The sequence below is a fragment of the Corynebacterium sp. HMSC056E09 genome (assembly GCF_001813425.1).
Taxonomy (GTDB): Bacteria; Actinomycetota; Actinomycetes; order Mycobacteriales; family Mycobacteriaceae; genus Corynebacterium; species Corynebacterium hesseae.
This window is the reverse complement of the sequence record NZ_KV812495.1, coordinates 114,449-169,783: the sequence shown is the minus strand read 5'-3', so window position 1 is coordinate 169,783 and position 55,335 is coordinate 114,449. Positions and strand designations below refer to the sequence as shown.

The following is a 55,335-nucleotide window of genomic DNA, read 5'->3' as shown; positions in this document are numbered from 1 at the left end:
ACCACACCACCACGGCGTGGTTGTCCTTCTGGACGGCAAAGACCGAGTGATCCTCAAAGACGCCGCGCCCACCGGACCAACCATCGAATTCGGCGAGCTCCGTATCTTCAACCGGTGCGGCCCAATCCACGACCGCGCGCGCCTCGTCGACGCTGGGCATCTGCCGGACTAGGACTGTAGCCTGTGGTTCCTCGGGGTAGGACCAGAACACGCAGGCGGGGGTGCTAAAACGCTTGTCGACGCCCCACCGGGTCATCCTCTGCCCATTCGTATCGGCCACCCATTGCGTGTCCAGGTAGGGGCAGTCTTCCCAGTCACTGACCTCGGCGGTAGCGTCCGTGGGCAGGCCATCGCCTGAGTTTGTGTCGGGCGCGGGGCTGGCGGCCTCGGTGCTGGGGGCGGGGTCGGCTGCATCCGAACACCCCACCGCGGCAAAGCCTATGCCGATCAGGCAGGCGGCGAGTGGGGGAAGTAGGCTGTGGCGCATGACGTCCACACTAGACCAGCGCTCGGTTGAATCGGATGCACTGCGCAACGGTATCCACGTCCTGACGGCGACGCTGCTGGTGGTGGCGATATTTATGACGGTGCGCCTGCCGCTGTGGCAGGGCGTGCTCAATCTGCTGCTGTTGGTCTCCTTCGCGGTGGTGTACTTCGGGGGCTCGGCCTATATGGAGGCCCTGCCGCGCATCGCGCGCTATGGCTGGATGGTTATCCTCACGGTCTTGTGGTTAGCGGATATAGCGGTGGCGCCCGCGGCCATCTACCTCGTGTTCTCTCTGTATTTTGTCTACCTCTACGTGCTGGAGATGATCCCCGGCATCATCTGCGTGCTCGCGGCCACGGCGGTGACCATCCTGGTGCAAGTACCGGGCGGGCTCTCCTTCGGCGGCATCATGGGCCCGGCGGTATCGGCCTTGGTGACGATTGCTATTACCTATGCCTTCCGGGCGTTGAGCCGCATGAACCAGGAGTTGATGAAGACCCGGTCCCAGCTCGTGGAGTCCGAGCGCACGGCCGGCATGACCGCTGAGCGCCAGCGCATCGCCCACGAAATCCACGACACGCTTGCACAAGGTTTGTCCTCCATTCAGATGCTCCTGCATGCCGCTGACCGCGATCTCGAACAGGAGGATATCCCCAAGGCGCAGGAACGCATCGAACTGGCTCGGCGAACAGCAGCGGATAACCTCCACGAAGCGCGCGCCATGATTGCGGCGTTGCAGCCGGCGGCGTTGTCCGAAACCTCCTTGGGGGCGGCCATGACAAGGATGGCTGAGAATTTTGCGGCGACCGGTGGGCTCGACGTCTCAGTGGACGTAGAAGGCGATGCGCAACAGCTGCCCATGAAGGTGGAGGCCGCGTTGCTGCGGATTGCGCAGGGAGCGGTGGGGAACGTCGTCAAGCATGCCCACGCCACGAAGGCTCGGGTGACCGTGACGTATGCGCCGGACGAGGTGCGCGTGGACGTGGTGGATAACGGCCAGGGCTTTGATGTGGAGGCGGTGGAAAATAAGCCGGCGGGGCTGGGCCACATTGGTCTATCCGCCATGCGCCGGCGCGCGGCGGAACTCGGCGGCGAGGTCGTGGTTGAATCCACGCCGGGAAGTGGCACGGCGGTCTCAGTTAGTGTGCCCTTAAACAACGATGTAGATTAGGAAATTGTCCACACCGTACCAATGAGGAGGAAGCCCGTGATTAGGGTCTTGCTTGCCGACGACCATGAGATCGTGCGCCTAGGTTTACGCTCGGTGCTCGAGGGGGCTGAGGACATCGAGGTTGTGGGCGAAGTCGCTACGGCCGAAGCCGCTGTGTCCGCAGCCCAAGCGGGTGGCATCGATGTTCTCCTCATGGACCTGCGTTTTGGTGCGGGGATCGAGGGCACACGCGTCATGGGTGGTGCGGAAGCGACCGCCGCTATCCGCTACTCCATGGAGAATCCCCCCAAGGTGCTCGTGGTGACCAATTACGACACCGACGCGGATATCCTCGGCGCAATTGAGGCAGGCGCAGTGGGCTACCTGCTCAAGGACGCGCCGCCGGTAGAGCTGCTCGCGGCGGTGCGCTCGGCGGCGGAAGGTGATTCGGCGCTCTCGCCCGTGGTTGCTGACAAACTGATGACCCGCGTGCGTACGCCGCGCACCTCGCTCACCCCGCGCGAGCTCGAGGTGCTGAAGCTGGTCGCGGCGGGTTCCTCAAACCGTGAGATCGGGGTGGAGCTGATGCTGTCGGAGGCGACGGTGAAGTCTCACCTGGTCCACATCTATGACAAATTGGGCGTGCGCTCCCGCACCTCCGCCGTGGCGGCAGCGCGCGAGCAGGGCGTTCTTTAGAGGTTGTTGGCGTCGCGGTACGCCAGGATGACGTCGTTGGGGATCTTGCCGCGCTCGGCCACCTCGTAGCCGTGCTTGGCGGCCCATGCGCGGACATCGGCCGGCTTGTAGCGGCGAGTGTCCTTCTTGACCGGGTGGCGGGCAGCCTTCACGAAAGGCTCCATGGCGGCGTGGAACTTGTCGGCATTCTCCTGCGAGACGTCGAGGAGGTAATCCTTACCGTCAACGCTGAAGCGGATAACGATCACTTCGTCTTCGTTGAGGGGCGAATTATCAATATCGTCAAAAAACTGGGTGATTTCGCGGCGTGCCATGTTTCTCCATTCGAGTTCTAAACTGATTCTCCCGCTATTAACTATAGAACGAAAACAAATTCCGTGACAGCGTTAATATGCATTGCCAAAAAGGGGTTTTGAGCGCGAAAGAATAAGCCTTCGGGTCGCTTATCCTCCACCGTCTAAAAGCGGGGAAGGCAGCGGCCCGAAGGCGTAGAGAATCCGTGCGAGCGGCTATGCGCGCAGCTTGGACTGGATCTCGTCGTTGAGCGAGTCGATCTCACCGGAGATGGAGCGGTGCGCGCGCTGGCGCTGCTGATCGGTCATGTACTCGGCATTGTCGATCGCAGAATCAAGCTCGTTGAGGCGCTCCTTGACGTCGCGCTTGAAACCGGCGGGAAGCTGCGCATCCTTCAGCGAATTGCGGATACCGGCGGTGCGGGCCTTGAGCGGTGCGCCGTGGCCGGAGAAGGAGGCCAGCTGCTCGGCGCTGACGCCGGCCTTCTGCGCGCGCTTCTTCTCAACCTCGCGCTGGGCAACGGTGATGCCGCGGTAAAGGAGAGGCAAAAGAAGGGGTGCTGCGGTGCGCAGGGCGCCGGCATAACGCTTGACATTGTTCTTATTAAAGCGGCCTTCCTTAATGCGCTCGAGTTCCTTCTTGGCCATCTTGTATTCGTGCTTGCGGCGCTTCTTTAGGCCCTTTTCCTCGGACTTGATAAGCGCCTTTTCCTGACGGGCCAATAGCTTTTGCTGGCGGTGCTTGGCCTTATCCGCGGCCTTTACCTCTGCCTTTGCGCGGGTTTTGGCAGCCTTGATCTCGGCGCGGGCCTCACGGCGGGCCTTGCGGATCTTCTTCATAATGCCCATTGAAACGTCCTTAAATAATCTATCTTTAGGGTCTCGCTACAACTCTAGCAAGGTGGTCTACTAAGCTCACCTGCTGTGAAGGATGTGCTCGTCGCCACGGACCTCGTGGGCTGCCGTTATCGCTTGGTGCAGCGCCGCGCGCATCCCGAGATCCCACGCACCGCGGTGAGCCAAGCCCGGGCGGAGCGCCACGCCGCGGCTATCGATGCCGCGCTCGCTCGCCTTCCCAAGAAGGGGCCTGGCCGTTTCCGCCGGATTGATCTGGAGGGGGATGATTTCGAGCGGGCGCTTGCCACGCTGGAGGCGCTGGCTCACGGTTACACACACATCACCAACGCCGTCTTTTCCACGTCGGAGTGGATGGTGCGCGTGGAGCTTCTGGTTCGGGATGGTGATAAGTACAGCCCTGTTATCGTCTCCGATCACCGCGTGGCCCGCCCGCACGAGGGTGCGCGAACGCTGGTTGTCCCCACGCATCGCTTGGGGCTGAGTGAGCCGCTGCCGGCGAAATACAAGATTAAGCATCATGCCGTCGATGGTTACCGCTTAGCCCTGGCCGCGCGGGGTTTGGAGGACGTCGGCCTGAATTCTGGCAGAGGTGCGGCGATTGGGCAGGACCGCGGTCAGGCTTTCGTCACGGATACCTCGCGCTTCGGCATCGATGAGGCGCTCGTACAGCCGCTTCCCGCTGGGCCGCGCCGCGTCAAGGAGTGCGCCTCCTGCCGCTTTTGGCCCTTGTGTAAGCAAGAGCTGGAGGCCCGGGATGATATCTCCCTCTTCCTGCCGGGCGACCGCGCTAACCCCTACCGCGAGCGCGGCATCACGACGGTGCAGGGGCTTATCGACGCCTCCCTCGGCGCCCCCTCCGCCCTTGCTGCTGCGTGGCGTGAGGGCGTCCCTTTGCTGCGGCGCGGCCGCATCAGCGTTCCCCGCGCAGATGTGGAAGTCGACGTCGATATGGAGGCCTACCTGGATCAAGGTGCTTACCTGTGGGGCGCGCTCCTGGACGGCGAGTACCACCCCTTTGTGACCTGGGATCCGCTGGGAGGGCGGTCCGAGGCGGAGAATTTCGCCGAGTTTTGGGAGTGGCTCATGGGGGTGCGCGCTGACGCGCATGCGGCGGGCAAGACCTTCGCGGCCTATTGCTACTCCGCCCACGGCGAAAACCATTGGATGCGCAGGTCCGCCCAGCGCTTTTCCTCTCCGAACCTGGAGGAGGTCGAGGAATTCATCTCCTCAGAGGAATGGGTGGACATGTTCGTCCACGTCAAGCGCAGTTTCGCCGGCACTGCGGGCCTGGGGCTGAAAACCGTGGCGCCCGTCGCTGGCTTTGAATGGCCGGAAGAGTTCGATGGCGAGGAATCCGTCAATGCCCGCCGAGCCGCCCTCGCCGGTGACACGGACGCGCGTGCGCAGATTCTGCGCTATAACGCCGGCGATGTGCGCGCGACCCATGCCGTCCGCGAGTGGATGTCTCACGGCGCGCCGGGAGTGCCATCCCTCGAGCCCTAGCTTCTCCCTGCCCTCCCGTGTGCAAGCCCCCAGACCTGAAACCCGCAACCTGCAGGTGGGCGTCGCCAAGCGCTTGCCGACGCCCCACCACCCACCCTGGAGGTTGCGGGATCGAGGTCTGGGGATCTACAGGATGAGGCTGAGTCCGCCGAGGATGATGAGCACCGCAAGGGCCACCCACACCTGGTTCCAGTCCGTGGTGGTCGTGGGTGCTGGGCCTTCGGCCTTCTTGAGGAGCACGGCTTTCTGAGCCTTGACCGCGCGAGCGGTGAGTACGGGGATGATGGCCATGGAACCGAGGCAGAGCAGGGAGGCGGCAACCATGGTGAGGGAACTGGAGGTGGCCAGCCACAGGGCAAGCCCGCCGTTGATGAAGACCGAGCGCCCCAGCCCCCAGCGGTTGTATTCGCGCAGGCCCGCCCGCACCGCTGAAGGGCCGCCGCCCATCGTGGTGGGCAGCATATAGCCCATGACGCCGATGAGCAGTTGGGCGCCAAACCCTACGACGAGCGCGAGCATGGGAATCTGTGGCTCGCTGGAGAAGAAATGCTGGGTGGTGTAATACACCAGGCTGCCGAGCAACCAGAAGCAGGAAAAGAGCACAGATAGCGCCGGGAAGGTGATGCGCCCGCGTGGTTCTCGGAACACGGTGAGGGCATTGAGCAGCCAGCTCTGCAGGCTGAGCACCCAGCCGACGCAGTAGACGATCAGACCCGCTTGCGGTACATTCCACGCGCTGCCGATCACGGTGGTCACCACGCCCAGCGCCAGCAGTGTGAAGCTTAGGCTCATGTGTGGGTTGATTCCCTTGGTGCGCCAGATAGATGGGAACAAGATGGTGAGTGAACCGGCGGCTGCGAGGCCGACGAAACCGCCGATGTTGGCGGCAACGTGTGCAATGAGCAGGCGCGGATGGGAAGGGTGTGTGGCGAGGAATGCGCCAAGAGTAGCGCCCACGGCAAGGAAGAAGGCCGAGGCCACATAAGCTGCGACGACGGGGCGGAATCGTTTGGATTCCGCGCGGCGCCACAAAGCAAAGAGGGCCAAACCATGCCAAGACACCGCAAGAGCGACAAGCGTGGCACCTATCTGTGTGAGCACCCAGTGGTGGCCCCAATATTCACTGAGGATTTGGCCCACGAGGGTGAGGATAACGCCGGCATTCTGCAGATAAATCCGCGCGAGCTGGCGAGGGCGGGCCGACATCGGAACTTTGAGCTGCACGAACTTTTCGGTGAGGTGCTGGGACCACACCACGATGCTGTTGCTGAGGATGCCCAGGGTGAAGAGATGGATGAGGACCCAGCGGTAGTTTGGGATAAGGGTGTGGGTTGCGCCGGCGAGAAGAAAAACCATCATCCACAGGCTGACCGGGCGGGATGCTTTCCTGTGCCATGTGCGCGGCGACCACTTATCCATAAAACACGAGTTTATCCGGTTTTTCTCACAACCCAACTCAATACCGCGATGCCCGCGGCGAGGGCGGTGTAGACGGCGATGAAGCCGGTCCACGACAAGGAATCAAAGAGCACACCGGCCAGCGCGCCCAGGATGGAGCTGCCCAGGTAATAGAAGAAGACGTAGAGGCTGGAGGCCTCCGCGCGGTCGTGAGTAGCGATATGCCCCACCCACCCCGAGGCCGTGGAGTGCGCGGCAAAAAAGCCGATGGTGAATAACACGATGCCGAGCAGGGTGGGGATTAAAGAGCCCATGCATAGCGCGATGCCCACGGCAAAAAGCAGGCACGATAGGAGCAGCGTGTTGGCGTGGCCTACTTGTGAGACCAGCCGGCCGGCGCGCGCCGAGGACCACGTGCCGGTGAGGTAGAAGAGGAAGACCAAGCCGGCCAAACCGGGCGCGAGGTGGAAGTGGTTGATGAGCCTAAATGCCAGGAAATTATAGAGGGACACGAAGGTGCCCATGGCCACGAAGGCCACGATGAACAAGGGGATGAGGCGGGTATCCCGGGCATGGCGGAAGATGGCTCGCAGCTCCGAGCGGAAGTGGATTTCCTTGCGCGTGAAATTCTGCTGGTAGGGCAGCAAAATAGCGGCGATGATGGCGAGGATGAGCGTGACCAAGCTGGAGCCGGCCAGGGCCCAGCGCCAGGAGGTGAGCTCGAGAAGCCCGGTGGGGATGAGGCGGCCGGTTAGCCCACCGATGGTGGTGCCGGCGATGTACAGCCCCATGGCCCGGGCGACGTAGGAGCTTTCGAGCTCCTCCGAAATCCAGGCCATGGCGGTAGCGGGTGCGCCGGCGATGACCGCTCCCTGGAGCGCGCGGGTGGCGATGAGAATCTCTGGATTGGGGGCAAGCGGCACGAGCATGCCGATGAGCGTGGCCGCGATGGTGGAAACAAGCAGCAGTTTTCCGCGGCCGATGCGCTCGGAGATGATGGACACGGGGATGACACAAATGGCCAGCGCACCGGTGGCCGCGGAGATGGTCATGGCGGCTTCGGTGGGGGACATGCCCATGTCCTCCACCAAGGTGGGCAGCATGGCTTGGGTGGGATAGAGGCAAGAAAAAATTGCCAGGCCCACGAAGAGCATGGCAATGGTGGCGCGCCGCGTTCTGGTCATGCATCAAGCATGGCCTAGCACGGATTATGTGTAAAATGTCCGAAAGTTACTTAAAGCATGCGAGGTGTGCATGAATCTGGAAGATGTGCGCGGCGTGGTCGCCGTGGCGGACCATGGACTCGTCGGCGCGGCTGCCGACGCCCTCGGGCTCTCCCAATCCGCGCTGACCCGCCGCGTGCAGCGCATCGAGGCGGAGGTGGGGGCCAGCCTCTTCGAGCGCAGCGGCCGGCGCCTGCGGCTGAATGCCCGCGGCCAGGCATTCGTGGAACACGCTCGGCGGATGTTGATGTCCGAAGCTGCCGCGCGCGATGCCGTTTCCCGCCTCATGGATCCGGAGCGCGGCACCGTGCGCCTTGATTTCATGCATTCCTTGGGCACGTGGATGGTCCCGGAGCTGCTCAAGGCCTATCGAGCTCAGCATCCCCACGTGGATATCCGTCTGCACCAGGGTGCGGCGCGCGAGCTCGTGGAGAGGGTAGCCGCCGGTGAGTCCGACTTGGCGTTGGTCGGCCCCCGTCCTACCGACCCCGGCCCGCTAGGGTGGCACCAGCTCAAACTGCAACGCCTAGGTCTAGCGGTTCCGGAAGGCCATTGGGCCGCAGGGCGAGACGGGGTGCGCATGGAAGACTTCCGCGATGAACCCTTCATTGGCATGCTGCCGGGCTATGGAACGCGCATGCTGCTCGACACCCTAGCGAGCGAGGCCGGCTTCACCCCGCGCCTCGTCTTCGAATCCATGGAGCTCACCACCGTGGCGGGCCTCGTGGCCGCCGGGCTGGGATCGGCTCTGTTGCCGCTCGATGACCCCTACCTCAAAGCCCGCAACCCCGTGCCCCTGCAGCCCGCGGCTTACCGCGAGCTAGGGTTGGTGTGGCGCGAAGGCGATGATGCCCCGCCGGTCGAGCATTTTAAGGACTTCGTCGTGGCACGCAGCGCCGACTAGATATCGAAGGGAAGCTCGGCGGCCAGAGCTGCGAGCGCCTCCGGGGTGGAGACCTCGTGGGGCAGCCAGGGGATGGTGTGCACCGGTTGGCCCGGCAGCTTCTCCGCGAGCAACTCGAGGGCCGCGTCCTCCGAAGCGCGGCGCTGCTGAAGGAACTGCTCTGCGCTGTCCGGGGTGCGGCGGTTGACCAGCAGCCCACCGCAGTGCACGCCATGGGAACTCAGGTCCGCGAAGAACTCGGCGGTTTCCAGCACCGGGGTGCGATCAGCGGTGAGGACGAGGAAGAAGGACGTGGTGGTTTCGTCGGAAAGCACGGCGCGCAAACGCTCGAAGCGGCGGCGGCGCTTGAGCAGCGTGGAGCGGATCTCCTGGTTGCGGCGGTCCACCGGATCCTGCGAGCTGGCGGATACCGCCTTCTCCGCCGAGGTCATGCCGCGCACCACCGCGCCAAACCTATCCGACGTTTCGCGCCGGGCCAGAAGCCCATCGGTATAGGCCGCCATGATTTCCGGCAGCGCCATGAGCCGCGAGGTGTGGCCGGAAGGAGCGGTGTCGACAATGATGTGCTCACACTCCCCGACGTCCTGCTGCTCTTCGATGAGTTCCGCTATGCGCTCCAGCATCGCCGCCTCGTGCGTGCCGGGCGAGTGCCGCGCGAGGTCCAGGTGCCGGTCGACCTCGCGGTGGAGGCGCTCCGGCATGAAGCTGCGCATCTGCTTGCCGACGCCCCTCAGGTGCTCCTCCGTTGCCCGCGCCGGGTCGATCTCGATGACGTTTAAATGGGGGCGGACGTTCGTGGGGACGTCGCCAAGCTCGGCGCCAAAGATGTGCCCCAGGTTGTGCGCCGGGTCCGTGGATACCAGCAGCACGCGTTTACCTTGTTGGGAGAGGCGCAGCGCGGTGGCGGTGGCCAGCGTGGTCTTGCCCACCCCGCCCTTGCCGCCGAAGAACATGATGGGGGCTAACAACATGAGATTCCATTCAAGGGTGAGCGCTCCATGCCCATGCGCGTGTGCCAGGCGTGGAAGTCTTCATACATCAGCGGCAGTAACTCCAAGGTGTAATAGCTAGCGGGATTCGGCAGGCCGAGAGCCTCCGAGAGGATAAGCAGCATGAAGAGATCATCTTCCTCCTGCTGTGCCTTGGCAAAGGAACGCCGATAGGGCGCGGAATAGAACTCGTCGAGACCGCGCCCGAAGGCTTTGAGTTTATCGAGCATTGACCGGCAGGGGAGGTTCGATGTCTTCGTCCTTCCACACCACCTGCGGGGCCTTGCGCGCGCGGGAGATGGCGGCGATGGACTCGGCGATAACCCAGATAGCGGCGACGATGATGACGGCATCGATGACGAGGAGGAGCCAGTTTCCGGCCTGGAACAGCGTCTTGAGCTGCAGCACCGCAGCCCACAGGGACATGATGGTGACGAAGACCAGCGGGATCAGCACCGGCCAGGTCGGGCGGCGCAGCTGGGTGAGGATGACCACGATGATGGACAGCGTGAGGCCGGCCATGAGCTGGTTGGTCGTGCCGAAGAGCGGCCAGATGAGCATGCCGCCGGAGCCGTCAACGCCGGTGGAGAAGGTCAGGCCCAATGCGCAGCCGACGGCGATAATGGTGGCAGCCAGACCGCTGAGCTTGATGCCCATGAGTTCGGCGGCCTCCGAGACCACCATGCGCTGCAGACGCACGCCGGAATCCATCGTCGTTGCCGCAAAGAGAACAGCCATGGTGGCCAGGATGGTGGCGGAGAGTGAGGTGGGGATGCCCAAACCTTCGTTCATGAGGGCACCGCCGCCCTGTACGAAGGCATCGACGCCTCCGGCATTCCATTCGTTGTAGACGGCCTCCCAATCGGCGGCTGTCTTGAAGCCGGCCGTGGTGGCCACGATGGTGCCGAGTGCGAGGAGGCCCTCACCCACGGCGCCGAAGTAGCCGACGAAACGGGCGTCGGTTTCCTTGTCCAGCTGCTTGGAGGAGGTGCCGGAGCTCACCACGCCGTGGAAGCCGGAGACAGCGCCGCAGGCAATGGTGACGAAGAGCAGTGGGAAGATTCCAGGCGTGTTGTCCGGGACGTGATCCGAGACGGTGGGCGCAACGATTTCTGGGCGGGTGACGAGGAAGGAACCGTAGAGGATAATGAGGCCCACGAAGAGCTGCAGGCCATTGATGTAGTCACGCGGCTGCAACAGGACCCACACCGGAAGCAGGGAGGCGATAAAGGCGTAGACGAAGAGCAGGATGATCCACACGCCGCGGTCCGGGATGCCCAGGACGGTTTCCGGCAGGGCCAGCGGGACGCGGTCACCGATGATCATCAGCGCGTACAAAGCGGCGACGCCCACGATGGAGACGATGGTCAGGTTCCAGCGAAAACGGTAGATAGCCTGGCCGATGAGCAAAGCGACGAGGATGGCGCCCCACGTGGGGATGACGGCGGTTGGTGTGGAAATCAGCAGGTTGGAGATGACCACGGCGAAGGCCGCGTTGACCATGAGCAGCAGCAGGAAGATGACGACGAGGAAGAGCGCGCGCCCGCGGGCGCCGATATAGCGCCCAGAGAGCGTGCCGATGGACTGTCCGCGGTGGCGCTGGGAAGCCCACAGCGCGCCCAAGTCATGCATGCCGGCGAAGAAGACCGTGCCCAGCGTGACCCAGAGGAAGGCTGGCAGCCAGCCCCAGATCACGGCGACGGCGGGGCCGATGATGGGTGCTGCGCCCGCAACCGAGGTGAAGTGGTGGCCCCACAGCACGTACTTGTTGGTGGGGACGTAGTCGACGCCATCCTCCATGGTGTGGGCCGGCGTGGAAAAGCTATCGGAGAGCTGATACACCTTCGAGGCAAGAAAGCGCGAGTACAGCAGGTAGCCCGCCAGCATCATGGCGAGTCCGATAAAGACGAGAAGAAGTGAGTTCACAAAACCACCTGAAGAGAGTCAGTTGAGATGTCACATTCATATGTGCGGTGGTGTGAATTATGCCATAGCAGTTTTGTGAAAGGGGGTTTAATTTCTAAATCCCTATAGGGAAGGGTGGGGCAGAAGGGGTGTAGTCCATCGCCGCTTATGGTCTGTAGGTGGATGAAAACGCGAAACCGCGCCGGGCCTCAACGAAGAGGTCCCAGCGCGGGTTGAAGCTACGTGGCCTTAAAGGAGGCCGTCGTGCTTACTTGGTAGCAGCAGCGTAACGCTCGGCAACGTCGTCCCAGTTGAAGACGTTCCATACGGCCTTAACGTAGTCAGCCTTCACGTTCTTGTACTGGAGGTAGAAGGCGTGCTCCCACATATCCAGCATCAGCAGCGGGGTGAAGTTCACGGAGATGTTGCCCTGCTGATCGGTGAGCTGCTCAATAACCAGGCGACCAGCAACGTGGTCATAGCCCAGCACTGCCCAACCGGAGCCCTGCAGGCCGGTGGCAACGGCGGAGAAGTGAGCCTTGAACTTCTCGAAGGAACCGAAGTCACGGTTAATAGCCTCAGCCAGCTCGCCGGTGGGCTCGCCGCCGCCGTTCGGGGAGAGGTTCTTCCAGAAGATGGAGTGGTTGGTGTGGCCACCCAGGTTGAAGGCCAGGTTCTTGGACAGAGCGCGGATGGCGTCAGCATTAGCCTCGCCGTTGCGCTGCTCCTCCAGAGCCTCGAGCGCAGCGTTAGCGCCAGCAACGTAGCCAGCGTGGTGCTTGGAGTGGTGCAGCTCCATGATCTCAGCGGAGATGTGCGGCTCCAGGGCATCGTATGCGTAGTCGAGTTCCGGAAGTTCGTAAACAGCCATTTGTTTCATCCTTTCTTTGGGGTACGAGGCCCCATGGTAGGGCCCGGATGAGAATTTGGCCACAATAATTTTTCTATGGGAGTCGCCGTGAACAAAAACCTGGATTGCGGGCAGTGCGGCGGAGTATAAGAGGGAGGACAACGCTAAGTGTAAGGAGAACCCAGCATGTTTCTTTTCAAGCCAGAACCCACGCTGGTGGCAGCTAAGGACGCTCTTCCCGGGCGCGCGGAGCCTGTTCTTGAGAACCCGCAGCCCCACGCGGTCCTGGGCACTCCGATTACCGGCCCATGGAAAGAGGAGCAGAAATCCCTCATCATTGCCATCGGTTGTTTCTGGGGAGCCGAGAAGATGTTCTGGGAGACCGAAGGCGTGGAGGCAACCTCCGTGGGCTATGCGGGCGGCACCACGCCAAACCCCACCTACTACGAGGTCTGCCGCGGGCTGACCAACCATGCGGAGTCTGTGCAGATTACCTATGATCCACAGCGCGTGAGCCTGCGCGACCTTGTGGTTAAGGCCTTGGAAGCTCACGACCCCACCCAGGGCTTCCGCCAGGGCAACGACGTGGGCACGCAATACCGCTCGGCCTTCTACCCAGAGACTGAGGAGGAACGCGCCGAGATTCAACAGCTCATGGATTCCTACGCGGGCAAGCTTGCCGACGCCGGCTTCGGCGCCACCACCACCGAAGTCACCCTCCTCAGTGAGACGGACTCAGGCCAGTACTACCTGGCTGAGGACGAGCACCAGCAGTACCTGCACAAGGTACCCAATGGCTACTGCCCGCACCACAGCACCGGTGTGAAGTGCGGCTAGAGCTGCTTACGGACGTGAGTCCGGCTAGAGCTGTTTGCGCACGTGCGTGCGGAAATCGGAAGGTTTATTGAGCTGGTCGCGCTCCACGAAGACCCGCATGCGCTCGGCTAATTCCGGGGTGAGTTGAGTGCGCGTTTGGGATCCAAGGACGGAATCCCAGTACCAGAAGGTCTCCTCGAAGTAGTTGTGCCCGTGGCCGCCGGGCACGTTGAGGGAGTTGATCTGGTCCAGGGCCACCTGCCAGAAGGTAATGAACGGGTGCCAACGCAGATTCTTAAAGGTATCCGCGTACAGGGTCTGCGGGGTGGGCTCGTGGATCCAGTTGGGGCGGGCGTAGATGAGCTTGCTGTCCCACCACACGATGGCATCGGAAGCATGTTGCCCCACCGCCACGCGCGGGCGTTCCCAGCGGCCATAAGGTTCGCCGAATGCGTCGTGCTCCATGTGGGCGGGAACGGCGGCGAAGCGGAGGTGCCGGCCGCCGTCGATAAGCGGCAGGCGTTCCAGGGAACCGCGTTCGCGGTGCAGGCGCCGCATGAAGCTGGTCATCCGCGGGGGTCCGGTGAATACCGCACCATCGCAGGCGGCGAGGAGTTCCTCGAGCGTCTCAAAGTTCTCCACGATGGCATAGCAGCCTAGGGACTCGCCGCTGAAATACAGCTTGGGGCGGTTGTCCTCGGGGAGGAGCTCGAGGCGGGCATGGACGGCCGCGATGAGCTCGCGCGCAAAGGTGCGGGAGAGGTTCTTGTCCACCAGGTAGGAAAACATGGAAGGCAAGTAGTCGAATTGCAGGGCCACGGTGGCGCAATTGCCCCGCGTGAGGAATTCGTAGCCGCTGACCGCATAGTTATTGATCCACCCTGAGCCGGAGGGCATTTGCAACACGATCGTGTCGCGGTGAAACGCGCCCGTGCGGTCCATCTCCGCCACCGCGTGGCGTGCGGCGGCGTGCGGGCCGCGGCCGCGAATGAGTCCGATATAGATGCGAATTGGCTCGTGGGCGCGCTCGAAGTGCATGACCTCCTTGATGTCCTGGGCGCGCGGGCCGCGGTCAAGAAACGCTCTGCCCTGTGAGCCGACGGCCGTCCAAGGCTCATGGGACCACGGGCTGCCAGAACGCTCCGGCTCCCACGGCATGGCGGAGCCCGGATATACCAGCTTGTTGAGCGCCAGGCCTTGGACGGAGGCCTTGCGGAGCAGGCGACGCCACACCATCCGGTCGCTGACCAGGGCGGTGGCGAAGCCGACCGCGCCGCCGGCTAGCGGCCAGGCAATCCACCTGGGCAGCCAGCGCTGGACCTGGAGGGACAGCTGAGTGACGGTGAGCTGGGCTGCCTCCCCCACAACGAGCAAGGCGCCGTAGCCTGCCGTGCCCACGGCCATGCCCAGTGCTGCGGACTGCGGGCCGCGGTCATTGAGCTTTCCCACGAGCCGGGCTTGCTCCGTCTGATTGCGCAGGGAGCGTATGCCTGCGATGAGCGTGCCAACCCCCAGTGCGTAGTAGGAATAGCGCCGAGTGGTGGGGCCGACGCGGTCCTGGGGGCGGCGGCCAGCGTGGTGCAGCGCGCGCTTGGCAGCGAAGGCCGCGGTGGTCGCGGCGAGGTGTCCAGCGCCTTGGCCGATGGCCACGTTGGCGGCGGTGACCCACCACGGGCGGGGCAAAAGGGAAGGGGAGACGGCTGCCCACGTTGCGACTTCGGCGCCGAAGAGCCCGGGCCACATGTTTTGTGGCAGGCGCCGCCGGCCAGTCATGCGCATGCCGGGCGTGAGATCGCTGATGATCTCCAAGGAAAAGATTGCAGCCTGAAGGCCCGTGCGGGCGGTTCTGAGTGCGATGCGGCGCGCAAGTTGACGCATGCTGGCCATTGAACCAGCTTTAGGTGCGACGTGCAGCGCAGCCTCCATAGATGTCCGATCGGACATGAAAATGTGAGATCGGACTACTGGGTCTGTGAATTCGGGCGCATAACGAGCAAAATTCGGACATTGGGGGCACAATAGGAGGCATGGGAAATCATGTTGGAAACAAAGTAGTACTCATCGGAGCTGGCGACGTTGGAGTTGCTTACGCCTACGCTCTGGTCAACCAGGGAACTGTTGACCACCTGGCCATCATCGACATCGACGAAAAGAAGCTCGAGGGCAACGTCATGGACCTCAACCATGGTGTTGTCTGGGCCCCGTCCCGCACCCGCGTGACCAAGGGCACCTACGAAGACTGCAAGGACGCCTCCATGGTCGTCATCTGCGCCGGCGCCGCTCAGAAGCCCGGCGAGACCCGCCTGCAGCTCGTGGACAAGAACGTCAAGATCATGAACTCCATCGTGGGTGACGTCATGAAGAACGGCTTCGACGGCATCTTCCTGGTCGCCTCCAACCCGGTGGACCTGCTGACCTACGCGGTGTGGAAGGCCTCCGGCTTCCCGCACGAGCGCGTCATCGGCTCCGGCACCGTCCTGGACTCGGCCCGCTACCGCTACATGCTCTCTGAGATGGATGACGTGGCACCGACCTCCGTCCACGCCTACATCATCGGCGAGCACGGTGACTCCGAGCTGCCGGTCGTCTCCTCCGCCAACATCGCTGGTGTCTCCCTGTCCCATCGTTCTGAGAAGGACCCGGGCTACAACGAGCGCATCGAGAAGATCTTCGAGGACACCCGCGACGCCGCCTACCACATCATCGACGCCAAGGGCTCCACCTCCTACGGCATCGGCATGGCCCTGGCCCGTATCACCCGCGCGGTCATCCAGAACCAGGCCGTCGCACTTCCTGTCTCCGCTTACCTGCAGGGTGAGTACGGCCACGAGGATGTCTTCATCGGCACCCCGGCCATCGTTGACCGCTCCGGCGTCAACCGTGTTATCGAGCTGGCCCTCGATGACCACGAGAAGGAGCGCTTCGAGAACTCCTTCAACACGCTCAACACCATCAAGGAAGAAATCTTCGGCTAGTGAAGATTGTCGCCCACAGGGGATACTCCGGGAAATATCCGGAGCTATCCCCTCTTGCCTTTGAAAAAGCGCTCGAGCTTCCCATTCACGGCATCGAGTGCGATATCCGCCTGAGCAGCGACGGCAAGGTGGTGGTTCACCACGATCCCACGCTGGACCGCACCACGAATGGCTCAGGCCGAGTGTCTCGCATGACATGGGAGGAGCTGCGCCGCCTCAAGATCGGTGGTGGCCAGCGCATGCTGCTTCTCGACGAGCTCCTCGAGATGCTCGGCGATAAGAAGCATCACCTCTACATCGAGACCAAGCATCCCTCGGGGCAGGGCGACATCCTAGAAGAACAGATGGTGCTGCGGTTGCGCTACGCAGGGCTTGTCGACGACCCCCGGATCCACATGATTTCCTTTTCCCACCGGGCCATCCGTCGAATGGCGGCGCTCGCCCCGCATATCGACCGCATCTACTTGCGCCGCGATTGGGAGCGCCATTTCAACCGCCCAGATATCTTGTTATCGCAGCCCACGGGCCTGGGCATGTCGCTGTTGCGCAGCAAGCTCCAACCAGGTGCCATTGGTGCGCATGGTCTGCCCACGTACATGTGGACCATCGATAAACCTGAGGATATGAAGTGGGCGTGGGCCAATGGGGTGGATATTCTCGCCACGAACCAGCCGGAAGTGGCCCTGCATGCCATTGAGCTGTAATGAACAGGTAAGTTGTTCAGTATGGCCAAGAAGAAAAAGAAGAACGAACAGCTGCCGGAGGGCATGTCCCGCCGCCAAGCTAAGCTCGCTGCCCGCGCCGCCGAGCGCGCTGCCCTGGAAAAGGACCCCCGCCCCTTCGGTGGGCTCGCCGCTGAGGCTAGCCTCGTCGCCCTGCAGGAATTCGTTCCTTCCGCAACGGCGAAGCTGTCTGTGAAAGGCTTTGACAAGGACGTTTACGTCTCCACCGTGCTGCCCGGTGCTACCGCGGCACTCATCCGTGATGAGGAGTCCGGCGGCGAGGCCTTCGTGGGCCTGCAGGTGCAGTCCCACACGCATAACCCGGGCCGTGACCTGGCTTTCGCCCTGAATTGGGTGAAGAACAACGCGCCGGGTTCCACTCTCGAGTCCACCGCTGCTGATGGCTCCCAGCCGGAGCTCAAGGAGCTGCTTGAGGAGGACGCCGAGCTCGAGATCAACGTCTACCAGGACTTCGCGTGGTGGATGCCGGAAGGCGCGCAGGTTCCTCCGCAGATGGCGCAGGCCCTGCAGCGTGCTAACGATTCCGTCATCGAGTCCTACCAGGTGGGCCAGGAGGCCGAAGGCTTCGTGGGTACCGCCTTCTGGGCTAATGCCGGCGGCGGCAAGGCGCACATCCGCTGGGTCCGCCCCTGCGATGACGAGAATGCTTTCCTTAACGCCCTCGCGCGCATCGCCGCTCGCGGTGAGCTCAACCTGGGAGAGAACACCAAGTTTGCCGGTGTCTTCCGTACCCACGGCCTCATCGCTCCGGTCTTCGACCTCGATCCGGAGGTTGCGCACGATTCCTACGAGGCAGAGTTGTCTCGCGTGAACAAAGCTCTGGAGGAGGAGATCTCCAACGACGCTAACCTCGACGCCGATGAGCGCAAGCAGCTGCAGAACATTAAGTCCCGCCAGGTAACGCTGCGCTAGTATCTCGGTGCCTTCGCCCCCCGAGGCGCGGGTACGAAACGATCAAATAAGGCTCCGAAACCATGTGGTTTTGGAGCCTTATTTGATCGAAACGACCGGCCGAAGCCTTATCGCATGGAGTCCCAGAGCGCTTGGGCCTCGGCGTCATCCCAGAGGACGACGTTGCCCACGACCGTGTCCTCGAAGCCGCCGATGGGAACCGTCTTCGTCTCCACGCCCGAGGCCATGGATAGCGCCACGCGGGCGAGGTGCCAGACGTGGTCCTTCTCGTTGACAATGAAGGAGTCTGCGGTGTGGTTGACCAAGGAGACGGCCTTGAAGGGGTTGCCGATGGTGGAGAAAGACGTTGCCTTATCCAGCAGTGCGGCGAAGAATTCGCGCTGGCGCTCCACGCGGTCCAAGTCACCCATCGCGGTGGCGCGGGTGCGCACGTAGCCGAGCGCATCCGGCCCGCGGAGCTTCTGGCAGCCCGCTTGGAGGTCGATGCCGGCAAGCGGATCGTTGATGGGCTCCTTAACGCAGATATCCACGCCGCCCACGGAATCCACGACGTTGGCCAAGCCGCCCATGCCGATCTCCGCATAGTGGTCGATGTGGAGGCCGGTGGCTTGCTCTACGGTTTGGGTCAGCAGCTGCGGGCCGCCGTAGGTAAAGGCTGCGTTGACCTTGTCCATGCCGAAGCCGGGAACGTCGACGTAGCTATCGCGCGGAATGGAGACCAACTGGGCCTTTCCGGATGCGGGAATGTGCAGCAGCATGATGGTATCGGTGCGGCCGACGCCCACATCGCCACCGGTGCCTAGCTCCGCCTGCTGCTCTTCAGTGAGCCCCTGGCGCGAGTCCGAACCTACGAGCAGCCAGTTTGTACCAGAGGTCTGAGCTACCTGCTCGGTGGGTAGGGCATCGATGCGCGTTAAACGCGAATCCGTCCACAGGGTAAAAGCCACCATGAAGACGAGGGCGATGACGACGAGCCAGCCCAGGCAACCGAAAGCCTGCTTGGCTGGGTTTACTTTCTTGCGGCGGCTGTGCGGGCGACCTTCGGCACGCCGGCGGGTGGGGGCTTGCGGAGCGTAGCTACGCGGTGGGGCATCCGGGGTGTACCGATTGGTGCGGGCAGCAGACTGTTGCGAAGGCGCGCTCCGGCGGGGCGCTGGGCGCGCAGGGGAGCGCTGGGCCATGTAGGCGTCGACGTCGAAGCGGGTCTCCTCCGGCCGGGAGCGCCGCGCGCTGGGGCGCTGAGCGCGGGAGGATGAATGCGCAGGATTAGCTTGCTGCGCGGATGGACGGCGGCGCACCGGGCGGCCATAGCGATCGCGCAAGGGCTGCCCGTCGGCACCAAGGACGAACTCGCCTGCGTCATCACCGGCTGCGTGTGAGCCGCGCGGGCTGGCCATGTTCCGGGGGCGGGAAGGGCCTGCAGAGCTAGCGGAGCCCGCGCGGCGAGGCGTGCCGTGGGGCTCGCCGGCACGGCGGGCTTCGCGCTCTGGATCGCGTCCTTGGTAGGTCATGGGGAACACTGTACCGCGAAACAACTTCTGCCCCACCTATCACACAGGGGCCGGTAGCTGTCTTTTCGCTGTGGCTTGTCGATAGCTCTTGCTTAAGCGCCGAAGAGGAGGGCGTAGCCAACGAAGGCGATGGCGTCGATAAGAAAATGCGCGATGACCAACGGCCACACCTTGCCCGTGCGGTGGAAGTACCAGCCATAGACCACGCCCATGATGATATTGCCGAAGCCCGCGGAAACACCCTGGTAAAGGTGATAAGAGCCCCGCAGGATGGAGGAAGCCGCCAGCGTTGCGGGCAGGGCCCACCCAGACTGCTTAAGCCTGGTCATGAGCCAATACACCACCACCAGCTCCTCCGCCCAGGCATTAGCAAAGGACTTGATGAGCAGCACGGGGATCTCAATCCACGTATCGAAGGCCCCAGGGACGACCTCCTTGGTCCAACCGAAGTGCAACGCTACGTAATACAGCACCAACCCCGGAAGGCCAATGACTGCCGCTAGCGCTGCGCCGTGCAGGCCGTCCCGCCACTGCGGGCGGGGTGGAGAAGAAATCAAGTACAGAGCAAGCGCTCCCCACCCGAAGAGCACCGCGGCACTGCAGAGCTGGAAGGCGAGGTCGAGCAGCGTCGTCGCAGATTGCGAGGCATTGATGGTTACCGATTGCTCGTTGAGCGGCGCCGGGTTGAGCAGGGAATCGGTCAGGCGCAGCGCGGCGCGCACACCCGAAATACCAAAGGTGATGGTGAGGACGATGAGTATTTCCGCCCGCAGGCGTGAGCGCGCGCTCATGGGTGAAGCACCTGGGCGAGGCCGAGAAGGGAGGCATCATCAAGCGTGAGCGAGCCCAAGTGCACGCCCACCGGCGGATGATCGCGCACCGGCCAAGGCACGCAGATGGCAGGCAGCTGCGCCACGTTGAACAGCGAGCCCCACGGTGACCACCGCGTTTGCTCATCAAAGTTGGCCTGGTGATCCAGCGCCAGGAAATGCCCGCGCCGCGGCGGATCGAAAGCCAGCATGGGACTCAAAATGGCATCCACGTCCCATTCCTGGGCCAGCATCTCCGGCAGCTGAGCGGCATGGGCGCGGGCCGCGGCGAATTCGGAATCCGTGACGCGGCGGCCCTTCGCGCGAATCCACTCCGCGTAGCCCTCCGCAAAGTCGAGGCCCGCCAATCTCCGGGTGAAGATGTGCTGGAAGGCCTCAAAGGTGCGGGCAGCTTGAGGGTAGGCAGAGATGGCGACGGTTTCGAAGCCGGCGCCTTCAAAGGAGGCGGTGGCCTCCGCGACCGCACGCAGCATGTGCGGGGCCACCTCGGCTTGAGCGAAAAGGGGATCCGTCAGCACGCCAATGCGGGCGCGCCGGGCACGCGGACGAAGGCCATGCAGCGCGGCGGTATCGGCGATGCTGCGCGTGATGAACCCCTGCACCGAGAGGTCCTCGCCGCCGGGCTTAAACCCGACGACGCCGCAGGCAGCGGCCGGAACGCGGATGGAACCGCCGCCATCGGAAGCATGCGCGGCGCGCAGCAATCCTCGCGCCACCTGGACCGCTGCCCCGCCGGAGGAACCGCCCGGCGTATGGCCGGGATAGAGAGGATTATCCGGGTGGGGCAGGCCGACAGGTTCGGTGTCCACACGCAGGCCCAGCTCGGGTGCGGCGGACTTGCCGACGACTCGCGCGCCGGCGTCGATAAGCTCCTGCACAAAAGGATCAGTCTCCTCCGCCACGTAGGCACGCTCGGCATGGCCGAGCGTGGTGGGCATGCCGGCGACGTCGTTGAGATCCTTGACCGAGAGAATCCACCCGCTCAAGCGCCCGTGTGCCTGTGGCCGGCGCTCGAGATCGAGATACGTGAAGCCGTGCTCGGCAGGGCTCAGGCCCGCTAGATCCTCGCGCAGCTTGTCCAGTGTGAACTCGGTTCTCTCCATGGCGGCTCAGTCTAGTAGTTGAGTGGGATAAAGTTGCTGTCATGAGCACCACCATCGCATTCCTTGGGCCCGCCGGAACCTTTACGGAAGCGGCGATGCAGCATTTCGCCGCTGACTTTGATTCCCCCGAGGGCCTTCCGGTGAGCTCGCCGGCCGAGGCGCTGGCGGCGGTGCGCTCGGGCGCGGCGGACTATGCCTGCGTGGCCATTGAGAACTCCGTGGACGGACCCGTCACGGCTACTTTTGACGCGCTTGCCGACGGCTCCCGGGTCCAGATCTACCGCGAGGTGGACCTGCCGGTGTCCTTCTCCATTCTGGTGCGCCCCGGCAGTTCCAGCCGCACAACTTTCTCCACGCATCCTGTGGCCTACCAGCAGGTACGCGGTTGGTTGGAGCAGAACCTGCCGGACGTGGAGTATGTCCCGGCGGCGTCGAATGGCGCGGCGGCGCAGGCCGTGGCGCGCGGGGAGGTGGATGTCGCGGCCGCCCCTGCCCGGGCAGCGGAGGTCTTCGGGCTGGACTCGATTGCGGAGAATGTCGCGGACGTTGCCGGGGCCACGACCCGCTTCGTCCTGGTGGGGCCGGCCGGAAAACCGACCGAGCGGACCGGCAACGACAGGACGTCGGTCATCTTCACCCTGCCCAACGAGCCTGGCTCCCTCGTCGGCGCCCTCCAAGAATTCGCGCACCGCGGGGTGGATCTTTCCCGCATCGAATCCCGACCGCTGCGCACCGTCTTCGGTAACTATCGCTTCCACGCCGACCTCATCGGGCACATCGAGGACCAACCGGTGGCGGAGGCTTTGCGGGCGCTGTGGTTGCGCGCGGAGAACGTCGTTTTTGTCGGCTCCTGGCCTTCCGCGGTAAAACTCGGGGAGGGCCCACGGGATTTGGCGCGGCTGAAAGAGGCCGATGACTGGGTAGCGCAGGCGCGCACCGGTCAATAGTGTGGTGAAGCATGACTGGAAGAATCATCCTCCTGCGCCACGGCCAGACCTATTCCAATATTGACCGCATCATGGATACCCGCCCGCCGGGCGCCGAGCTCACCGAGCGCGGCCGCGGCCAGGCGGAAGATGTCGGCCGCGAATTGGCTGAGCTGTGCGCAGGCCGCCGCGTGCGATTTGTGTGTTCTATTGCCCTGCGCGCCCAGCAGACGGCGATGCTGGCCGCCCGCACATACGGCGAGGCAGCCGATGAGCGCAGCGTTCCGGTGGAGGTTCGCGTGGGCCTTCACGAGGTCTTTGCCGGCGAACACGAGATGAGCGGCAGCGAGGATACCCACCGCGAGTACATGGTGGCGTTGCGCGGCTGGGTCGACGGCGACCCGGAAGCCCGAATGCCGGGCGGTGAAAGCTACGTGGACGTGTTAGGGCGCTACCAGCCTGTGCTGGAGGATCTCGCTGCTGAGCTGGAGGATGATGAAGACATCATCGTCGTCAGCCACGGCGCCGCCATTCGTGTGGTGACGACGCACGCCTGCGGCGTGGACCCCGATTTTGCCTACACCGGGTACATGCCCAACTGCCGCTTCACCCTCATGGAGCCGCAGGGCCAGCCCTTTGGCCAGTGGGTGCTGAGGCGCTGGGCGGATACCGAAGTTTAGTTCATTGCGGCCACGGTAGGTACCTACCCCCAGCCGAGCTCGTGGAGACGGTCCTCCTCGAAACCAAAGTAGTGCCCGACCTCGTGGAAGACAGTCACCATGACTTCGTGGGCGAGCTCTTCTTCCGAGTTGCTTATCGCCTGCAAAGGCTGCCGGTAGATCGAGATGGTGTCTGGCAGGTGGCCGGTGTGTGAGGCCGTGCGGTGGGTGAGCATCACGCCCTCGTAAAGCCCAAGCAGGTTGGGGCTATCCGGGTGCTCTTCTTCGACGAGGATGACCAGGTTGCGCATCTGATCGACGAAGCGATCCGGGATCTTGTCCAGGGCCTCGCCGACTAATTCCTCGAAGCGTTCCTCGCTGACCTCGTACATGTGCTTACTCCCTGTTGAGCGGACGGGGGTTTATTGGGCCGGTGCCACGGCTTCAGGCGCGGCGGGATCGGCGTTCTGCCCGGCCGGCTGGGCATTCTCGCTGCCCTGCTGGGAGTTCTGCTCGGCTGGCTGGGCATTCGGGTCGCGCAATGGGTTGCGCTTCGGCTGCTCCGTGGGCGGGGCGCCATTGATGCTCAGGGCATCACGGCCGCCCGTGGCAGAGCCGGTGATCTCGGAGAAGTGGCCGTCCTTGATGTGGATCAGCGAGCAATTCACCGAACGGGAGCCTCCCTCCCACGATTCGCGGCTCATCGCGCCCCAGAAAGGCTGCAGCGTGGATTGGTAGAGATTCTCCTCGCCGCCCAGGTAATCCATGGCGTTCTGGGTACACGTTTCGGAGAGGAATTTATCCATCTCTTCATCGCTGGGGTAAGCATCGGGGAACTTCTCTGCCAGGCTGATGACGGACACGGTCTCCATCTGGTGCGGTTCCTGGCACGGCACGGTGCTGACTACCTGTTTGTCATCCACCTTGCGGCATTCGCCGGGCTTGGCGACGATCGCCTGGTCCACCTCGCTGACCTTGCCCGTGGACTCCTGCGGTACGCCGTTGGCGTCGGTAGTCTGCAGGCCGCACAGGAGGGTGCGGTCACCCTGATCCCAGGAACCGGCCGGCGGAAGGATGGAAGCAATGTCGTAGCGTCCGTTGGGATCCCATTTGCCGTTGAGGTAGCTCACCGTGGGGGCCTCGCATAGCTCGTCGCGCAGGGCGTTTTGCCGCGTGACGTCTGGGCGCTTGGCGTTGGGGCCGAACTCGCTGGTGGGGTAGGCGCTGAGATCCTCTCGGGCGGAGACCTCGAAGCGGTGCGGTTTATCGCAGCTGGTCTGCTCAAAACCTGTGGCAGTGCCGTCCGGGGCGATATCCCACGTCACACACGAGCCCGCGGAGGCGGTGGTGAAGGATGCGGCTTCGCCTTCGGAGGAATCAGCGGCCTGGCTACCGTCGGCGCTGGGGGAAGCGGAGTCATGTGCGGCCGAATCGGTGCCAGTTGGCCCGCCACTGAAGAGACCGTAGAACGCCAAGAAGACGGCCGCGGCTACGGCAGCAACGAGGACGACGCGGATGGCGGAGGCGGAGCGCCACGCAGATGAAGTGCTCATAGAACTCTTCATACTACCCCCTCAACGGCCCAGGCTTCTAGCCCGCCCAAGGCTAAGGCGGCGGGAGAATCACTAGATGCGCGAGCGGGAGACGTGTGTTGTGAGCCGGTAGCGGTCAGTGCGGTAGACCGAGGAACACCATTCAACCGGGCGGTCCCCGGAGCGGGCGAGGCGGGTGATGTGCAGGAGCGGGGTGCCCGGTGAGACGTCGAGAAGCTCGGCGATGTCCTCCTCAGCTGCCACGGCGGTGACGGTTTGTTCGGCCTCGGTGATGGGGACCTTGAAGGTGTTATCCAAAATCGAGTAGACGGAGTTGTAGATGTCATTTTCCAGCAGCGTGGGCGCGAAGGCAGAGTTATACCAGCCATCATCGATGGAATAAGGCTCGCCATCGCCCAAGCGCAGGCGCCGCAGGTGGGTATGGGAAACCGAGGCTTCCGTACCGAAAAAGGCGCAGACTTCACCGGGGGCGGCGCTGCGTTCACCCAGCAGGATGCGCGAGGAGGCCTGTACTTTCTGATAGCCCATCTCATCAGAAAAGGAGGCCAAATGAAGCCGGGAGACCAGCGGGTTGGGGGCCACGAAGGTGCCTTTTCCTCGCACGCGGCGCAGGCGGCCTTCAGCTACTAGGTCACCGATGGCGCGGCGCACGGTGATGCGGGAAACGCCGTATGTTTCCTCGAGGATGCGCTCGCCCGGAAGGATGTCACCGGGTTTGAGGGTGGTTCGGCAGAGCTCGGAAAGAATATCCCGCAGCTGAGCGTGCTTGGGCACGGGGCCGTCGGTAATGATGTGAGGTGCCATGTTATCCATGATAATCCGCTGGTTATTACCAGCGCAAAGGTATGGCCGTGCGCTAAACTATCCGGCGTGATTGATCTCAAGTTTCTTCGCGAAAATCCCGATGTCGTCCGCGCCTCCCAGGTAACCCGTGGGGAGGACCCCGCTTTGGTGGACCAGCTGCTCTCCGCCGATGAACAGCGCCGCGCGGCCATTGTGAAGGCAGACCAGCTGCGCTCGGAGCAGAAGGCCTTTGGCAAGAAGATTGGCCAGGCCTCCCCGGAGGAGCGCCCCGCGCTGCTGGAGGGCTCCAACGAGCTGAAGGAGAAGGTCAAGGCGGCCGGCGAGGAAGCGGCCGCAGCCGAGGCCAAGGTGACGGAGCTGCAGTACCAGCTCTCCAACGTGGTGGAGGGTGCCCCGGCGGGCGGTGAGGATGACTTCATCGTGCTCGAGGAGGTCGGCGAGAAGCCGCAGTTCGACTTCGAACCGAAGGATCACCTGGAATTGGGTGAAACGCTGGGGCTTATCGACGTCAAGCGGGGCGCCAAAGTCGGTGGCGCACGTTTCTACTACCTCACCGGCGATGGAGCCTTCCTGCAGCTGGGCATGCTGATGTTGGCTGCGCAGAAGGCCCGCGAGGCCGGTTTCCAGCTCATGATCCCGCCGGTGCTCGTGCGCCCGGACGTCATGCAAGGCACCGGCTTCCTGGGCCAGCACTCGGATGAGATCTACTACCTGCCGGCGGATGATCTCTACCTGGTTGGTACCTCCGAGGTGGCTCTGGCCGGCTACCACAAGGAAGAAATCATCGACCTGTCGAAGGGGCCGCTGCAGTATGCGGGCTGGTCCTCCTGCTTCCGCCGCGAGGCGGGTTCTCACGGCAAGGACACCCGCGGAATCCTGCGCGTGCACCAGTTCGACAAGCTGGAGATGTTTGTCTACTGCAAGCCGGAAGACGCCGAGGAGATGCACCAAAAACTCCTGAAGATGGAAAAGGACATGCTTGCGGCGATGGAGCTTCCCTACCGCACCATCGATATTGCGGGTGGGGACCTGGGCTCCTCCGCGGCGCGCAAGTTTGATAACGAGGCGTGGGTGCCGACTCAGGAGACCTACCGCGAGCTCACCTCGACCTCGAACTGCACCACCTTCCAGGCCCGCCGCCTGTCCACGCGCTACCGCGATGAGAACGGCAAGACCCAGTACGCCGCTACGCTCAACGGCACCCTGGCTACCACCCGCTGGCTCGTGGCCATTCTGGAGAACCACCAGCAGGCGGACGGCTCCGTCGTGGTTCCGGAGGCACTGCGCCCATTCGTGGGCAAGGACGTTCTGTACCCCGTAAACTCCTAGAAGAACGCGGCGCGCGGCGGCTCGCGCGCCGCTTACTTTTGTCCCCTCCTTGCTGCCTTCCGCCGGCGGCGAGGTCTTAAGCATTTGGAGCACTATGAGCGCTGTGGCTAACTTCCTCTACCGGCAGATCACGCACATCGGGCGCGGGGTGACTATTGCTCAGGGGCTCAAGATGCGCTTGTCCGGGGAGGAGAATATCCCGGATAAGGGCGGGGCCGTCATCGTGTGCAATCACACCGGCTACATGGATTTTCTCTTTGGGGCTTTCCTGGCGTATCGCAAGCGCCGCTTGGTGCGCTACCTGGCTAAGGCTTCTATCTTTAAGACACCGGTGGCAGGACAACTTTTTCGGCTGATGGGCCATGTGCCGGTGGACCGCATCGATGGTGGGGCGTCGATTGTGAAGGGCATTGAGCTGGCCAAGAGCGGGGAGCTCGTTGGGGTGTTCGCGGAAGGAACGATCTCCCGCAGCTTTGAGATTCGCAGCATGCGCAATGGCGCGGCGCGGATTGCTCATGGCGCGGGTGTGCCGATTATTCCGCAGGTTATCTTTGGCTCCCAGCGCCTGTGGACGAAGGGGCAGAAGAAGCACCTGGGCCGCACGAAGACGCCTGTGCTGATTAAGGCCTTGGAGCCTTATTACACGACGGGTGACTTTGACGCGGACATCGCTGAGGTGCGCCGCCGGATGCAGGAGGCCCTGGAGGGCCTGTGGGCCGACTATGAAGCGGAGTTTGGCCCGATGCCGGCCGGCGAGTTCTGGGTGCCGGCACGCAAGGGCGGCGGCGCCCCGACATTGGAGGAGGCAGAGGCCCAGGACTCCGAGGTGGAGAGTGAGCGCTACCGCGTGCGCCGGCTGCGCGATGATCTGACAAGCCTTAAGGACCGCGTCTCCGAGGCCACGGTGGAGCTCATGCGGGATCGGATGGCACTGATGAAGCCGGGCAGTAACGAGGAAACCGCTACTGCAGAAGCTGGAGCCGACGCCGCAGAGAAGAATCGCCCGCGTACTGCGCCGGAAACCCTCGAGTGGATCAAGGAGAACCTCAACTCGGTGGTTGAGGAAGCCATGCGCGGCGTCGGGGAAGGCCGCGACAAGGTCACGGAGGTCATGGCGCAACTGAAATCCGACGTGATGGAAGCCCAGGCCTCGATGACGGCGAGCAGCAAGGAGATTTTCGCCGGATCCGTGGTGGAGCAGGGCTTGCTGTCTGCAGCGGCGCAATCGCGCATCATTGTTTCCCGCCTGCCTCACCGGGTGAAGGCTGAATACTCTGAAGCGCCGCGGGTTATTGCGGCGGATCAGAGTGCGTTGAGCATGGAGAACGGCGAGATTTCGAAGCGGCTCCAGGAGGCGCTTGTACAACTGCACCCGCAGGTTGAGGAAGTGATCGTGATTTCGCCGCATGGCGAGGTGCTGGACGCTGCGGCTTTTGGGGATCTCCCCCAAACCTGCTGGCGCATTGCCTGCGCGGACGGGGCCGAAGGGGTGCAGTTCAACGATGCTCCTGGCGGCGCAGTGGTGACCGCGTCTTCGCCTGCGGAGGGGTTGGCAGCCGTGGTGAAGAAGATTGGCGCCGAGCCCAAGGATCTCTTGTTCTTTGCCAACGAGCCAGGGGATGAGACCTTTGCGGAGGGTGGGGAAGGCGTCGCTGTGCATATGGTGGCGCTGGAGACCGCCCCCATTGAGGTGATTAAGGCTGCCCGTGCGGTGACGTATTCCTCGGAGCGTTATGGCATGGCTGAGGTGTTGGAGGCGATGGCGCGCCTGCAACGAGAGAAGGAATAGGTCCTTATATCCCTGGACTTGTGGAGAGTTCGTGACGCCCGTTAACACCCCCGGAAGGGGGTGTTATTTTATTTTGTTATCCTATGAAGCTTCTTGAAAATGCCAGCTTACGGCAACGAAACCTACGTGTGAGTAGTGTCTCCGGAGAGAAATCCAGGTGATATATAGCATTGGCTTTGGGAGAAAACTTCTTCCTCATCCGCCTCTCGGGCAGGTAGCCGAGGCATCGGTGAGCAGGGCGCTCGTGGTGGATGAGCACACTATGCTGCGCATTCCGTCAACTGGACAGGACTTTCTGACGCCGTGCAGCGAGAGAGGAGACTCAGTCAACAATGAGCACGACGAGTATTACAAGCTTCAACCCTGAGTATTTTGAAAAGACCTGGAACGACTACTCCACCGAGGATTATGACGTCGTCATCATCGGCGGAGGTTCCGTAGGCGCCGGCGCCGCCGTGGATGCGGCCACTCGTGGCCTGAAGACGGCTGTGCTCGAGGCCCGCGACTTCGCCGCTGGCACCTCGTCGCGCTCCTCCAAGATGTTCCACGGTGGCCTGCGCTACCTGGCCATGTTTGATTTCCGCCTGGTGGCGGAGTCCCTCAAGGAGCGCGAGCTCAACATGTCCACTCTTGCACCGCACCTGGTGAAGCCGCTGAAGTTCATCTTCCCGCTGACCCACCGCGGCTGGGAGCGCGTCATGATGTTTGGCGGCTTTACCCTCTATGACCTCATGGGTGGCGCCAAGAGCGTTCCGATGCAGAAGCACCTCACCCGTAAGGGCGTGCTGAAAGTGACCCCGGGCCTCAAGGAGGACGCCGTCGTCGGTGGCGTGCGCTACTACGACACGCTTGTCGACGACGCCCGCCACACCATGACCGTCCTGCGCACCGCCGCCGAATACGGGGCCAACGTGCGTACCGGCACTGAGGTGATTGGCTTTGAGAAGGACGCCCGCGGACGCGTCACCGCTGCGAAGGTCCGCGACCTGGAAACCAGCCGCGAGGCCACCGTCAAAGGCAAGGTTTTCATCAACGCGACCGGCGTGTGGAACGACAAGATTCAGCAGATGGCCGGCGTCGAAGGAAAGTTCACGGTTCATGCCTCCAAGGGCGTGCACATCGTGGTTCCGAAGGATGCCCTCGACGCGGAAGCCGCGCTGTGCTTCGTCACCGAAAAGTCCGTGCTCTTCGTCATCCCGTGGGGCGAATACTGGATCATCGGTACCACCGACACCGATTGGGAAAAGGGCCTATCCCTGCCGGATCCGGCCCCGACCAAGGCGGATATTGACTACATCCTGGACCAGGTCAACCAGCGCGTGCGCAACAAGATCACCCGCGATGACATCGTCGGCGTGTACTCCGGCCTGCGCCCGCTGCTGTCCGGCAAGTCCGATTCCACCACCAACCTTTCCCGCAACCACGCCGTGGCCCGCGTGGCACCGGGCATGGTCTCCGTCGCCGGCGGCAAGTACACCACCTACCGCGTCATTGGTAAGGACGCCGTGGACCTGGCCGTGAAGGAGCTGGGTTCCAAGGTGTCCGAGTCCGTTACCGAGCGCACCCCGATTCTGGGCGCGGATGGTTACCACGCGCTGGCCAACCAGGTACCGGCGCTGGCTCGCCGCTATAACCTCAGCGAAGACCGCATCGAGCACCTGCTCGGCCGCTATGGCTCGCTGATCGGCGAGGTGCTCGCCCCGGCTGCTGAGGACGCTACGCTTCTCGAGCCGGTTCCAGGCGCCGAGAGCTACATCTGGGCAGAGGTGCGCTACGCCGTGACCCACGAGGGCGCCCTGCACATCGACGACATCGTGACCCGTCGTCTGCGCGTGGCCATCGAGTTCGCCGACCGCGGCGTTGCCGCTGCGCAGCCGATCGCTGAATTCGTTGCCCCGCTGCTGGGCTGGGATCAGGCCGATATTGAGCGCGAAGTCTCCCACTTCACCAAGCACACCGAGGCAGAGCTCGCCGCCGAGGCAGCGCTGACCGACCGTGAGGCAAATGACATCCTCGAGCGCGCAGGAAGCGCACGAGCCACCAAGGAAGAAGCCTAAAAGTCACGGGGCCCAGCGAGCGGTGGATATCCCTCGCTGGGCCCTTGGCCTAGGCAGATAAGAAAGGACATCTAATGACCGGAATGGATGCATTCCTGTGGGAGTTCATCGGCACTGCGCTGCTGCTCCTGCTCGGTAACGGCGTATGCGCTGTTGTTAACCTTCGAACCTCGGGCGCACGCGGTTCGGATTGGATCGTCATCGCTATGGGCTGGGGCCTCGCGGTGTTCATCGGCGCTAGTGTTGCCGACCCCACCGGTGGCCACCTCAACCCGGCGGTCACCATCATGCTGGCCGTGAATGGTTCCCTCGAATGGAGCCTCGTTCCCTACTACCTGCTGGGGCAGATTCTCGGCGCCATGCTTGGTGCATTCCTTGCCTGGGCTACCTTTAAGCAGCTTTTCGACGCCAACAACCTCGACGAAGCCGGCAACGTCACCGGCGCGAACAAGAACACCGGGGGCATCTTCTTTACCAAGCCCGCGCACCCGAATAACGGGTGGAACGCGGTTACCGAGTTCATTGCTACCTGCGTGCTGCTCATGTTCATCGCATTCGGCCCAACCGGAGGAGAGCTGGGCCCGCTGAGCTACTTCGGTGTTGCCTTCGTCATCGTCTCTATTGGTCTGTCCCTCGGCACCGCCACTGGCTACGCGATTAACCCGGTCCGTGACCTTGGCCCCCGCATCATGTACGCCTTCGTCCTTCCCATTAAGGACAAGGGAGACGCCAACTGGGGCTATGCATGGGTCCCGGTAGTTGCACCGATGCTGGCGGCCGTCGCCGTTGGCCTGTTGTCCATGGTTCTTTAAACCAACCCCGACAAGGAGAAAACAATGTCTACCAAGAGCTACGTAGCAGCAATTGATCAGGGAACCACGTCTACCCGCTGCATTATTTTCAACCACGACGGCGAACAGGTGTCCGTCGGCCAGCTCGAGCACGAGCAGATCTTCCCGGAGAAGGGCTGGGTCGAGCATGACCCGGAGGAAATCTGGAGCAACACCCGCCGCGCGGTGGGTGAGGCTTTGGCCAACGGCGACATCAACGTCGAAGACATCGCCGCCCTCGGTATTACTAATCAGCGCGAGACCACCGTTGTGTGGGACAAGAACACGGGCAAGCCGGTGTACAACGCCATTGTCTGGCAGGACACCCGCACCACCGAGATTTGTAAGGAGCTCGCCGGCGACGAGGGCGCGGACAAGTGGCGCCGCCGCACCGGCCTCATCATCAACTCTTACCCGGCCGGTCCGAAGGTGAAGTGGATCCTCGATAACGTCGAGGGCGCGCGCGAGCGCGCTGAGGCCGGCGAACTTCTCTTCGGCACCATCGATACCTGGCTGCTGTGGAACCTCACCGGCGGTGCCGACGGCGACAACGGCCAAGAGGCCCTCCACGCCACCGACGTCACCAATGCCTCCCGGACCCTTCTCATGGATATTGAGAAGCTCGAGTGGGATGAGGAACTGTGCAAGGAGATGGGGATCCCGACCTCCATGCTCCCGGAGATCCGCCCGTCCCTGGGTGACTTCCGTACTGTCCGCGAGCGCGGCTCGCTGTCCGGTGTACCGATTCGCGCTATCTTGGGTGACCAGCAGGCCGCCATGTTCGGCCAGGGCTGTTTCCGCCCGGGTTCTGCGAAGAACACTTACGGCACCGGCCTGTTCCTCCTGCTCAACACCGGTACCACCCCGAAGTTCTCTGAGAACGGCCTGCTCACCACCGTGTGCTTCCAGCGCGAGGGCGAGCGTCCTGTCTACGCGCTCGAGGGTTCCGTCTCCATGGGTGGTTCCTTGGTGCAGTGGCTGCGTGACAACCTGCAGATCATCCCGAACTCCGCCTCCATCGAGAACATGGCGCGTGAGGTTAAGGACAACGGCGGCGTCTACATCGTGCCGGCCTTCTCTGGACTCTTCGCTCCGTACTGGCGCCCGGATGCCCGCGGTGTCATCGTGGGCTTGACCCGCTACGCCAATCGCAAGCACCTGGCCCGCGCGGTCCTGGAGTCCACCGCGTACCAGACCCGTGACGTCGCTGACGCCATGGTTGCTGATTCCGGTGTGGAGATCACCGAGCTGCGAGTCGACGGCGGCATGACCATGAACGAGCTACTCATGCAATTCCAGGCAGACATGCTCGGCGTGGAGGTTCACCGCCCGAAGAACGTGGAGACCACCGCCACCGGTGCGGCCTTTGCCGCCGGCTTGGACTCCGGCTTCTGGGATGACCTCAGCGTGCTGGGCTCCCAGCAGGGAGACTTCAAGGTCTGGAAGCCACAGCGCGAGAAGGAAGAAGTCGAGGCTCTCTACCGCGACTGGAAGCGCGCCATCAAGCGTTCCTTGAACTGGGAAGACGTTGATGATGATGACGTTATCGCCTAAGAGCTAACCAGGCGTCTTTGCACGAAGACGCGGCCGTCACGAGCATTATCGTGGCGGCCGCTTTCGTCGTTTTAGGTGTGACGGATTGCGGCGGGGTGCAACGCGGTGGCGGGGGTTTAGCGCTGTGGTGGTTACTCGCGTTGCGGGCACGCCATTGAGCGTGTCGCCCTGACGTAGACTCGGGGCTATGGCCAGTGACGTATTTTCGGACCGCGCTCCGCGCCTCATCATTAGTGATATCGACGGCACCTTATTGGACCGGAACCACCGAGTTCCCCGTCGAAACCGCGAAGCAGTGGCCCGCGCGGTAGCTGCGGGCAGCGCGTTCGCCTTGGCAACTGGCCGGCCCTTCCGCTGGATCATGCCCGTGCTGGAGCAGCTGACCGTGCGCCCAGTGTGCGTGACATCAAATGGCGCGGTGATTTATGACTCGGCGGAAGACCGCGTGCTTTCCGCCCACGAGCTCTCGCCGCAGGCCCTCGCGGAAATCGTGGAGGTGGCGACCAAGGTACTCGAGCCCCATGGCGGCGTTGGCTTCGGTGCGGAACGCACGGGAGGCTCGGTTATGGATCCGGTTGAGGAACTCTTCGTCGTTGAGTCGCACTATTCGGAGAACGCACTCTTCGAAGGCTTTGGACTGGTCAGCGTGGGGGAGTTGGTGTCTCGTCCGGCGGTCAAACTGTTGATCCGCAATACGGCGTTCTCCGCGCCGGAGCTCTACGAGCTTATTGCTCCGCACATCGATCCCGAGCTTGCCCACGTGACTTACTCAATGTCCGAGGGCATCCTCGAGGTCGCGGCCCCCAACGTGACGAAGCGCCGTGGAATTAAGTGGTTGGCCGAGCACCATGGTATTGCTCGCGAGGAGATCATCGCATTCGGTGATATGCCCAATGACATCGAGATGCTCGAGTGGGCCGGGTGCGGTGTTGCCATGGAAAACGCTCACCCGGATGTCGCGGCGGCCGCAGATACGGTGACGCTAGCGCACCACCAAGCAGGCGTGGCAAAGGTCCTCGAGCGCTGGTTCTAGCACTGCTGTACCCCGCTTTGCTGTGGCCGTGAAACCCCGCGCTACCGGCCCTATTTGTGGCGGAACCTGAGGGTTTTCTGCCTCCGGTTGCGGGGTGGGTGGTGGTGTTTTAATCTTTGTCGCATGGGGGATTTGGAGACTTATTTCTCCTATCGCAGGTCGGGGTTGGAGCTTGTGGGGCTTGCGGTAGGCAGTGTGGATGATTTATGCGCGCGTGGTGCATCAAGGGCTGATGCTGCGGAGTTGGCTGGGTTGTATGGGGTGTATTTTGGGCCGACGCGTTTTACAGGTAAACAGCGCCAAGCGCGTGCGGCTGCTGCTTCTCACAGGCATGATGTGGCGACGTTGAGTTTGATTGAGTCCTATACCGCTAAGGTGAAAAAAGAGTTGGATGCGTGGAATCTGCGTGTCCGCTTGGCGGGGACTCCAGCAGACCGTATCCCGAAGGTGGCGAGGGAGAGGTTGAAGCAGTTGCGGCCGCGGCGGGTGCCTGAACCTGGGGTGAGGTTGACGTATCGGGCGTCGGGTCCGCATTCGTTGACGATTACTGATTCAGCGTTGCGCATTAGTGAGATGCGCGGGACATTGGAGTCGATTAATCCGGCTGATTTGTTGGATGCGGCAGGTCAGGTGTTCTTTAATAAGGCGCATGGCGGTTCTAAGCCTGCGGTGGCTACCAATGTGGTGGTGACCTTGGATGAGTTGGAACGGATTGTGCGGGGTGAGGGCGATGATATTGAGCTAGTACTCACCAATGGTGGGCGGATGACTGGCCGGGAGTTTGTCACTTATAAGTTTGCTGAGGTTGGGTATGTGACGTTGGTGCATCCAACGATTGGGCCGGTGTGGTTGCACAGGGTGCGGCGTTTGGCTGGGTTTGAGCAGCGGATTATGGCCAGTGCGGAGCATCCGACGTGTGCGCGTGAGGGGTGTAATAAGCCGGCTGATTATTGTCAGGTGCATCATTTAGTGCCGTGGAAGGCGGGTGGGGCGACGGATCCACCGAATTTGACGATGTTGTGTGCTTATCACAACGGCATCAATGATGATGATCCGGATAAGCCGACGGGTGCTGGTTATGTCTTCAGGCTGCGGGGTGGGGTGGATTATGTGCCACCGTGGGCGGAGCCGATTACTTCCCAGCCGGCGTATCAGGCAGCGCAAGCGGCGTTGAAGCAGCAGGTCACTGGGGGCGTCTTGGGCGGAGCGCCACCGGATATTTAAACCCTCAACAATGCCGAAGCGGAAGCCACCGGGTGGCTCCCGCCACATCGGCGATCCCACACGCTCACGCTAGGCGACGGCCCACCTCGTCGAAGCGTGACTGAAAGCAATGAGTGACACAACGGCGGCACCCCTAGCTAAACGCGGCTAGGGGTGTTTGGGGATTAGTCCGTGAAGACCTGAATCTGCTCAGTCTCCGGGTTGTAGACAATGGATCCGCCCTGGAACTGCACGCGGACTTCCTTGCCGAGGCCGGTGGGGACTTCGTCGGACGTCGGCAAGCCGAGCGTTGCCGAGTTGTTGCCAGACGCCCATTCCTTGGCGATGCGTCCCACGAGCGCGTGCGTACCGGTGTCTTCGGAACTGAGCACGACGCCGTTTTGGAAGAGCTGGTAGATGATGCCTGCCGACTCATCCGGACCGCCAACTGCCAGGCCAAGTGCTGGGCCGAAGGCATTGAGAACTGCCGTCCACGTTTGCTTCAGGCCTTTGTTCTTGCTCAGGGCCAACACCTTGGTCACGATGCCCGGGATCTGCTCCACCGGCAGGCCATTGACCGTCTTATCCGTGTCAATCTGCTGGTCCGAGCGGGCGTACATGATGGCGAAGAGCGTGCCAGCCAGGCCGACTAGTGCGGTGATGGTGCCCATCGGGATTTCGGTATCACCCAGCGAGGACGTTGCCTCCTGTGCCGGGGCAGCCGGTGCGGGAGCAGACGGCGCATTGTTTTTCGGCGCAGAGCCAGAGGAGTCTGGGGTAGAGGTATTGCCGCTGCCCCAGTCCGTTGACGTCGAGCCCGACGCGCCCGACTTGATGGCGAGGTACTTCTTGTGCGCCGCCTGGCGGATCTTCGGCCACTGGGCGATGGTGTAGCGCCCCGGGCAGGCAGTGAAGTGAACGTCGCTGTGCCCGAAAAGGCCGTAGACCGGGGCAGGGGCACCAGCCGGGTAGCGCGAACCACCGAAGCCTTCCGAGCGAAGGGAGACGCGGGAGGTCGGATCGACACCGGAAATGGCGCCCTTCCAGCCGGCGAGGTCGGTGACAGATTCCAAGAGGGCTTCCGTCGGCTGCGCAGTCTCGTAGTTGCCGATCATGGAAATACCCCACGTGTTCTTGTTAAAGCCGCCGATGTGCGCACCCTGCACAGCTTTAGCGAGACCGCCGTAGCGGCCCTCGTAGATAGTGCCGTACTTATCCACCAGCGCGTTGTATCCGATATCGCACCAGCCCAAGTTTTGCGCGTGGTACTGGTAAGCAGCGCGCACCTGCGCGGCTGCTTGCGCGCGGGTGTAGTTATTGGAACCCGCGGTGTGGTGAAGCGCGATGGCCTTCACACCGTCGTCGTAGTCGGCGCCCTTGCAGCGGATGTTCTCATTCGCGCCCCAGCCGGCGCGCGAAACCACGCGCGGCATGCCGTCGGTCTCAGCGGTTGGCTCAATGCCCTCGCCCTCCTGGGCGTTGCCGTCCATGAAGACAGCCTCGAGGCCTTCGACGTCGCTGTTGGCCGGAAGCTCTTCGGTCTCGGCAACGGGGGCGATGTCGCCGACGTTGAAGGAGGCGTCGTCAAGCGCGGCGTCCTCAACGGGGGACTCGGTGAGTTTTTCATCCAAGTTCGACCCTGTCACCAAGTCTACGTTGTTGATGGAGACCTGCACGTCGTTGGTATCGCCCACGAAGATGAGCTCGGTGCCGTTCGTGGCGTTGGGGTCATCGTTGTTGTAGGACATCGAGTCCATGTCGTACCACTCGGACCAGGACCCGTCCGGCTGCTTCGCGCGGACGAAGGCCGCGACATCGCGCGTGCCCTTCCACGTGACGGCGAAGGAGGAGAAGGTCTCATCGCGGTGGAATTGCTTGACGGCGCGCGGGCCTTCGCCCTCGCCCTGGGCTGCGATGGCCGGGTCATCCACCACGACCGTTTCGCCAGAACCGAAGGTTTCGGAGGCCGAGCTCACTTCGATGGGGCCGTTGCCCGCTTCCTGGGTCTGGATGAGGGTTTGGCCGCCCACGGCTGCGGCAGCGACCACAGCGATCGAGGTGACCGTGGCGATAACCGGCGTTGACCACGTCGATTTCGCGGGAACAAGACGACGTTTGAGGTGCACTGTTACTCCCTAGGATGGTGGCGCCACAAGGTTAAGAGAAGCGCAAAAAGTTAACTAACGGGACAGATGGTACGTCAGGTGTTGGAGTGAAAGAAGGTGTGACACGCGAGTTTCCTCGCTTGGGTGTCACCCGCCGTTTTGCACGTGTTGCTGCCTTAAGCTGGTGGCCATGACTGCATATGACCTCATCGTTGTTGGATCTGGATTCTTCGGCCTGACCGTGGCCGAGCGCGCAGCCTCCCAGCTGGGCAAGAAGGTGCTCATCGTCGAGCGCCGCGAGCACCTGGGCGGCAACGCCTACTCGGAGGCCGAGCCGGAGACCGGCATCGAGGTCCACAAGTACGGCGCGCACCTCTTCCACACCTCGAACAAGCGCGTGTGGGAGTACTGCAACCAGTTCACCGACTTCACCGACTACCAGCACCGCGTCTTCGCCATGCACGACGGCACGGCCTACCAGTTCCCCATGGGCCTGGGCCTGATTAACCAGTTCTTCGGCCGCTATTACTCCCCGGATGAGGCGCGTGAGCTCATCAAGGAGCAGGCCGGCGAGTTCGCCGTAGATGAGGCGCAGAACCTGGAGGAGAAGGCCATCGCGCTCATTGGCCGCCCGCTCTACGAGGCTTTCATCCGTGATTACACGGCCAAGCAGTGGCAGACCGACCCGAAGGAGCTGCCGGCCGGCAACATCACGCGCCTGCCGGTGCGCTATACCTTCAACAACCGCTACTTCAACGACACCTACGAGGGCCTGCCCGTCGACGGCTACGCGGCCTGGCTGGAGAAGATGGCGGAGCACGAGCTTATCGACGTCCGTCTGGGCACCGACTGGTTCGACGTGCGCGAGGAGGTGCGGGGGGCGTCGCCAAGCGCGCCGGTGGTCTACACCGGCCCACTGGATCGCTACTTCGACTTCGCCGAGGGTGAGCTGGGCTGGCGCACGCTGGACTTCGACCTGGAGGTGCTGGAGACCGGTGACTTCCAGGGCACCCCGGTGATGAACTACAACGATGCGGACGTGGACTACACCCGCATCCACGAGTTCCGCCACTTCCACCCGGAGCGCGCCGATAAGTACCCCAAGGACAAGACGGTGATTATGAAGGAGTACTCGCGCTTTGCCGAGAAGGGCGATGAGCCGTACTACCCGATCAACACCCCGGAGGACCGCTCCAAGCTGGAGGCCTACCGCAGGCTCGCCGCCGCTGAGGCCCGCGAGAACCAGGTTCTTTTTGGTGGCCGCCTGGGCACCTACCAGTACCTGGATATGCATATGGCCATCGCGTCCGCGCTGAGCATGTTCGATAACAAGCTGGCCCCGTTCTGGAATGAGGGCAAGGCCCTGGAACAGGAGCGCGGCCACTAAGCCGCGTGCGGCCTGTACGGGTTAGTCCCCGTGGCGCGCTATGCTGAGACACCTCGATGGAAGGAGGTGACGGCATGGCCCAGCGCAAGAAGAAGCGTGCAGACCGCAGCATGTGGAAGATGTCCCCGGAGCGGCTCGAGGAACACCTCAAGCTGCGCAGTCGCGCAACGCGCATTCCCGATAAGAAGAAGGAACAATCCAGGAAGGCCTGCCGGAACACCCGGCAGGCCTTTGGCCTTTCTTTGGGAGGTTTCGCCAGCGCACGGGGCCGGGACGCCGCACATAAAACTTGTCGGACGCTCAACGATTGATTAAAGTTAACAGCAGGTTAACAATAGGCGAACAGAAAGTGAGTTTAGAGATGACTTCCCCGAATGCCCGCCGTTTCGATACGTTGCGCCAAGACTTGCACGCAGATTATGGCCACGAGTACACCGCGCAGGAGATTGATTCCTTCCTCGACGCCACCATTGAGCGCCACGAGGCCGGCGCAACCTTAGAAGAGTTCATCCCCGTGATGGTGGAGCGCGAGGTCCGCGAGCACTTCGGCACCCACCGCATCCACGTGCGTTTCGCCGCAGGAGCTGACCACGCGCTGGCGCAGGCTGCCGTAGCGCTGACGAAGAAGTACGCCGGCGAGGCCCTGCTTGTCGACGCCGCCGTAGCCCACCCCGAAAACGACCCCGACTCCCACATGGCCCACGTGCTCCAAGAGCGCGGCATGGCGGAGCACCCGGACCGCTACCTCGAGGACCTGCGTCTGGTGACCATCCCGGATTACATCGTGTACTTGGGCCGCGAGATCCCGCGCGACGAGGCCGGCAAGGACATCAAGATTTGGGACATCGCCACCGCCGAGACCGTGGAGGAGACCCGCGAGCTGGCCGATGACCTCGGCGCCCGCGTGCTCTACATGCTCAACCGCCTGGGAATCGAGCCCATCTCGGAGGATGCCGCTGTCACGGCCTAAATCAGCTGGATAAAGACTTCCTCAACGCGGTCGACACTGCGCAGGGAATCTGGAAGGTTAAGACCGGCATGGGCGATGACGTAGGCGTCGCGTACATCGGTCTTGGAGTTGCCGACGTGGATGCGAGAGAGCTGCCGCATCGCAAGCCCTGGTAGATGGCGAACATCTGCCCCCATGTCTTGGGCGACTGCGACGGTCAACCGGCCGATGTTGTTGGGAATAACAAGGACCGAGGCGTTGTCGGCGAGGAATTGGCCGAAGAGCTTGCGTAGCGAGCCTTCATGCTGATTGATGCGTTTGGACAGGACTTGCCTGCCTTGGGGATCGAGGACGCAGGCGTGGTGGAAGTATTTGCCGACGTCTACGCCAATGACGAAGTCATAGGCCATGGGTGTATGCCTCCTAGCGATGAATGAGAAGTTGGACTATTTAAGCTTCATCGCTGGGGTTGTCGGACATGCTTGCGCTGGCATCCACATTACTGTGAGACCTCATACCACCTGGGCTGGGTCGGGTTCCTATTAGCAGTTTGAGGATGTCACTGTCTTCGGCGGCATCACCCCCGGATCATTTTCAGACAGGGGCGGGAACAAGCCATACCGAAGCCAGCGACTAGTTCCACTGTCCTTTCAGACGGAGGGACCGGAAATAAACATAACCAGCCCAATCGGGTGGACAGGCTATGAATCTTCGGTGCCCTGAGGTGGAACTGCTAACAACGTAATGGGGGGAAGCGGGGGCAAAGTCAATAATTCGAGTCTGGCATAAGTTGATAAGGATTGCCTAACCTAATACTGTTTCAAGTTATGTTCCGATCGGGAATCGGCAACGGAAGCGAGGCGGCGACGATGAACAGAAAACGTGGATCGACCAGAGAACCCCTCTCCGGAGGGGGAGTCGGGGACGCGGGCCCGGACGGGACGGGCGACGGCGACGCGGTGGCGTCGCAGACGGACGACGGGCGGTTGGTACACGTCGCACCGGTCGCAGCGGGTGGCCGACCATCCACCCGCGATATGCTCGTCGCCGCCGCGATCGGCGTCGCGGGGTCTCTCGTCGTCGTGCCCCTGACCTACCTGCAGGTGTTCGCCGGCATCGCCCACGTTTATCTCGTCGCGGCGACGCTCGGGTTGTGGTTCCTGCAGTGCGTCGTTCCCCTCATCGTCGTCCGCAAGCCTGGCGCGAGCCTCATTGCGTGCCTTGCCATGGGCGTCGTGTCCGCGGCGACCACCCCGTTCGGCGTCGCCGCGATCGGGGCGCTGATCATGGAAGGATTGCTCATCGAGCTTCCATTCATGGTCACCCTGTACCGGCGGTGGACGCGTACCCAGTTCGTGGCGTCGGCGATGTTGTTCTCCGCGCTGATGGGAACGATGGCCCCGCGCGCAGTTGGCGTCGACTCGCCGACCACGCCCATGACCCTGATCAGCTTCGCCGTAGCCTTGGCCTCGAGCTTGGTGTTTTTGGTCCTGGGCTTTGCCGTCGCAAAGGGGCTTCGCAGCCGCGGGGTCACCCGGTGACCGGCGGAGCACCCGCGTGCGCCGGTGCGACACGCGGGACGGCCCCGGCCCGGTTACGGGTTAGGGGCGCGGGCGTGCGGCACGCCGATGGGCGATGGGCACCCGACATGGTGGATCTCTCCTTCGATTTCGGCACGATCAACGCCATCACGGGACCCGTGGGATGCGGAAAGACAAGCCTGGCCCACCTCATCGCTGGACTGATTCCCTCGCACATCCCCATCGACCATGCCGGATTCGTGCACATCGTCGATGCCGACGGCACCGAACGCCCCGTGGACGGGGACCGGGTCACCTTCGTCGGGCAAGACCCGGCGACGCAGGTGCTCACGCTCCGAGTCGTCGATGACGTGGCCATGGCCCTCGAGTTTTCCCTCGTGGAAGCCGGTATCGTCGCCAAGCGATCAGCCGAGGCTCTATCGGAGCTCGGGCTGTCAGAGCTCGCGGAGAAGGATCCGTGGGCTTTGTCGGGCGGGCAACGCCAGCGGATGGCCATCGCTGGTGCGGTGGCCAGGGCGCCGGAGGTCATGATCTTCGACGAGCCCGCCGCCCACGTCGACGAGGACGGTCGGCGGGCGCTGTTCGCCGCCATCCGTGATTTGCGGGCCCCGGGGCGCGTCATCCTGCTCATCGAGCACGACCTCCGTCCGTTCGACGGGTGGGTCGACACGGTGACAATCCTCGATGCGGACGGGAGCGTCGCCGCGCACGGAGCGCCGGAGGGTATCGCGGTGAAGGGCATTGCGACGTCGGCCGCGACCGCCGGAGCGCCGGACGCCAGTACGCCGGGCACGGGGGCACCGGACCGTCTCAGTCCGGACCGGCGGCGAAGGCCCCGGGGAGCCGGGGATGGCGCCGATCCGGAATCGGAGGCGGACGCCGTTCCACTGCTGGCCTTGACCGGAGCCCATGTGGCCCGGGGCAGGGAGCGGATCCTGAACGGGGCCGATCTGACACTGGAACGGGGCGAGATTCATGCCCTAGTCGGTGCCAACGGAGTCGGTAAGTCCACCTTGCTGGCGGTGCTGTCGGGCCAGATGAAGGCGGGAGCGGACCTCCGGATTGACGGCGCGTCCGCCCGGCGCGTCCCCGACGCCTTCGCGTCGTTGGCGTTCCAGAACCCCGAGCACCAGTTCACCCGCGCGACCGTCGCCGCGGAAATCGACTCCGCGCTGGCCGGCACGGACCCGCACGGACCACTCGGCGCCGATGAGCTGTGGAAACTGCGGGAAGCCTTGTGCCCCCGGGCACTTGACCCCGTCTCGCCGTTCGTCCTGTCGGGCGGACAGAAAAGACGGTTGGGCATCTTCCTGGCGGTGGCGGCCAATCGCCGTTTGCTGCTTCTCGACGAGCCGTTGGCGCATCTGGATTCGCCGAGCTCGCGCATCGTACTGGATGCCCTAGCGGAATACGCAGGGGCCGGCGGAACCGTTGTGTTCACGTGCCACGACCGCCGTGCTGCGCGAACGTGGGCGGATCGGGCGAGCATCGTCGCCGAAGGGAAGGTCGCCTGGTCCGGTCCCGCAGCCGACGTGCCGGCTTCCCCGGAGTCGTCCCGGCGGGATCGCGCACTGCCCGCGGCCGGCGCACGGACGTCCTTGGACGAAAGCCCCTGGACCAGTGGATCCGCCGCTCGAAGGCGCGCGGGGTTGAACGCCATCACGATTGTCGCGGCGGTGATGCTCGTCCTCGTCGCCGGGCTGCTCTCCGGCGGAGACGCCGTTCTCGCTCTGACGGGGGTCGCGTTCCTCGCACTCGCTGCGATCGCGGAACGCGACGTTCGGGCGACGGCGGGGAAGGTCCTCCTCGTCCTGTTGATCGGGGTGTTCTTCGGCCTGCTCGGGTGGCGCTCCGAGTTCTACGGCAGTGGGGATCCGGCGGAGGCTGTCCGCCACGGCATCCATCACGGACTGCTACTGACGGCCGTGTTTGCGGGGACGGTCCTGGTCTCCGCGTGTATGCGCGTCGAGGAGCTTTTCGACGCCATGGTGCAACGCCTCCGGGTGCCCTACACATGGTGCACCATAGCGATTTCCGGGGTGAGCATCGCGGCGTTCCTGCGCAGCGAAATCCCCCAGCTGACATGGGCGATTAGATTGCGCTCGATGCGACCGGGGCAGTCTTTCCGCTCCGGCTTCATTCGCGCGACGACGCCCGCGCGCATCGCCTTTCCCCTGTTCGTCAGCGCCGTGCGCTGCGCCGAAAAGCTGTCCCTGACCCTGGTGATGCGCAACTTCGGCCGCCATCCGCGACGTACCTTCCGCACCGATCACCCCTGGCGAGTGCGTGACGGTTTCGCGGCTGCAGCGTCCGCCGCGGCCTTCGTTGCCGCCCTGGTGTCCGCAGTGACTTGACGGGCACCCGGAACCGGCGGGCCCCGAGCCCGCGAGCGTTTCCGAGCCTGTACGGAGACGCGCCCCACCCAGTTGCTTCAACCCTTCAGACACATCCTCCGGGTCGCGCCATGCGGGCCCGGTCCGCCCGGCACCGGCATGGCGCCGGCAACCGAAAGAGGTACCAGTGAACACGATCCGGACCATCAGCGACGTGCTTCGGGACAAGGCCGATGAGACGAAGAAGGGGATCACCTTCGTCGAGAATCGGCGGGACGTCCTCGTCCCGTACGGCCGGGTCCATGCGGAGGCGGTGGCGGCTGCGACTCGGTTGGCTGAAGCCGGCATCGGCCCCGGCGATCGCGTGATCTTCCAAGTTTCGGAGAACCGCGGGCTCATCCGGGCGTTCTGGGGCTGCGTCTACGCCGGCGCGGGCGATGCGGGGCCGGCGGCCGAGACAACCGTCGTCCGGGCAACTGGCCCGGGTTCCTACAAAATGACCGCGGCCATTGCCGCCGCCACCGTTGCGTCGGTCGCGGGGAAGCCGGTCGCGCCGGGGTGCCGGGATCTCGTCAGCCACCCCCGGCTCCTCGAACCGGTCCTCGCCTTCGCCCGCGATGCGGGCATCCATATCGAAACGCCGCATGACAACCCGACCACGGGGCCACTGCCGGCAGCGGCCCACTGCGACACCAAAGAAAAGGAGAAACGATGACGGATCAAGCTGAACGGGGTGCGGCGATCGTCGTCCGCGACCTCACGAAGAGCTACCCGATTGCGGGCAAAGCCGGCACCGCGCCCGAAGGCGGGGCAGGTGCTCCGCCGGACGGCGGGCGCAAGGGAAAGCGCGGCGCCCGGATGCGCAAGCATGTGCTCGACGGCGTGAGTTTCACCGTGCCCGCCGGGTCGATCGTGTCGTTCCTCGGCCACAACGGCGCAGGCAAGACCACCCTCATCCGAATCCTGTCGACGCTCATCACCGCAGACTCCGGCGAGGTGAGCATCTTCTCGCGCGATGTGAAAGAGGATCCGGCGGGCGTGCGCGCCGACATTGCCACCACCGGCCAATTCGCGGCGATCGACGAGAACCTCACCGGCCGGGAGAACCTGGAGTTCTTCGGGCGGCTGCGCGGACTCGACCGCGCCGACGCGGCCGCCCGCGCGACGGAACTGCTCGCGCAATTCTCGCTCGCAGACAGTGCTTCGACGTTGGCGTCGGCCTATTCGGGTGGCATGCGGCGCCGTCTCGACATCGCCGCGTCGCTGTGCGTCGTGCCCAGGCTGCTGTTCCTCGACGAACCCACGACGGGGCTGGACCCGGTCAGCCGCGAAGAGCTGTGGGGCTTCATCCGGCAACTGCGGGACGACGGAATGACCCTGGTGCTGACCACCCAGTACCTGGAAGAGGCGGAGGCGCTGGCAGACCACGTCCATCTGCTCAAGGACCGCCGCATCGTCGCCAGCGGAACGCCGGAGGAATTGCGCCGCGACTTCGGGTCGCACGTGCTCCGCGTGTCCTTTGCCACCACCGCCGAGGCGGAGGCGTTCGCCCGCTGCCTCGGACGAACGTGCCTGGACGGCGTCCGCGTCGCGGGGAAGTCGGTGTCCCTCGACGTCGACCCCGGACCGCAGGTCCTCGAGGCGGTGGCGCAGGCGATGGAGGCCTCGGAAGCGTTGCCGGATTCGCTGAGCGTGTCGCCACCCACCCTCAACGAGGTATTCATATCGATGAACGCAGGGGGTGCGGCGCGATGAGTGCGACGTCGGTCGCGGCGTTCCTCCGTCGGGATCTGCTGCTGTTGCGACGCAACACCGCGTCGCTGATCTCCATGTTCGTCGTTCCTCCCCTCTTCCTGCTGTGCCTGTACGCGGTGTTTGGGTACTCGGCAGGGCAATCCGGCTTCGGGTACCTGCGTTTCGTGCTCGGCGGCTGCCTGTTCCAGGCGGCGATGTTCACCGCCGCGGCGTCGGCGATGGCGGTGGGACAGGACGTCGAATCCGGGCTCGTTGACCGCGTGCGCGTGCTGCCCGGGGCCACAGGCGGCTATGTCGCCGGCAGGCTCGCCACCGATGTGCTGCGGATGTCCGCGTCGATCGCGGCGCTGCTGGTCGTCGCGTGGTCCTGCGGCCTCGACATGGCTCTCGGTGACGTCGCGTGGACAGTCCTGTGGTCACTGCTCGCCGCCGCGGTCCTGTCCCTGGTCACGGACGGGGTGATCCTGATGGTGCCCGCCCCGGTGTCGACAGCCTCATCGATCCAGGCGCTGGAAATGCTGCTGCTCATGTTCTCCACCGCGTTCATTCCGGCGACCGCTTTGGACGGCTCCCTGCGCGACGTCGTACGTCACATGCCGTTTTCGCCGATCATCGAGGTGATCAGGGCGGCGTCCCCGGATGCCTTCCCGGATAGTGCCGGGGAAGAGGCAGCCCTGTGGCTCGGTGTCGCGGCGGTCGCCGGAATCGTCTTGTTCATCCGCCGGTTCACCTCGAGGAGCGAATCATGATCGGCCCCATCTTCGTGCATCTGCGGCGCATTGCCCACATTTGGCTGCGGCGCCCCGACTTCTGGTTCATGACGTTCATTGCTCCGCTCGTGTACCTGTTCATCGTCAACCGCATGTTCGGTAGCCTGGTCAGGCAGCTCACCGGAGAGTTCGAACTCCCGAACGCGGTCATCCTGGTCGTGACGACGTGGGCGTTCATCTTGGCCATCACGGGATCGTCCACTGTGTTCGTTGAACGCAGCAATGGCCTCCACGAGCGGTTGATCACCATGCCGGCGCCGTACGCGGCCGTGCCGGTCGCACGGATCATCGCTGAGTTCATCCGGATCATGGCGATGTCGGTCGTCGTCGCGGCGGTGGCCGCCTTGCTTTCCGACAGCCCCCCTGAGGCGTCCTGGTGGTGGAGGATCGCGGTGACCGGCGCGATGGTTGCCGCGGCGGCCGCATGCACCGGCACGTACATCGCGTTCTCCATCACCAGCCCCCAGGGCTCCGTGGCCCTCATCCCGTTAATCATCGTTGCGATGTTCGTCAACACGGTGCTCATGCCCGCCGACCACTTCCGTCCCCTCCTGCGCGGAATCGCCGGGCACACCCCCGTATCCGCGGCCGGCGAGGCCGTCAACGGCACCGGGGCTGCGGGTCTGGTGGTCTGCGCGGCCTGGTTCTTTGGTATCGCCGTGCTCGCGGCGTGGGGCATCGCCGTGAAAACGAGGCCGGGGGAGTCTGCATGACGGCCCGCGAATCCGAGCATCTAACCCGAAACCGCCGCGTGGACGCGGCCCACACACCCGGAGACAGAACCAGATGAAGTCGATCGCCCAGATCGTCCAGAACAACCGCAGGCTCCTCGCGGCCTACGAGGACAAGGTCGAGCCGAGGTTCCTAAGCCGCTATGCGCGCGAACCGATGGACGCCGCCGCCGTGTACCGGAAGCTCCGTGCGCTGGATCCCGGGCCGGATGCGCCGGCCCGGGTCCTCGACCTCGGTTGTGGAACCGGGTGGCTCGCCCGCACGCTCGCCGCTGAGTCTCGCTATCGCAGGGCGAACATCGTCGGCTACGACCTGTCGCCCAATGCGATCCGCATCGCCCGCGAACGCGCCGCCGCCGACGGGCTCGGGGCCCGGACGGAATTCCACGTTGCCGACATCCTCACGCCGCTCGCGGGAGAGCCCGGCGGGGCCTGTGAAATCTGGGTGTGTGGCGCGCTCCACCAAATGAAGGATGCGGGAGCCGCGCTCGGCAGGGTCTCCGGGTTGCTCGCCGACGGCGGCATCGCTTACGTGCAGACGTTCGTCGAGGATCCCGACGTGAACGAGCGGGTCGACATGGCCGTCATGGCGAAGATGGGCCACCGGGTGTTCCGGGGCAGCGAGCTCGAGGACCTCGCCGAAGCCAACGGGCTGAAGCTGGACGGAGCCTCACGCGCCGGCATGGTGTATTTCTGCACTCTCGCGAAGAAAAGCGCGATCGGGGAGGCGGGGAAGTGAGCGCCGTGGACGGGACCGTCGGCCCGTGGTCGCTGCTCGCCCCGATCCGGACCCGGATGCGTGCGGTGGTCGCGTTGTCCGTCCTGTCGTCGGTGGCTACCGTCGCTTCGCTGGTCGGCATCATCGACATCGCGATGACGTACCCGGAGGCCCCGGTGCATCGGACGTGGTTGGCCGTGGTTGTCATCGTCGTCGCCGCGACGGTGCGAATGGCTGCGGACGGCGCCGCCGGCATGCTCTCGCACCGGGCGGATAACGACCTGCAGCTCCACCTCCGGCGCCGGTTGGTTGCCCATATCCGGAAGCTGCCGCTGGGTTGGCTGGACGCCCGGCGCTCGTCGGGGATCATCGGGTCGGTTGAGAAGGACGTCGCGGCCGTCCACCAGCTCATGGGCCACACCGTCGGCGAGACCGTGGTGGCGGTGCTGGTTCCCCTGCTTTCCCTCATCGCGCTCGTCGCGGTCGATTGGCGGATCGCGGCGGTGGCGGTCGTCCCAGTGCTGGTCACCTTCGCCCTGATGGGCATGATGATTTCGCGCGGAGCCGATCTTCAGCGCGACTACGAGCGAGCCTCTGAAAAAGTGACGGCTGCGGTCATCGAGTTGGTGCGCGGCATCCCTGTGATGAAGTCCTTCGGACGCGCCAACCAGGGCGCGGGCCGCTACGATGCTGCGGCGTCGTCGTTCGTCCGCGCGTGGTCCGCCTGGTCCCGGCAGTCGAACATCTATCTCGGGCTCATCGACGTGGTGACGTCCCCGATCACGGTCCTCGCAGTGGTGTGCGGCGCCGGCCTCGCTTTGAGGGACACCGCGGGCGGCAAACCCGAGGGTCTCGTCGCCGGGCTGGTTCTCGGCCTTGGACTCTCCGCGGCGATCGTGCGGGTGGCCATGAACTCCGAACCCATCATCGCGGGGCTCGCCGCTCTGAAGTCCATTGCGAAGGTGCTGAGCACGCCGCCGATCGCCGAGCCCGCCGATCCGGTGCCCGCGCGCGGGGGCGCGCTCGAGGTTCGGAACCTGGTCTTCTCCTACGGGGATGGGCCGCGGGTCCTCGACGGGATGTCCGCGACGTTCGAACCGGGGACCCTCACGGCGCTGGTGGGGTCCTCCGGTTCCGGAAAGTCCACCGTCGCCCGGCTGTTGGCACGTTTCCACGACCCTGTCGAAGGCTCGGTGCTGCTGGGCGGCGACGATCTTCGCGACATCGCCGTGCGCGACGTGCACCGTTCGGTGTCGGTGGTGTTCCAGGATCCGCAGTTGCTCACGCTGCCCTTGCGGGAGAACATCCGGCTGGCCAGGAGAGACGCCACCGACGGCGAAATCATGGCGGCCGCGAAGCTCGCGAACCTCGATACGGTCATCGCGGCGCTGCCGAAGGGCCTGGATTCGGTGGTCAACGTCGACGTGACCTTTTCCGGTGGTGAGGCGCAGCGCGTGGCCATCGCGAGGTCGATTGTCACGGACGCGCCGGTGCTCATCTTCGACGAGGCAACCGCTTACGCGGATCCGGCTTCCGAGGCCCTCATTCAGTCCGCAATCGAGCGTTTGGCTCGTTCGCGGACGGTGATCGTGATTGCGCACAGATTGAGCACGATCCGCAACGCCGACCGCATCCTCGTTCTCGATGGGGGAGCGGTCGCGGAGGCGGGCACCCACGACGAGTTGCTTGCGCGCGGTGGCCGCTACCGGGATCTGTGGCGCGCGTTCGCGCTCGACGACGAACCATCCGCCCCGCGGGGCACTGAAGCAGACGATGAAAAGGCAGGGAACCGATGATCCGGGACTTGTGGTCGATGACGGATCGGCGCTCGAAGATGACGCTGGCGTGGCTCATTGCGTTGGCCGCGCTTGCCGCGCTGGCACAGGGTGCGGCGTTCGTCGCGCTGCTGCCGCTGCTGTCGGCTCTGGCCGTGGGAGATGATGCGACGGCGTGGCGTTTCACCGGCGTCATCGCCGGCCTCGCGGCCGCCCATGCGGTGCTGTCCCTCGCCGCGGGGACGGTCGGCAGGGCGAATTCCGCAGCGGTGCTGTCGTCCCTGCTGCGTTCCCTGGGCGAACGCGTGCTGACGTTGCCACTCGGGTACGTCACCAAGTCCACGGCCGGCCGCTTTTCGGAGATGGCGTCTTCGGGCATGGCGTTCGCGGCGTCCGTGCCGCACGTGATCCTGAGGCCCGTCATCGCTGCTGTGGTTGCGCCGACCGTCATCGCTCTCGGAATTCTGGCGGTGGATTGGCGCGTCGGGTTGGTTCTCGTCGCGTCGGCGCCGGTGCTCTTCTTCGCCTACCGGGCCATTGGCCGGGTTGGCGGGGAGTCGGACGAAGCGCATGCTGACGCCGTAGCTGCCGTCTCCGGCAGGCTGATCGAGTTCACCCGCGGCCAGCAGGTGATTCGCGCCGCGGGCGACGGTTCGGCGGCGGACGCGATGGTGGATGAGGCGATCCAGGCCCAACACGATGCGTTCGCGAAGGCGACGTCGACGCAAGGCGCGGCCATCGGACGGTTGGGCTCGGTCGTCCATGCGGTGTTCACGGCGGCGGTGGTCGTCGCCGTGGCGGTCGCCGCGACGGGCGGGATGTCACCGGCGCATTTGGCGCCGATGCTCATTGTGGTCGTCCAGTTCACCGGACCGATCACCACGGCGGGAGCGTTGTCCGGCGGTTTCGGCGCGGGCCGCAACACGTTGGCTGCGCTGCGTGACCTGCGGGCGATCCCCGCCCTTCCCGAGCCTGCCGCACCGGAGCTGCCCGACGGGCATGACGTGGAGTTCCGCGGCGTGAGCTTCGGGTACGGGGATAAGAAGGTTCTCGACGGCGTCAGCTTCCGTGCACCTCAGGGAGCACTGGTTGCCGTAGTGGGACCGTCGGGGGCGGGCAAGACGACGGTCATGCGGCTGCTGTCGCGTTTTCATGATCCGGACTCGGGGGAGATCCTCATTGGCGGGGTGCCCTTGCCTCGGATCGGCACCGACGGCGTAAACTCGCTGGTGACCCCGGTGTTCCAGGAGACGTTCCTCTTCGACGCGTCCGTGCGGGACAACGTGGTCTTCGCCGACCCCGGATTCGGTTCCAAGCCCGGCGACGGAGACCGCTTGCGCGAGGCCGCCCGGCGATCCGGGGTGGACCGCATCGTGGAGCTGCTGCCTTCCGGGTGGGATAACCCGGTGGGGGAGGAGGGGACGCTGCTGTCGGGAGGCGAGCGGCAGCGCGTCGCCATCGCCCGGGCGCTTCTGAAGGATTCCCCGGTGGTGCTTTTCGACGAGCCAACGTCCTCGCTGGATGCGGCCACTGAGCAGGCGATTGTCGGCACGATGGAAGCGTTGCGCGGCGATCACACCGTGATCGTCGTCGCCCATCGCCTGCACACCGTCCGCGATGCCGACCTCATCGTCGTGCTTTCGGAGGACGGGACGGTCGCAGAACGGGGCACGCACGATGAATTGCTGGCGAAGGGCGGCCGCTACGCCGAGTCGTGGACGTGCCGGACGGGAGGCTCCCCGGGCGCCTGATCCTCGTCCGTCGAGGACTATCGCTCCGGTCCGGTACCGGTGCAGTGGTCCCGCCACGCCGTCCCGGTCAGCGGGTCCTCGACGATGCCCTGGGCGACAGGGGCGTAATTGAAGCCGTAGTGCTCGGTGCGGTGGGCGGGGCACACGTCTTGGACGGTGATGTTGGTGACGCCGGGTTCCCGCACGAAGGAGTTTTAGTGGGGGAGCACGGCATTGTCGTGCCGCGTGCCCAGGAAGGTGTACCGCACGCTCGGTCGAGTGATGTCGCCGATGGTCAGCTCATTCAGCAGCATGGAACCGGAGATCTGCTGTTCCCAGGCAAGCGCGTTCGTTTTGCCGGCGTTTCGGGAGTATCCGTGGCGCATCTCGGGGTGGACGTCAAAGCGATCGGCTGCGCTGTGCTCCCGGGGCCCGTGGTTCGAGGCACCGGTACCGATGAGCTGTTCGACGACCCGGTCCCGGGAATGAGGATGACGGGCAATTCACCGTCCCGGGGTGGCACCGGAAGTCGTTGGCGCCGGGGGCACCAGACTGGGCTTGGCCATGGACAGGGCCCGGGCGGCCGCGGGTGAGGTTTGCCGGCGGCCGGGCCACCGGTCGGGAAACCGCCGTCCGACAGCGACGAGGGGATTCTCGTCACCTCGTCGGGGCGTGTTCCTATATAGGTTGTGAACTCCACGGGTGGGCTTGGGGCCTGACCCCCGGAGAGTAGACACGTCGGGGGTCAGGCCCATCCTTGGTTCCTCATTGGGGCATGTGATGGCGGGGATTTCTCTGAAGGTTTCGTTTTCCCTTGCTGGCGTTCTTTTTGCAGCATTTCTTGTTTGTACCGGCGTTTATCTCACTTGGGGAGCAGTTGGGAAGAGGTCCGCTAAAGTCGACTCTTTGAGCTGACTGAAATAGGAAGAAAGACACACTGATCATGTGTTGCTATGAGGAGTATCCTTCTTATTGCACAGAGTTAATAGTTGTCAGTTAGCGAAAAATTAGTCAGTATTGTTCTCTACTTTCTCAATCTCCCTCCGATTCGACACTCTCTTGAGCCTCTGACAATTGCGGCCACGAGTTCGTGACCATCGAGGTCGATTTCCTTTTGGCGCCGCAATCATAGGCGACGAAGTCGGCAAGGACATCAAGATTTGGGATATCGCTACGGCAGAAACCGTAGAGGAGACCCGCGAGCTGGCTGACGACCTCGGCGCCCGCGTGCTTTACATGCTCAACCGTCTGGGCATCGAACCCATCTCGGAGGATGCACCCCTCTCGGCTTAGCTTTCAGCCGCGTGGGAACTCAGCTGAAGAGTGCGAAACCACTAATCTTGGTTCCTGAATACTGTCGAAACCTGTGTGGAGAACCGAAGATATCGTGACTGCCAACAATACTGCTGCGTACGAACCCGTACAGCGCATCCTGCTGCCCAAGCGTGGCGAGCCGGTCGACGTCCGCATGCTCTACCTCATCGAGTCCGAGCAAAACCGCGAGCGCCTCAGCTGGAGCGGCCGCACCTCCGTGACCATCCCGGCCGGCGAGGAAGCCTCCTTCGAGACCTACTTCAACGCCTTCCCGGCCGCCTACTGGCGCCGCTGGTCTCAGCTGAAGTCCATCGTGCTGGTGATGGACGTCGAGGGCGAGGCCAACATTTCCCTCTACCGTTCCAAGCAGGATGGCCAGCGCATCGCCGTGGCCAACCACGTGGTGACCACCGGCCACCACGAGTTTGAGCTGCCCCTGAAGAACTTCGAGGACGGCGGCCTGCTGTGGTTCGATGCCTCTGCCGTTGAGGACACCGTGCTTGCCGACGCCTCCTGGTGCGCCCCCCACGCCCCGAACCCGCAGCTCCTACCGGACGGCAGTGAGTACCCGGCGCAGGACAAGCGCGTCGCCGTGGGCATCCCGACCTTTAACCGCCCCACCGACGCCGTCGCGGCACTGCAGGCGCTGGCGGAGGACCCGGTGGTGGACGGCATCATCGACTACGTCCTCATGCCGGACCAGGGCAACCAGCACCCGGCGGACGAGCCGGGCTACGACGAAGCGGTGGCGCACTTTGGTGAGCGCTTCCGCGAGTTCCGCCAGGGAAACCTGGGCGGCTCGGGCGGTTACTCCCGCATCATGTTCGAGGCGCTGGAGAATACCGACTCGCCCTACATCCTCTACATGGACGATGACATCGCCATCGAGCCGGATTCCATCCTCCGTGCGGTCCAAGCGGCGCGCTACGCCGCCAAGCCCTTCATCGTGGGCGGCCAGATGCTCAACCTGCAGGAGCGCTCCCAGCTGCGTACCACCGGCGAGCGCGTCAACCGCGCCGACTTTATGTGGGGTGCGGCCGAGCACGCCGTCTACGACCACGACTTTGCCAAGTACCCGCTGCGCGCCATCGGTGACGCCCAGTCCCACCTCGACCCGAAGAAGTACGACTCCCGCGCGCTGCACCGCCGCGTCGACGTGGAATACAACGGCTGGTGGATGTGCCTCTTCCCGCGCGTCGTCGCGGAGAGCATCGGGCAGCCGCTGCCGCTGTTCATCAAGTGGGATGACACCGAATACTCCCTGCGCGCCGCCGCCCACGGTTTCCCCACGGTGACCTGGCCGGGCGCTGCCATCTGGCACATGGCCTGGGCGGATAAGGACGATGCCATCGACTGGCAGGCCTACTTCCACCTGCGCAACCGCCTCATCGTGGCGGCCCTTTACCACGAGGGCGATGCGCGCGGGATTACCAAGTCCATCTTCAAGTCCACCCTCAAGCACACCATGTGCATGGAGTACTCCACCATGGCCATCCAGCTGGAGGCCATGAAGGACTTCCTGGCCGGCCCGGATCAGCTCTTCGACATCCTGGAGTCCTCGCTGCCGCGCATCGCGGCGATCCGCAAGGAATTCCCGGACGCCGTCATCATCGAGTCGGCGGATCAGCTGCCCGCGCCCACCGGCGCGCCGGGCGTGCCCACCCGCAACATCGGCGGCCGCCTGGGCAAGATCAAGAAGATTCCGTGGCTCATCAAGTCTGCCAAGCACCTGGTTACCAAGGAAGACCCGGCCCATCACGAGGCGCCGCAGCTCAACCTCACCCCGGAGGAGGCCCGCTGGTTCACGCTCTCCCGCGTCGATTCCGCCACCGTCTCCACCGCGGGCGGCACCGGCGTGGCCTTCCGCAAGCGCGACCGAGAGCTGGCCCTCGAGCTGGTGAAATCCACCCGCGAGCTGCTCAAGGAAATCGAGGAGAACTTCGATGACCTGCGCGCCGAGTACCGCGCGGCCCTGCCGGAGCTGACCTCCCGCGAGTCCTGGCGAAAGGTCTTCGATGCCCAATAAGCTGTCTATCGCCGAATCCCACGTCCTCGAGAAGATTCAGGACGTGGCCTTCGATGCCCCCGGCGTTCTGCCCACCGCGCGGGGCTTAAGCCATTTCGGCGAGCACGCCCTGGGGTGGCTGGCCCTATCCGGTCTGGGTGCCGCCGTGAATTACCAGAAGCCGGCGCGCCGCCGCCAGTGGGTGGCCGTTGGTGTGGGCGCTTTTACGGCGCACGCGGCCAGCGTTGTGATCAAGCGCATTGTGCGCCGCAAGCGCCCGGATTACGACTACGTCAAGGTGGGCGTGAAAACCCCATCTAAGCTGTCCTTTCCGTCGTCTCACGCGACGTCCACAACGGCGTTCCTTGTGGGTGCCGCGCGCGTTCTGGGAACCCCGGCACCGCTCGTTGGTGTGCCGGTCATGATGGCCTCGCGTATGGTGCTCGGGGTACATTACCCATCCGATACGGCGTTCGGCGCCCTGCTGGGAGCCGCCACCGCGGAAGCATGTCACCGCTATGAAAGGAAGACCGCATGAGCGAACGACCTAACCGCGTCGACGACGGTGAACAGAGAGTCTTCCACTCTGAGCCACACACCTCCGGTATAGATACCGGCCGCAAGCGCAAGCCCCCGAAGAACCTCGCCGACGGCATGGTCAAGGCCCTGCGCCCCAAGCAGTGGGTCAAGAACGTCCTGGTCTTGGCCGCCCCTGCGGCCGCGGGCGCGGACTCGCTGTTCCATTCGCGCGTGCTTCTCGACGTCCTCCTTGCCTTCATCGTCTTCTGCATGGGCGCGTCCTCCATTTACCTCATCAACGATGCCCGCGATGTGGAGGCCGACCGTGAGCACCCGACGAAGCGCTTCCGCCCGATCGCGGCGGGCGTGCTTCCGGTGGGCCTGGCCTATGCCATGGCGGCCGTGCTCATCATCGGCTCGATTGGTCTGTCCTTCTTGGCCACGGCGGGCCTGCAGCTCGCCATCGTCATGGCTATCTATATCGGCCTGCAGCTGGGCTACTGCTTCGGGTGGAAGCACATGCCGGTGATCGACATCGCCCTGGTGTCTTCCGGTTTCATGCTGCGGACCATGGCCGGCGGCGTGGCCGCGGGCATCGAGCTATCCCAGTGGTTCCTGCTGGTGGCCGCGTTCGGCTCCCTGTTCATGGCCTCGGGTAAGCGCTACTCGGAGATCCTTTTAGCCCAGCGCACGGGCGCCAAGATCCGCAAATCCTTGGAGGGGTACACGCCCACCTACCTGCGTTTCGTATGGACGCTGGCGGCTACTGCCGTGGTTATGTCCTACTCCCTGTGGGGCTTCCAGCTCTCCAACGAGTCTG

The 55,335-nt window shown here is 63.9% G+C and carries 51 protein-coding genes and 2 pseudogenes (2 of these 53 only partly in view); 34 read left to right on the top strand and 19 right to left on the bottom strand.

The annotated features are described in order from the left end of the window. Positions 1 to 487 carry the 5' portion of a DUF2020 domain-containing protein gene (locus HMPREF2912_RS07120; protein ID WP_070597033.1) on the bottom strand. The gene continues 68 nt to the left of window position 1, outside the view, so only the first 487 of its 555 coding nucleotides appear in the window; its start codon is at positions 485 to 487; its stop codon lies beyond the left edge, outside the window. On the opposite strand from HMPREF2912_RS07120, the gene HMPREF2912_RS07115 reads away from it, so the two are divergent. Continuing rightward, on the top strand, positions 486 to 1,658 hold the full coding sequence (locus HMPREF2912_RS07115) for a sensor histidine kinase (protein ID WP_070597032.1): 1,173 nt from the start codon (positions 486 to 488) through the stop codon (positions 1,656 to 1,658). The genes HMPREF2912_RS07120 and HMPREF2912_RS07115 overlap by 2 nt on opposite strands. A 36-nt stretch (positions 1,659 to 1,694) precedes the next feature. Continuing rightward, positions 1,695 to 2,333 carry a LuxR C-terminal-related transcriptional regulator gene (locus tag HMPREF2912_RS07110; protein WP_010188464.1) on the top strand — a complete coding sequence of 213 codons (639 nt, stop codon included), beginning with the start codon at positions 1,695 to 1,697 and terminating at the stop codon, positions 2,331 to 2,333. On the opposite strand, the gene HMPREF2912_RS07105 is transcribed toward HMPREF2912_RS07110, so the two are convergent. Further along, a complete protein-coding gene (locus HMPREF2912_RS07105) occupies positions 2,330 to 2,647 on the bottom strand; it encodes a histone-like nucleoid-structuring protein Lsr2 (protein WP_070563488.1) in 318 nt (105 codons plus the stop codon). The two genes, HMPREF2912_RS07110 and HMPREF2912_RS07105, sit on opposite strands and share 4 nt — an antisense overlap. Positions 2,648 to 2,842: 195 nt before the next feature. Beyond that, positions 2,843 to 3,475 (bottom strand): DUF6474 family protein, encoded by a 633-nt coding sequence (locus tag HMPREF2912_RS07100; protein WP_070523907.1) that lies wholly within the window; start codon positions 3,473 to 3,475, stop codon positions 2,843 to 2,845. 75 nt (positions 3,476 to 3,550) lie between these two features. Here HMPREF2912_RS07100 and HMPREF2912_RS07095 point away from each other — a divergent pair, with 75 nt between their 5' ends. Then, positions 3,551 to 4,987, top strand: a complete 1,437-nt coding sequence (locus tag HMPREF2912_RS07095) for a TM0106 family RecB-like putative nuclease (RefSeq protein WP_210386352.1) — start codon at positions 3,551 to 3,553, stop codon at positions 4,985 to 4,987. Positions 4,988 to 5,113: 126 nt separating this feature from the next. On the opposite strand, the gene HMPREF2912_RS07090 is transcribed toward HMPREF2912_RS07095, so the two are convergent. Together HMPREF2912_RS07090 and HMPREF2912_RS07085 are read right to left on the bottom strand one after the other, a co-directional pair. Beyond that, positions 5,114 to 6,406, bottom strand: a complete 1,293-nt coding sequence (locus tag HMPREF2912_RS07090) for a copper oxidase (protein ID WP_070683692.1) — start codon at positions 6,404 to 6,406, stop codon at positions 5,114 to 5,116. Between the two features lie 11 nt (positions 6,407 to 6,417). Continuing rightward, positions 6,418 to 7,569 carry an MFS transporter gene (locus HMPREF2912_RS07085; protein WP_070683690.1) on the bottom strand — a complete coding sequence of 384 codons (1,152 nt, stop codon included), beginning with the start codon at positions 7,567 to 7,569 and terminating at the stop codon, positions 6,418 to 6,420. A 70-nt stretch (positions 7,570 to 7,639) separates the two neighbouring features. On the opposite strand from HMPREF2912_RS07085, the gene HMPREF2912_RS07080 reads away from it, so the two are divergent. Continuing rightward, positions 7,640 to 8,512: a LysR substrate-binding domain-containing protein gene (locus tag HMPREF2912_RS07080; RefSeq protein ID WP_070563481.1), complete on the top strand. Its 873-nt coding sequence runs from the start codon at positions 7,640 to 7,642 to the stop codon at positions 8,510 to 8,512. Here the strand turns inward: HMPREF2912_RS07080 and HMPREF2912_RS07075 are convergent. From HMPREF2912_RS07075 to HMPREF2912_RS07060, 4 genes are all read right to left on the bottom strand, one after another. Further along, positions 8,509 to 9,483 carry an ArsA family ATPase gene (locus HMPREF2912_RS07075; RefSeq protein WP_070563479.1) on the bottom strand — a complete coding sequence of 325 codons (975 nt, stop codon included), beginning with the start codon at positions 9,481 to 9,483 and terminating at the stop codon, positions 8,509 to 8,511. The genes HMPREF2912_RS07080 and HMPREF2912_RS07075 overlap by 4 nt on opposite strands. Next, positions 9,474 to 9,731, bottom strand: a complete 258-nt coding sequence (locus HMPREF2912_RS07070; protein WP_046647629.1) for a cory-CC-star protein — start codon at positions 9,729 to 9,731, stop codon at positions 9,474 to 9,476. The genes HMPREF2912_RS07075 and HMPREF2912_RS07070 overlap by 10 nt, the downstream gene beginning before the upstream one ends. Beyond that, positions 9,721 to 11,427, bottom strand: a complete 1,707-nt coding sequence (locus tag HMPREF2912_RS07065; protein WP_070563477.1) for a carbon starvation CstA family protein — start codon at positions 11,425 to 11,427, stop codon at positions 9,721 to 9,723. The genes HMPREF2912_RS07070 and HMPREF2912_RS07065 overlap by 11 nt, the downstream gene beginning before the upstream one ends. Positions 11,428 to 11,674: 247 nt before the next feature. Next, positions 11,675 to 12,277: a superoxide dismutase gene (locus HMPREF2912_RS07060; protein WP_070523894.1), complete on the bottom strand. Its 603-nt coding sequence runs from the start codon at positions 12,275 to 12,277 to the stop codon at positions 11,675 to 11,677. A gap of 165 nt (positions 12,278 to 12,442) precedes the next feature. Here HMPREF2912_RS07060 and msrA point away from each other — a divergent pair, with 165 nt between their 5' ends. Then, positions 12,443 to 13,093, top strand: coding sequence for a peptide-methionine (S)-S-oxide reductase MsrA (msrA, locus tag HMPREF2912_RS07055; protein ID WP_070683688.1), 651 nt, complete (start codon positions 12,443 to 12,445; stop codon positions 13,091 to 13,093). A gap of 24 nt (positions 13,094 to 13,117) precedes the next feature. Here msrA and HMPREF2912_RS07050 read toward each other — a convergent pair whose 3' ends face one another. Next, on the bottom strand, positions 13,118 to 14,959 hold the full coding sequence (locus HMPREF2912_RS07050; RefSeq protein WP_070563473.1) for an alpha/beta-hydrolase family protein: 1,842 nt from the start codon (positions 14,957 to 14,959) through the stop codon (positions 13,118 to 13,120). A 140-nt stretch (positions 14,960 to 15,099) separates the two neighbouring features. Here HMPREF2912_RS07050 and HMPREF2912_RS07045 point away from each other — a divergent pair, with 140 nt between their 5' ends. From HMPREF2912_RS07045 to HMPREF2912_RS07035, 3 genes are read left to right on the top strand one after another with little or no spacing between them, the layout of a single operon-like run. Next, positions 15,100 to 16,047, top strand: a complete 948-nt coding sequence (locus HMPREF2912_RS07045) for an L-lactate dehydrogenase (RefSeq protein ID WP_070523884.1) — start codon at positions 15,100 to 15,102, stop codon at positions 16,045 to 16,047. Then, a complete protein-coding gene (locus HMPREF2912_RS07040; RefSeq protein ID WP_070683686.1) occupies positions 16,047 to 16,751 on the top strand; it encodes a glycerophosphodiester phosphodiesterase family protein in 705 nt (234 codons plus the stop codon). Before HMPREF2912_RS07045 ends, HMPREF2912_RS07040 begins: the two co-directional genes overlap by 1 nt. A 21-nt stretch (positions 16,752 to 16,772) precedes the next feature. Next, complete coding sequence (locus tag HMPREF2912_RS07035; protein WP_070523878.1) at positions 16,773 to 17,702, top strand: DUF5926 family protein; 930 nt, start codon at positions 16,773 to 16,775, stop codon at positions 17,700 to 17,702. A 107-nt stretch (positions 17,703 to 17,809) separates the two neighbouring features. On the opposite strand, the gene HMPREF2912_RS07030 is transcribed toward HMPREF2912_RS07035, so the two are convergent. The 3 genes from HMPREF2912_RS07030 to HMPREF2912_RS07020 form a co-directional block, all read right to left on the bottom strand. After that, on the bottom strand, positions 17,810 to 19,099 hold the full coding sequence (locus HMPREF2912_RS07030) for an LCP family protein (RefSeq protein ID WP_070563510.1): 1,290 nt from the start codon (positions 19,097 to 19,099) through the stop codon (positions 17,810 to 17,812). A gap of 206 nt (positions 19,100 to 19,305) precedes the next feature. Beyond that, on the bottom strand, positions 19,306 to 20,004 hold the full coding sequence (locus HMPREF2912_RS07025; protein ID WP_070683684.1) for a CPBP family intramembrane glutamic endopeptidase: 699 nt from the start codon (positions 20,002 to 20,004) through the stop codon (positions 19,306 to 19,308). After that, on the bottom strand, positions 20,001 to 21,146 hold the full coding sequence (locus tag HMPREF2912_RS07020) for an amidase (protein ID WP_070683682.1): 1,146 nt from the start codon (positions 21,144 to 21,146) through the stop codon (positions 20,001 to 20,003). The genes HMPREF2912_RS07025 and HMPREF2912_RS07020 overlap by 4 nt, the downstream gene beginning before the upstream one ends. A 41-nt stretch (positions 21,147 to 21,187) precedes the next feature. Between HMPREF2912_RS07020 and pheA the strand changes: the two genes are divergently transcribed. Together pheA and HMPREF2912_RS07010 are read left to right on the top strand one after the other, a co-directional pair. Further along, a complete protein-coding gene (pheA, locus tag HMPREF2912_RS07015) occupies positions 21,188 to 22,093 on the top strand; it encodes a prephenate dehydratase (RefSeq protein WP_070562208.1) in 906 nt (301 codons plus the stop codon). 11 nt (positions 22,094 to 22,104) lie between these two features. Next, positions 22,105 to 22,752 carry a histidine phosphatase family protein gene (locus tag HMPREF2912_RS07010; RefSeq protein WP_070597027.1) on the top strand — a complete coding sequence of 216 codons (648 nt, stop codon included), beginning with the start codon at positions 22,105 to 22,107 and terminating at the stop codon, positions 22,750 to 22,752. A 23-nt stretch (positions 22,753 to 22,775) separates the two neighbouring features. Here HMPREF2912_RS07010 and HMPREF2912_RS07005 read toward each other — a convergent pair whose 3' ends face one another. From HMPREF2912_RS07005 to HMPREF2912_RS06995, 3 genes are all read right to left on the bottom strand, one after another. After that, entirely contained in the window at positions 22,776 to 23,123 is a 348-nt protein-coding gene (locus HMPREF2912_RS07005) for a metallopeptidase family protein (RefSeq protein ID WP_070531807.1), read from the bottom strand. 30 nt (positions 23,124 to 23,153) lie between these two features. Continuing rightward, positions 23,154 to 24,284, bottom strand: a complete 1,131-nt coding sequence (locus HMPREF2912_RS07000) for a septum formation family protein (protein WP_070523861.1) — start codon at positions 24,282 to 24,284, stop codon at positions 23,154 to 23,156. Between the two features lie 72 nt (positions 24,285 to 24,356). Next, positions 24,357 to 25,088 carry a GntR family transcriptional regulator gene (locus HMPREF2912_RS06995; protein ID WP_185963230.1) on the bottom strand — a complete coding sequence of 244 codons (732 nt, stop codon included), beginning with the start codon at positions 25,086 to 25,088 and terminating at the stop codon, positions 24,357 to 24,359. A gap of 66 nt (positions 25,089 to 25,154) precedes the next feature. Between HMPREF2912_RS06995 and serS the strand changes: the two genes are divergently transcribed. The 7 genes from serS (at position 25,155) to HMPREF2912_RS06960 (ending at position 34,904) form a co-directional block, all read left to right on the top strand. After that, positions 25,155 to 26,417, top strand: coding sequence for a serine--tRNA ligase (gene serS / locus HMPREF2912_RS06990; RefSeq protein WP_070563457.1), 1,263 nt, complete (start codon positions 25,155 to 25,157; stop codon positions 26,415 to 26,417). 94 nt (positions 26,418 to 26,511) lie between these two features. After that, positions 26,512 to 28,206: a lysophospholipid acyltransferase family protein gene (locus tag HMPREF2912_RS06985; protein ID WP_070624353.1), complete on the top strand. Its 1,695-nt coding sequence runs from the start codon at positions 26,512 to 26,514 to the stop codon at positions 28,204 to 28,206. Between the two features lie 332 nt (positions 28,207 to 28,538). Continuing rightward, positions 28,539 to 30,263 (top strand): glycerol-3-phosphate dehydrogenase/oxidase, encoded by a 1,725-nt coding sequence (locus tag HMPREF2912_RS06980; RefSeq protein WP_070683680.1) that lies wholly within the window; start codon positions 28,539 to 28,541, stop codon positions 30,261 to 30,263. Between the two features lie 74 nt (positions 30,264 to 30,337). Beyond that, a complete protein-coding gene (locus HMPREF2912_RS06975) occupies positions 30,338 to 31,075 on the top strand; it encodes an MIP/aquaporin family protein (RefSeq protein WP_070531827.1) in 738 nt (245 codons plus the stop codon). A gap of 24 nt (positions 31,076 to 31,099) precedes the next feature. Further along, on the top strand, positions 31,100 to 32,647 hold the full coding sequence (glpK, locus tag HMPREF2912_RS06970; RefSeq protein ID WP_070624352.1) for a glycerol kinase GlpK: 1,548 nt from the start codon (positions 31,100 to 31,102) through the stop codon (positions 32,645 to 32,647). A gap of 187 nt (positions 32,648 to 32,834) precedes the next feature. Then, complete coding sequence (locus HMPREF2912_RS06965) at positions 32,835 to 33,680, top strand: Cof-type HAD-IIB family hydrolase (protein ID WP_070624351.1); 846 nt, start codon at positions 32,835 to 32,837, stop codon at positions 33,678 to 33,680. A gap of 123 nt (positions 33,681 to 33,803) precedes the next feature. After that, positions 33,804 to 34,904, top strand: a complete 1,101-nt coding sequence (locus tag HMPREF2912_RS06960; RefSeq protein ID WP_070624350.1) for an HNH endonuclease signature motif containing protein — start codon at positions 33,804 to 33,806, stop codon at positions 34,902 to 34,904. Positions 34,905 to 35,068: 164 nt separating this feature from the next. Here HMPREF2912_RS06960 and HMPREF2912_RS06955 read toward each other — a convergent pair whose 3' ends face one another. Next, positions 35,069 to 37,009: an N-acetylmuramoyl-L-alanine amidase gene (locus tag HMPREF2912_RS06955; RefSeq protein WP_070683678.1), complete on the bottom strand. Its 1,941-nt coding sequence runs from the start codon at positions 37,007 to 37,009 to the stop codon at positions 35,069 to 35,071. 169 nt (positions 37,010 to 37,178) lie between these two features. Between HMPREF2912_RS06955 and glf the strand changes: the two genes are divergently transcribed. From glf to HMPREF2912_RS06940, 3 genes are all read left to right on the top strand, one after another. Continuing rightward, entirely contained in the window at positions 37,179 to 38,375 is a 1,197-nt protein-coding gene (glf, locus tag HMPREF2912_RS06950) for a UDP-galactopyranose mutase (protein ID WP_070624348.1), read from the top strand. A gap of 74 nt (positions 38,376 to 38,449) precedes the next feature. Continuing rightward, positions 38,450 to 38,686: a hypothetical protein gene (locus tag HMPREF2912_RS06945; RefSeq protein ID WP_046647607.1), complete on the top strand. Its 237-nt coding sequence runs from the start codon at positions 38,450 to 38,452 to the stop codon at positions 38,684 to 38,686. Between the two features lie 50 nt (positions 38,687 to 38,736). Further along, positions 38,737 to 39,345 carry a three-helix bundle dimerization domain-containing protein gene (locus tag HMPREF2912_RS06940; RefSeq protein WP_046647606.1) on the top strand — a complete coding sequence of 203 codons (609 nt, stop codon included), beginning with the start codon at positions 38,737 to 38,739 and terminating at the stop codon, positions 39,343 to 39,345. A 2-nt stretch (positions 39,346 to 39,347) separates the two neighbouring features. Here the strand turns inward: HMPREF2912_RS06940 and HMPREF2912_RS06935 are convergent. Continuing rightward, positions 39,348 to 39,734 (bottom strand): annotated as a pseudogene (locus HMPREF2912_RS06935) (IS110 family transposase); the annotation flags it as partial. Positions 39,735 to 40,361: 627 nt separating this feature from the next. Here HMPREF2912_RS06935 and HMPREF2912_RS06930 point away from each other — a divergent pair. From HMPREF2912_RS06930 to HMPREF2912_RS06890, 9 genes are all read left to right on the top strand, one after another. Beyond that, positions 40,362 to 40,865 carry an ECF transporter S component gene (locus HMPREF2912_RS06930; protein WP_230307979.1) on the top strand — a complete coding sequence of 168 codons (504 nt, stop codon included), beginning with the start codon at positions 40,362 to 40,364 and terminating at the stop codon, positions 40,863 to 40,865. A gap of 107 nt (positions 40,866 to 40,972) precedes the next feature. Further along, positions 40,973 to 43,219 carry an ATP-binding cassette domain-containing protein gene (locus tag HMPREF2912_RS06925; RefSeq protein ID WP_232770745.1) on the top strand — a complete coding sequence of 749 codons (2,247 nt, stop codon included), beginning with the start codon at positions 40,973 to 40,975 and terminating at the stop codon, positions 43,217 to 43,219. A gap of 166 nt (positions 43,220 to 43,385) precedes the next feature. After that, complete coding sequence (locus HMPREF2912_RS13215; protein WP_246816483.1) at positions 43,386 to 43,913, top strand: hypothetical protein; 528 nt, start codon at positions 43,386 to 43,388, stop codon at positions 43,911 to 43,913. Further along, positions 43,910 to 44,953 (top strand): ABC transporter ATP-binding protein, encoded by a 1,044-nt coding sequence (locus tag HMPREF2912_RS06915; protein ID WP_070531848.1) that lies wholly within the window; start codon positions 43,910 to 43,912, stop codon positions 44,951 to 44,953. The genes HMPREF2912_RS13215 and HMPREF2912_RS06915 overlap by 4 nt, the downstream gene beginning before the upstream one ends. Then, positions 44,950 to 45,702: an ABC transporter permease gene (locus HMPREF2912_RS06910; protein WP_070517740.1), complete on the top strand. Its 753-nt coding sequence runs from the start codon at positions 44,950 to 44,952 to the stop codon at positions 45,700 to 45,702. Before HMPREF2912_RS06915 ends, HMPREF2912_RS06910 begins: the two co-directional genes overlap by 4 nt. Further along, positions 45,699 to 46,436, top strand: a complete 738-nt coding sequence (locus HMPREF2912_RS06905; RefSeq protein WP_070523826.1) for an ABC transporter permease — start codon at positions 45,699 to 45,701, stop codon at positions 46,434 to 46,436. Before HMPREF2912_RS06910 ends, HMPREF2912_RS06905 begins: the two co-directional genes overlap by 4 nt. A 73-nt stretch (positions 46,437 to 46,509) precedes the next feature. After that, positions 46,510 to 47,193: a class I SAM-dependent methyltransferase gene (locus HMPREF2912_RS06900; RefSeq protein ID WP_070624347.1), complete on the top strand. Its 684-nt coding sequence runs from the start codon at positions 46,510 to 46,512 to the stop codon at positions 47,191 to 47,193. Then, the gene (locus tag HMPREF2912_RS06895) at positions 47,190 to 48,968 is read left to right on the top strand and encodes an ABC transporter ATP-binding protein (protein ID WP_070624346.1); all 1,779 of its coding nucleotides are present in this window, start codon (positions 47,190 to 47,192) and stop codon (positions 48,966 to 48,968) included. Before HMPREF2912_RS06900 ends, HMPREF2912_RS06895 begins: the two co-directional genes overlap by 4 nt. Beyond that, complete coding sequence (locus HMPREF2912_RS06890) at positions 48,965 to 50,698, top strand: ABC transporter ATP-binding protein (RefSeq protein ID WP_070517736.1); 1,734 nt, start codon at positions 48,965 to 48,967, stop codon at positions 50,696 to 50,698. The genes HMPREF2912_RS06895 and HMPREF2912_RS06890 overlap by 4 nt, the downstream gene beginning before the upstream one ends. A 17-nt stretch (positions 50,699 to 50,715) precedes the next feature. On the opposite strand, the gene HMPREF2912_RS13005 is transcribed toward HMPREF2912_RS06890, so the two are convergent. Then, positions 50,716 to 50,883 (bottom strand): hypothetical protein, encoded by a 168-nt coding sequence (locus HMPREF2912_RS13005; RefSeq protein ID WP_154736589.1) that lies wholly within the window; start codon positions 50,881 to 50,883, stop codon positions 50,716 to 50,718. Positions 50,884 to 50,895: 12 nt separating this feature from the next. Here HMPREF2912_RS13005 and HMPREF2912_RS12865 point away from each other — a divergent pair, with 12 nt between their 5' ends. The 5 genes and pseudogenes from HMPREF2912_RS12865 to HMPREF2912_RS06865 all read left to right on the top strand — a co-directional run. Then, positions 50,896 to 51,270 carry a hypothetical protein gene (locus HMPREF2912_RS12865; protein WP_141746424.1) on the top strand — a complete coding sequence of 125 codons (375 nt, stop codon included), beginning with the start codon at positions 50,896 to 50,898 and terminating at the stop codon, positions 51,268 to 51,270. Between the two features lie 541 nt (positions 51,271 to 51,811). Next, a pseudogene (locus HMPREF2912_RS06880) lies at positions 51,812 to 51,970 on the top strand (protein tyrosine phosphatase); the annotation flags it as partial. A gap of 94 nt (positions 51,971 to 52,064) precedes the next feature. After that, positions 52,065 to 54,017 carry a glycosyltransferase gene (locus tag HMPREF2912_RS06875; protein ID WP_070624345.1) on the top strand — a complete coding sequence of 651 codons (1,953 nt, stop codon included), beginning with the start codon at positions 52,065 to 52,067 and terminating at the stop codon, positions 54,015 to 54,017. After that, positions 54,007 to 54,534, top strand: coding sequence for a phosphatase PAP2 family protein (locus HMPREF2912_RS06870; RefSeq protein ID WP_070683676.1), 528 nt, complete (start codon positions 54,007 to 54,009; stop codon positions 54,532 to 54,534). The genes HMPREF2912_RS06875 and HMPREF2912_RS06870 overlap by 11 nt, the downstream gene beginning before the upstream one ends. Then, positions 54,531 to 55,335 carry the 5' portion of a decaprenyl-phosphate phosphoribosyltransferase gene (locus tag HMPREF2912_RS06865; RefSeq protein ID WP_070597014.1) on the top strand. Its footprint extends 203 nt past the window's final position, so only the first 805 of its 1,008 coding nucleotides appear in the window; it begins with the start codon at positions 54,531 to 54,533; the stop codon falls past the right edge of the window. Before HMPREF2912_RS06870 ends, HMPREF2912_RS06865 begins: the two co-directional genes overlap by 4 nt.

Bases quoted from the DNA above. Each gene is read 5' to 3' on its own strand.
- HMPREF2912_RS07030 (WP_070563510.1), bottom strand. From the start codon at position 19,099: ATGGCCAGCCCGCGCGGCTCACACGCAGCCGGTGATGACGCAGGCGAG.
- HMPREF2912_RS07080 (WP_070563481.1), top strand. From the start codon at position 7,640: ATGAATCTGGAAGATGTGCGCGGCGTGGTCGCCGTGGCGGACCATGGA.
- HMPREF2912_RS07025 (WP_070683684.1), bottom strand. From the start codon at position 20,004: ATGAGCGCGCGCTCACGCCTGCGGGCGGAAATACTCATCGTCCTCACC.
- HMPREF2912_RS07045 (WP_070523884.1), top strand. From the start codon at position 15,100: ATGGGAAATCATGTTGGAAACAAAGTAGTACTCATCGGAGCTGGCGAC.
- HMPREF2912_RS07085 (WP_070683690.1), bottom strand. From the start codon at position 7,569: ATGACCAGAACGCGGCGCGCCACCATTGCCATGCTCTTCGTGGGCCTG.
- pheA (WP_070562208.1), top strand. From the start codon at position 21,188: ATGAGCACCACCATCGCATTCCTTGGGCCCGCCGGAACCTTTACGGAA.
- HMPREF2912_RS07100 (WP_070523907.1), bottom strand. From the start codon at position 3,475: ATGGGCATTATGAAGAAGATCCGCAAGGCCCGCCGTGAGGCCCGCGCC.
- HMPREF2912_RS06985 (WP_070624353.1), top strand. From the start codon at position 26,512: ATGAGCGCTGTGGCTAACTTCCTCTACCGGCAGATCACGCACATCGGG.
- HMPREF2912_RS06890 (WP_070517736.1), top strand. From the start codon at position 48,965: ATGATCCGGGACTTGTGGTCGATGACGGATCGGCGCTCGAAGATGACG.
- HMPREF2912_RS06905 (WP_070523826.1), top strand. From the start codon at position 45,699: ATGATCGGCCCCATCTTCGTGCATCTGCGGCGCATTGCCCACATTTGG.
- HMPREF2912_RS06870 (WP_070683676.1), top strand. From the start codon at position 54,007: ATGCCCAATAAGCTGTCTATCGCCGAATCCCACGTCCTCGAGAAGATT.
- msrA (WP_070683688.1), top strand. From the start codon at position 12,443: ATGTTTCTTTTCAAGCCAGAACCCACGCTGGTGGCAGCTAAGGACGCT.
- HMPREF2912_RS06980 (WP_070683680.1), top strand. From the start codon at position 28,539: ATGAGCACGACGAGTATTACAAGCTTCAACCCTGAGTATTTTGAAAAG.
- HMPREF2912_RS07060 (WP_070523894.1), bottom strand. From the start codon at position 12,277: ATGGCTGTTTACGAACTTCCGGAACTCGACTACGCATACGATGCCCTG.
- glpK (WP_070624352.1), top strand. From the start codon at position 31,100: ATGTCTACCAAGAGCTACGTAGCAGCAATTGATCAGGGAACCACGTCT.
- HMPREF2912_RS07010 (WP_070597027.1), top strand. From the start codon at position 22,105: ATGACTGGAAGAATCATCCTCCTGCGCCACGGCCAGACCTATTCCAAT.
- glf (WP_070624348.1), top strand. From the start codon at position 37,179: ATGACTGCATATGACCTCATCGTTGTTGGATCTGGATTCTTCGGCCTG.
- HMPREF2912_RS07005 (WP_070531807.1), bottom strand. From the start codon at position 23,123: ATGTACGAGGTCAGCGAGGAACGCTTCGAGGAATTAGTCGGCGAGGCC.
- HMPREF2912_RS06900 (WP_070624347.1), top strand. From the start codon at position 46,510: ATGAAGTCGATCGCCCAGATCGTCCAGAACAACCGCAGGCTCCTCGCG.
- HMPREF2912_RS07090 (WP_070683692.1), bottom strand. From the start codon at position 6,406: ATGGATAAGTGGTCGCCGCGCACATGGCACAGGAAAGCATCCCGCCCG.
- HMPREF2912_RS06960 (WP_070624350.1), top strand. From the start codon at position 33,804: ATGGGGGATTTGGAGACTTATTTCTCCTATCGCAGGTCGGGGTTGGAG.
- HMPREF2912_RS06975 (WP_070531827.1), top strand. From the start codon at position 30,338: ATGACCGGAATGGATGCATTCCTGTGGGAGTTCATCGGCACTGCGCTG.
- HMPREF2912_RS07115 (WP_070597032.1), top strand. From the start codon at position 486: ATGACGTCCACACTAGACCAGCGCTCGGTTGAATCGGATGCACTGCGC.
- HMPREF2912_RS06925 (WP_232770745.1), top strand. From the start codon at position 40,973: ATGGTGGATCTCTCCTTCGATTTCGGCACGATCAACGCCATCACGGGA.
- HMPREF2912_RS07035 (WP_070523878.1), top strand. From the start codon at position 16,773: ATGGCCAAGAAGAAAAAGAAGAACGAACAGCTGCCGGAGGGCATGTCC.
- HMPREF2912_RS07050 (WP_070563473.1), bottom strand. From the start codon at position 14,959: ATGGCCAGCATGCGTCAACTTGCGCGCCGCATCGCACTCAGAACCGCC.
- HMPREF2912_RS06940 (WP_046647606.1), top strand. From the start codon at position 38,737: ATGACTTCCCCGAATGCCCGCCGTTTCGATACGTTGCGCCAAGACTTG.
- HMPREF2912_RS07075 (WP_070563479.1), bottom strand. From the start codon at position 9,483: ATGTTGTTAGCCCCCATCATGTTCTTCGGCGGCAAGGGCGGGGTGGGC.
- HMPREF2912_RS07000 (WP_070523861.1), bottom strand. From the start codon at position 24,284: ATGAGCACTTCATCTGCGTGGCGCTCCGCCTCCGCCATCCGCGTCGTC.
- HMPREF2912_RS07070 (WP_046647629.1), bottom strand. From the start codon at position 9,731: ATGCTCGATAAACTCAAAGCCTTCGGGCGCGGTCTCGACGAGTTCTAT.
- HMPREF2912_RS07105 (WP_070563488.1), bottom strand. From the start codon at position 2,647: ATGGCACGCCGCGAAATCACCCAGTTTTTTGACGATATTGATAATTCG.
- HMPREF2912_RS06910 (WP_070517740.1), top strand. From the start codon at position 44,950: ATGAGTGCGACGTCGGTCGCGGCGTTCCTCCGTCGGGATCTGCTGCTG.
- HMPREF2912_RS06915 (WP_070531848.1), top strand. From the start codon at position 43,910: ATGACGGATCAAGCTGAACGGGGTGCGGCGATCGTCGTCCGCGACCTC.
- HMPREF2912_RS07020 (WP_070683682.1), bottom strand. From the start codon at position 21,146: ATGGAGAGAACCGAGTTCACACTGGACAAGCTGCGCGAGGATCTAGCG.
- HMPREF2912_RS06930 (WP_230307979.1), top strand. From the start codon at position 40,362: ATGCTCGTCGCCGCCGCGATCGGCGTCGCGGGGTCTCTCGTCGTCGTG.
- HMPREF2912_RS06995 (WP_185963230.1), bottom strand. From the start codon at position 25,088: ATGGCACCTCACATCATTACCGACGGCCCCGTGCCCAAGCACGCTCAG.
- HMPREF2912_RS06965 (WP_070624351.1), top strand. From the start codon at position 32,835: ATGGCCAGTGACGTATTTTCGGACCGCGCTCCGCGCCTCATCATTAGT.
- HMPREF2912_RS06945 (WP_046647607.1), top strand. From the start codon at position 38,450: ATGGCCCAGCGCAAGAAGAAGCGTGCAGACCGCAGCATGTGGAAGATG.